This window comes from Pseudomonas hunanensis (genome assembly GCF_013393325.1).
In the GTDB taxonomy this organism is placed as follows: Bacteria; Pseudomonadota; Gammaproteobacteria; order Pseudomonadales; family Pseudomonadaceae; genus Aquipseudomonas; species Aquipseudomonas putida_P.
In genome coordinates this window covers 1-55,996 of record NZ_QJRC01000092.1, presented here as the reverse complement: position 1 = coordinate 55,996, position 55,996 = coordinate 1, and the positions used below count along the sequence as shown (strand labels likewise).

The 55,996-nt window shown below is 63.2% G+C and carries 55 protein-coding genes (1 of these 55 cut by a window edge); 27 read left to right on the top strand and 28 right to left on the bottom strand.

Going from position 1 to position 55,996, the window contains the following annotated elements; all coding sequences use genetic code 11:
- From DM807_RS15105 to DM807_RS15075, 7 genes are all read right to left on the bottom strand, one after another.
- Window positions 1-134, bottom strand: the 5' end (the start) of a protein-coding gene (locus DM807_RS15105; protein WP_012271831.1) for an acyl-CoA dehydrogenase family protein. 1,027 nt of this gene lie to the left of the window's left edge; 134 of the gene's 1,161 nt are visible here — the first part of the coding sequence; its start codon is at window positions 132-134; its stop codon lies off the left edge, out of view.
- A gap of 32 nt (window positions 135-166) precedes the next feature.
- A complete protein-coding gene (locus tag DM807_RS15100) occupies window positions 167-961 on the bottom strand; it encodes an enoyl-CoA hydratase/isomerase family protein (protein WP_179027506.1) in 795 nt (264 codons plus the stop codon).
- A 433-nt stretch (window positions 962-1,394) separates the two neighbouring features.
- Window positions 1,395-2,801 (bottom strand): amino acid permease, encoded by a 1,407-nt coding sequence (locus DM807_RS15095; RefSeq protein ID WP_012271829.1) that lies wholly within the window; start codon window positions 2,799-2,801, stop codon window positions 1,395-1,397.
- Window positions 2,802-2,997: 196 nt separating this feature from the next.
- Entirely contained in the window at window positions 2,998-5,250 is a 2,253-nt protein-coding gene (locus DM807_RS15090; protein ID WP_012271828.1) for a hybrid sensor histidine kinase/response regulator, read from the bottom strand.
- Complete coding sequence (locus tag DM807_RS15085) at window positions 5,247-6,023, bottom strand: substrate-binding periplasmic protein (protein WP_012271827.1); 777 nt, start codon at window positions 6,021-6,023, stop codon at window positions 5,247-5,249. Before DM807_RS15085 ends, DM807_RS15090 begins: the two co-directional genes overlap by 4 nt.
- A complete protein-coding gene (locus DM807_RS15080; protein WP_012271826.1) occupies window positions 6,020-6,736 on the bottom strand; it encodes a response regulator in 717 nt (238 codons plus the stop codon). The genes DM807_RS15085 and DM807_RS15080 overlap by 4 nt, the downstream gene beginning before the upstream one ends.
- A 73-nt stretch (window positions 6,737-6,809) precedes the next feature.
- Window positions 6,810-7,454, bottom strand: coding sequence for a TetR family transcriptional regulator C-terminal domain-containing protein (locus tag DM807_RS15075; RefSeq protein WP_012271825.1), 645 nt, complete (start codon window positions 7,452-7,454; stop codon window positions 6,810-6,812).
- Between the two features lie 99 nt (window positions 7,455-7,553).
- On the opposite strand from DM807_RS15075, the gene DM807_RS15070 reads away from it, so the two are divergent.
- The gene (locus DM807_RS15070; RefSeq protein ID WP_012271824.1) at window positions 7,554-8,300 is read left to right on the top strand and encodes an enoyl-CoA hydratase-related protein; all 747 of its coding nucleotides are present in this window, start codon (window positions 7,554-7,556) and stop codon (window positions 8,298-8,300) included.
- Between the two features lie 160 nt (window positions 8,301-8,460).
- On the opposite strand, the gene DM807_RS15065 is transcribed toward DM807_RS15070, so the two are convergent.
- Genes DM807_RS15065 through DM807_RS15055 form a run of 3 tightly spaced genes read right to left on the bottom strand, consistent with a single transcriptional unit; the run spans window position 8,461 to window position 12,633 of the window.
- Entirely contained in the window at window positions 8,461-9,516 is a 1,056-nt protein-coding gene (locus DM807_RS15065) for a lipocalin-like domain-containing protein (RefSeq protein WP_179027505.1), read from the bottom strand.
- The gene (locus DM807_RS15060; protein ID WP_179027504.1) at window positions 9,506-11,968 is read right to left on the bottom strand and encodes an ABC transporter permease; all 2,463 of its coding nucleotides are present in this window, start codon (window positions 11,966-11,968) and stop codon (window positions 9,506-9,508) included. The genes DM807_RS15065 and DM807_RS15060 overlap by 11 nt, the downstream gene beginning before the upstream one ends.
- A complete protein-coding gene (locus DM807_RS15055; protein WP_012271821.1) occupies window positions 11,968-12,633 on the bottom strand; it encodes an ABC transporter ATP-binding protein in 666 nt (221 codons plus the stop codon). The genes DM807_RS15060 and DM807_RS15055 overlap by 1 nt, the downstream gene beginning before the upstream one ends.
- 213 nt (window positions 12,634-12,846) lie before the next feature.
- Between DM807_RS15055 and DM807_RS15050 the strand changes: the two genes are divergently transcribed.
- On the top strand, window positions 12,847-13,914 hold the full coding sequence (locus tag DM807_RS15050) for an aromatic ring-hydroxylating oxygenase subunit alpha (RefSeq protein ID WP_012271820.1): 1,068 nt from the start codon (window positions 12,847-12,849) through the stop codon (window positions 13,912-13,914).
- Between the two features lie 12 nt (window positions 13,915-13,926).
- Window positions 13,927-14,877, top strand: a complete 951-nt coding sequence (locus DM807_RS15045) for a PDR/VanB family oxidoreductase (RefSeq protein ID WP_012271819.1) — start codon at window positions 13,927-13,929, stop codon at window positions 14,875-14,877.
- Window positions 14,878-14,883: 6 nt separating this feature from the next.
- On the opposite strand, the gene DM807_RS15040 is transcribed toward DM807_RS15045, so the two are convergent.
- The 3 genes from DM807_RS15040 to DM807_RS15030 form a co-directional block, all read right to left on the bottom strand.
- Window positions 14,884-15,597 (bottom strand): GntR family transcriptional regulator, encoded by a 714-nt coding sequence (locus DM807_RS15040; protein ID WP_060493380.1) that lies wholly within the window; start codon window positions 15,595-15,597, stop codon window positions 14,884-14,886.
- A gap of 110 nt (window positions 15,598-15,707) precedes the next feature.
- Window positions 15,708-16,961, bottom strand: coding sequence for an OprD family porin (locus DM807_RS15035; RefSeq protein WP_012271817.1), 1,254 nt, complete (start codon window positions 16,959-16,961; stop codon window positions 15,708-15,710).
- A gap of 103 nt (window positions 16,962-17,064) precedes the next feature.
- A complete protein-coding gene (locus DM807_RS15030) occupies window positions 17,065-18,405 on the bottom strand; it encodes an MFS transporter (protein WP_179027503.1) in 1,341 nt (446 codons plus the stop codon).
- A gap of 560 nt (window positions 18,406-18,965) precedes the next feature.
- Here DM807_RS15030 and mrdA point away from each other — a divergent pair.
- From mrdA to DM807_RS15005, 5 genes are all read left to right on the top strand, one after another.
- On the top strand, window positions 18,966-20,861 hold the full coding sequence (mrdA, locus tag DM807_RS15025; RefSeq protein WP_179027502.1) for a penicillin-binding protein 2: 1,896 nt from the start codon (window positions 18,966-18,968) through the stop codon (window positions 20,859-20,861).
- Between the two features lie 297 nt (window positions 20,862-21,158).
- Window positions 21,159-21,719, top strand: a complete 561-nt coding sequence (gene msuE / locus DM807_RS15020; RefSeq protein ID WP_012271814.1) for an FMN reductase — start codon at window positions 21,159-21,161, stop codon at window positions 21,717-21,719.
- 9 nt (window positions 21,720-21,728) lie between these two features.
- A complete protein-coding gene (locus DM807_RS15015) occupies window positions 21,729-22,916 on the top strand; it encodes an acyl-CoA dehydrogenase family protein (RefSeq protein ID WP_060515627.1) in 1,188 nt (395 codons plus the stop codon).
- 9 nt (window positions 22,917-22,925) lie between these two features.
- Complete coding sequence (gene sfnR / locus DM807_RS15010) at window positions 22,926-24,026, top strand: sigma54-dependent transcriptional activator SfnR (RefSeq protein ID WP_012271812.1); 1,101 nt, start codon at window positions 22,926-22,928, stop codon at window positions 24,024-24,026.
- A 161-nt stretch (window positions 24,027-24,187) separates the two neighbouring features.
- Window positions 24,188-24,505 (top strand): DUF2388 domain-containing protein, encoded by a 318-nt coding sequence (locus DM807_RS15005; RefSeq protein ID WP_012271811.1) that lies wholly within the window; start codon window positions 24,188-24,190, stop codon window positions 24,503-24,505.
- A 61-nt stretch (window positions 24,506-24,566) separates the two neighbouring features.
- On the opposite strand, the gene glcC is transcribed toward DM807_RS15005, so the two are convergent.
- On the bottom strand, window positions 24,567-25,331 hold the full coding sequence (gene glcC, locus DM807_RS15000; protein ID WP_012271810.1) for a transcriptional regulator GlcC: 765 nt from the start codon (window positions 25,329-25,331) through the stop codon (window positions 24,567-24,569).
- 194 nt (window positions 25,332-25,525) lie between these two features.
- Between glcC and glcD the strand changes: the two genes are divergently transcribed.
- From glcD to DM807_RS14980, 4 genes are read left to right on the top strand one after another with little or no spacing between them, the layout of a single operon-like run.
- A complete protein-coding gene (glcD, locus tag DM807_RS14995) occupies window positions 25,526-27,025 on the top strand; it encodes a glycolate oxidase subunit GlcD (RefSeq protein WP_060493383.1) in 1,500 nt (499 codons plus the stop codon).
- Window positions 27,025-28,077, top strand: a complete 1,053-nt coding sequence (gene glcE, locus DM807_RS14990) for a glycolate oxidase subunit GlcE (protein ID WP_179027501.1) — start codon at window positions 27,025-27,027, stop codon at window positions 28,075-28,077. The genes glcD and glcE overlap by 1 nt, the downstream gene beginning before the upstream one ends.
- A gap of 9 nt (window positions 28,078-28,086) precedes the next feature.
- The gene (gene glcF, locus DM807_RS14985) at window positions 28,087-29,322 is read left to right on the top strand and encodes a glycolate oxidase subunit GlcF (RefSeq protein WP_012271807.1); all 1,236 of its coding nucleotides are present in this window, start codon (window positions 28,087-28,089) and stop codon (window positions 29,320-29,322) included.
- Complete coding sequence (locus tag DM807_RS14980) at window positions 29,315-29,713, top strand: heme-binding protein (protein ID WP_012271806.1); 399 nt, start codon at window positions 29,315-29,317, stop codon at window positions 29,711-29,713. Before glcF ends, DM807_RS14980 begins: the two co-directional genes overlap by 8 nt.
- Before the next feature lie 85 nt (window positions 29,714-29,798).
- Here DM807_RS14980 and DM807_RS14975 read toward each other — a convergent pair whose 3' ends face one another.
- Entirely contained in the window at window positions 29,799-30,377 is a 579-nt protein-coding gene (locus DM807_RS14975; RefSeq protein WP_012271805.1) for a flavin reductase family protein, read from the bottom strand.
- A 196-nt stretch (window positions 30,378-30,573) separates the two neighbouring features.
- On the opposite strand from DM807_RS14975, the gene DM807_RS14970 reads away from it, so the two are divergent.
- Together DM807_RS14970 and pdxR are read left to right on the top strand one after the other, a co-directional pair.
- The gene (locus DM807_RS14970; RefSeq protein ID WP_060493388.1) at window positions 30,574-30,912 is read left to right on the top strand and encodes a hypothetical protein; all 339 of its coding nucleotides are present in this window, start codon (window positions 30,574-30,576) and stop codon (window positions 30,910-30,912) included.
- Between the two features lie 83 nt (window positions 30,913-30,995).
- Window positions 30,996-32,429 (top strand): MocR-like pyridoxine biosynthesis transcription factor PdxR, encoded by a 1,434-nt coding sequence (gene pdxR, locus DM807_RS14965; RefSeq protein WP_041166468.1) that lies wholly within the window; start codon window positions 30,996-30,998, stop codon window positions 32,427-32,429.
- On the opposite strand, the gene DM807_RS14960 is transcribed toward pdxR, so the two are convergent.
- Window positions 32,422-33,618: a CynX/NimT family MFS transporter gene (locus tag DM807_RS14960; protein ID WP_060515632.1), complete on the bottom strand. Its 1,197-nt coding sequence runs from the start codon at window positions 33,616-33,618 to the stop codon at window positions 32,422-32,424. The genes pdxR and DM807_RS14960 overlap by 8 nt on opposite strands.
- A 200-nt stretch (window positions 33,619-33,818) precedes the next feature.
- Between DM807_RS14960 and DM807_RS14955 the strand changes: the two genes are divergently transcribed.
- On the top strand, window positions 33,819-34,256 hold the full coding sequence (locus DM807_RS14955) for a carboxymuconolactone decarboxylase family protein (protein ID WP_012271801.1): 438 nt from the start codon (window positions 33,819-33,821) through the stop codon (window positions 34,254-34,256).
- Between the two features lie 4 nt (window positions 34,257-34,260).
- Here DM807_RS14955 and DM807_RS14950 read toward each other — a convergent pair whose 3' ends face one another.
- Window positions 34,261-35,280, bottom strand: a complete 1,020-nt coding sequence (locus DM807_RS14950) for an AraC family transcriptional regulator (protein WP_012271800.1) — start codon at window positions 35,278-35,280, stop codon at window positions 34,261-34,263.
- Between the two features lie 170 nt (window positions 35,281-35,450).
- Between DM807_RS14950 and DM807_RS14945 the strand changes: the two genes are divergently transcribed.
- The 3 genes from DM807_RS14945 to DM807_RS14935 are packed head-to-tail and all read left to right on the top strand — an operon-like array spanning window position 35,451 to window position 38,091.
- Complete coding sequence (locus DM807_RS14945; RefSeq protein WP_060493391.1) at window positions 35,451-36,635, top strand: acetyl-CoA C-acyltransferase family protein; 1,185 nt, start codon at window positions 35,451-35,453, stop codon at window positions 36,633-36,635.
- Between the two features lie 13 nt (window positions 36,636-36,648).
- Window positions 36,649-37,497, top strand: a complete 849-nt coding sequence (locus tag DM807_RS14940; protein WP_012271798.1) for a 3-hydroxybutyryl-CoA dehydrogenase — start codon at window positions 36,649-36,651, stop codon at window positions 37,495-37,497.
- 12 nt (window positions 37,498-37,509) lie between these two features.
- Window positions 37,510-38,091: a TetR/AcrR family transcriptional regulator gene (locus DM807_RS14935; protein WP_060515712.1), complete on the top strand. Its 582-nt coding sequence runs from the start codon at window positions 37,510-37,512 to the stop codon at window positions 38,089-38,091.
- Between the two features lie 150 nt (window positions 38,092-38,241).
- Here the strand turns inward: DM807_RS14935 and DM807_RS14930 are convergent, their stop codons facing one another.
- Genes DM807_RS14930 through DM807_RS14910 form a run of 5 tightly spaced genes read right to left on the bottom strand, consistent with a single transcriptional unit; the run spans window position 38,242 to window position 44,741 of the window.
- Complete coding sequence (locus DM807_RS14930; RefSeq protein WP_009686481.1) at window positions 38,242-38,619, bottom strand: response regulator; 378 nt, start codon at window positions 38,617-38,619, stop codon at window positions 38,242-38,244.
- A gap of 44 nt (window positions 38,620-38,663) precedes the next feature.
- Entirely contained in the window at window positions 38,664-39,890 is a 1,227-nt protein-coding gene (locus DM807_RS14925; protein WP_179027500.1) for a hybrid sensor histidine kinase/response regulator, read from the bottom strand.
- On the bottom strand, window positions 39,884-40,459 hold the full coding sequence (locus tag DM807_RS14920) for a chemotaxis protein CheB (protein WP_012271795.1): 576 nt from the start codon (window positions 40,457-40,459) through the stop codon (window positions 39,884-39,886). The genes DM807_RS14925 and DM807_RS14920 overlap by 7 nt, the downstream gene beginning before the upstream one ends.
- Window positions 40,456-41,277, bottom strand: a complete 822-nt coding sequence (locus DM807_RS14915; RefSeq protein WP_012271794.1) for a CheR family methyltransferase — start codon at window positions 41,275-41,277, stop codon at window positions 40,456-40,458. The genes DM807_RS14920 and DM807_RS14915 overlap by 4 nt, the downstream gene beginning before the upstream one ends.
- Window positions 41,274-44,741, bottom strand: coding sequence for a response regulator (locus DM807_RS14910; RefSeq protein ID WP_041166467.1), 3,468 nt, complete (start codon window positions 44,739-44,741; stop codon window positions 41,274-41,276). Before DM807_RS14910 ends, DM807_RS14915 begins: the two co-directional genes overlap by 4 nt.
- Window positions 44,742-44,989: 248 nt before the next feature.
- Between DM807_RS14910 and DM807_RS14905 the strand changes: the two genes are divergently transcribed.
- Entirely contained in the window at window positions 44,990-45,340 is a 351-nt protein-coding gene (locus tag DM807_RS14905) for a response regulator (RefSeq protein ID WP_012271792.1), read from the top strand.
- A gap of 15 nt (window positions 45,341-45,355) precedes the next feature.
- Here DM807_RS14905 and cobF read toward each other — a convergent pair whose 3' ends face one another.
- Both cobF and DM807_RS14895 read right to left on the bottom strand, forming a co-directional pair.
- Window positions 45,356-46,105 (bottom strand): precorrin-6A synthase (deacetylating), encoded by a 750-nt coding sequence (gene cobF, locus DM807_RS14900; RefSeq protein WP_179027499.1) that lies wholly within the window; start codon window positions 46,103-46,105, stop codon window positions 45,356-45,358.
- A gap of 67 nt (window positions 46,106-46,172) precedes the next feature.
- On the bottom strand, window positions 46,173-47,462 hold the full coding sequence (locus DM807_RS14895) for an OprD family porin (RefSeq protein WP_041166466.1): 1,290 nt from the start codon (window positions 47,460-47,462) through the stop codon (window positions 46,173-46,175).
- A gap of 358 nt (window positions 47,463-47,820) precedes the next feature.
- Between DM807_RS14895 and DM807_RS14890 the strand changes: the two genes are divergently transcribed.
- The 3 genes from DM807_RS14890 (at window position 47,821) to DM807_RS14880 (ending at window position 49,273) form a co-directional block, all read left to right on the top strand.
- Window positions 47,821-48,180 carry a histone-like nucleoid-structuring protein, MvaT/MvaU family gene (locus DM807_RS14890; protein ID WP_012271789.1) on the top strand — a complete coding sequence of 120 codons (360 nt, stop codon included), beginning with the start codon at window positions 47,821-47,823 and terminating at the stop codon, window positions 48,178-48,180.
- A 225-nt stretch (window positions 48,181-48,405) separates the two neighbouring features.
- On the top strand, window positions 48,406-48,933 hold the full coding sequence (gloA, locus tag DM807_RS14885; RefSeq protein WP_012271788.1) for a lactoylglutathione lyase: 528 nt from the start codon (window positions 48,406-48,408) through the stop codon (window positions 48,931-48,933).
- Window positions 48,934-49,030: 97 nt separating this feature from the next.
- On the top strand, window positions 49,031-49,273 hold the full coding sequence (locus tag DM807_RS14880; RefSeq protein ID WP_012271787.1) for a hypothetical protein: 243 nt from the start codon (window positions 49,031-49,033) through the stop codon (window positions 49,271-49,273).
- 64 nt (window positions 49,274-49,337) lie between these two features.
- On the opposite strand, the gene DM807_RS14875 is transcribed toward DM807_RS14880, so the two are convergent.
- On the bottom strand, window positions 49,338-50,159 hold the full coding sequence (locus tag DM807_RS14875) for a shikimate 5-dehydrogenase (RefSeq protein WP_179027498.1): 822 nt from the start codon (window positions 50,157-50,159) through the stop codon (window positions 49,338-49,340).
- 161 nt (window positions 50,160-50,320) lie between these two features.
- On the opposite strand from DM807_RS14875, the gene DM807_RS14870 reads away from it, so the two are divergent.
- On the top strand, window positions 50,321-50,671 hold the full coding sequence (locus DM807_RS14870) for a hypothetical protein (RefSeq protein ID WP_012271785.1): 351 nt from the start codon (window positions 50,321-50,323) through the stop codon (window positions 50,669-50,671).
- A gap of 94 nt (window positions 50,672-50,765) precedes the next feature.
- A complete protein-coding gene (locus DM807_RS14865) occupies window positions 50,766-50,948 on the top strand; it encodes a hypothetical protein (protein ID WP_012271784.1) in 183 nt (60 codons plus the stop codon).
- 77 nt (window positions 50,949-51,025) lie between these two features.
- Here DM807_RS14865 and DM807_RS14860 read toward each other — a convergent pair whose 3' ends face one another.
- Window positions 51,026-51,340: a hypothetical protein gene (locus tag DM807_RS14860; RefSeq protein ID WP_012271783.1), complete on the bottom strand. Its 315-nt coding sequence runs from the start codon at window positions 51,338-51,340 to the stop codon at window positions 51,026-51,028.
- A gap of 164 nt (window positions 51,341-51,504) precedes the next feature.
- On the opposite strand from DM807_RS14860, the gene DM807_RS14855 reads away from it, so the two are divergent.
- A complete protein-coding gene (locus DM807_RS14855) occupies window positions 51,505-52,329 on the top strand; it encodes a S24 family peptidase (RefSeq protein ID WP_060493398.1) in 825 nt (274 codons plus the stop codon).
- A 38-nt stretch (window positions 52,330-52,367) separates the two neighbouring features.
- On the opposite strand, the gene DM807_RS14850 is transcribed toward DM807_RS14855, so the two are convergent.
- Window positions 52,368-52,691, bottom strand: coding sequence for a DUF1654 domain-containing protein (locus DM807_RS14850; protein WP_060515716.1), 324 nt, complete (start codon window positions 52,689-52,691; stop codon window positions 52,368-52,370).
- A 245-nt stretch (window positions 52,692-52,936) separates the two neighbouring features.
- Between DM807_RS14850 and DM807_RS14845 the strand changes: the two genes are divergently transcribed.
- Together DM807_RS14845 and DM807_RS14840 are read left to right on the top strand one after the other, a co-directional pair.
- On the top strand, window positions 52,937-53,611 hold the full coding sequence (locus tag DM807_RS14845; RefSeq protein WP_012271780.1) for a polysaccharide lyase family 7 protein: 675 nt from the start codon (window positions 52,937-52,939) through the stop codon (window positions 53,609-53,611).
- 190 nt (window positions 53,612-53,801) lie between these two features.
- Window positions 53,802-54,038, top strand: coding sequence for a hypothetical protein (locus DM807_RS14840; protein WP_012271779.1), 237 nt, complete (start codon window positions 53,802-53,804; stop codon window positions 54,036-54,038).
- Window positions 54,039-54,427: 389 nt separating this feature from the next.
- Here the strand turns inward: DM807_RS14840 and DM807_RS14835 are convergent.
- Window positions 54,428-55,996 (bottom strand): acetolactate synthase large subunit (locus tag DM807_RS14835; RefSeq protein ID WP_179027497.1); only part of this gene is annotated, 1,569 nt, incomplete at its 5' end.

Sequence of the window (55,996 nt, the reverse complement as noted above, 5' to 3'; positions counted from 1 at the left end):
ATCTGTGCGGCCAGCTCGGGTGACACGGCATCGGCGCGGTCCACCGCTTCCTCATGGGGCAGCAGCTCTTTGGCGACAAAGCTGCGTACCGCTTCCACCAACATTTCTTGTTCTTGGGTCAGTTGGAAATTCATCTGCGAAGGTCCTGGTCAGGGTCGGTATCGGGTTACTGGCCGATGAAACGGGGGGCGCGGCGTTCAACCGAGGCTTGCAGCGCCTCGACGCCATCCTGGCTGCGGCCGCACAACAGGCCGGCGTGGCGCTCGGCTTCCAGCTGCTCGGCCAGGGTGCGCCGGGCGCTGTCACGCATCAGTTGCTTGGTCTGCGCAAAGGCGAAGGTCGGGCCGCAGGCCAGGCGCCCGGCCAACTCGGCGGCCACGGCGGGCAGTTGCTCGTCGGCACAGACTTCACTGACCAGCCCAGCCGCCAGGGCGCGCTCGGCGCCCCACAGTTCATCGAGGAACAACAAACGCTTGGCCTGCTCGCTGCCGATCAGCCGTGGCAGGTGCCAGCTGGCGCCGGCATCGGGGCTGTAGCCCATGCTGGTGTAGCCGGCCTTGAAACGCGCCGAGGCGGCGGCGATGCGCAGGTCGCAGCACAGGCTGAGGTCCATGCCACCGCCCACGGCGGTGCCGTTGATGGCGGCGATGGTGGGTTTGGCGAGGCTGTGCAGGCGCAACATCAGAGCATGGGCGGTTTCGGTCCAGCCGTAGCTTTCCAGGGTGCCTGCGGCTTCGGCGGCAGCCCATTCGGCCAGGTCGGCGCCGGCGCAGAAACTGCGCCCGCTGCCGGTGAGTACCACCACGCGTACCGCCGGGTCGCCGTTATGGCTGTCGAGCAAGGCATGCAGTTGCTTGAGGGTTGGGATATCCAGCGCGTTGCGCTGCTCGGGGCGGTTGAGGGTGATCCAGGCAACGCCGGCTTCGACGTTGCTCAACAGTGACGACGACGGGGTGGTCATGGGGGCCTCGGTGTTGTTGTGATGGTTTGGGGAGGACTTGATGAGGGAGATACTAAACGAGTGTTCAACAAGGCGGGATGGGCTGTTACAACTTCGCACAACTCGGTTTTCGGTGTTACACAGCTGGTTTTTGCCTTTGCATTTTCAGGGTCTGTGAGATCGAGCGCCGCCCGCGCGGCGCATCGCGAGCTGCGCTCGCTCCTACGTTTGTTTCGGGCCAATATCGCCTGTGACAGACGCGCGCGACCGCCTTGTTTATACGACGCGATATCGCGCCATGCGCCAAGGCGTTCGCACGCAAATTCCACAGGCATAATTGGCCCGAAACAAACGTAGGAGCGAGCGCAGCTCGCGATGCGCCGCGCGGGCGGCGCTCGATCTCACAGGCGACCAACATGCAGCGACGTACACTTACCAACCACGAGCTACGGACTCAGACGCCAGGGACGCTAGGCTCGAATGCCCCTTGCCGGCGACGATTGACGAAGTAGTACGCCGCATAGCACAGGGCAATGAAGCCAAAGCCCCAGTAAAGCGACGGCCGCTGGGTTTCATCCAATGCCAGGAACACGAACAGCGAGCTGCACAGGGTGATGCACAGCAGCGGCACCAACGGATACAGCGGCGCCCTGTACTTCAGGTCCTGCAACTGCCCACCGTCACGCAGGTAGGCTTTGCGGAAGCGATACTGCGCCAGGGCGATGACGATCCAGGTCACGGTACCGGACATGCCGCTCACCGCCATCAGCACCATGAACAGCGTGTCGGCGGCAATGAAGCTGGTCATCAGCGAGATCAGCGCAAAGCACAGGGTGATGCTCAGCGCCCGCAGCGGCACGCCGCGCTTGCTCAGTGGCGACAGGCTTTTCGGCGCCATGCCGCTCTTGGACATGGCCCAGAGAATGCGCGTAGAGGCATACAGCCCGGAGTTGCCCACCGAAAGAATGGCGGTGAGGATGACGAAGTTCATCACGTCGGCAGCAAACGGGATGCCGACCATGTCGAACACCTGCACGAACGGGCTTTCCATCAGGCCAGCCTGCTCGTACGGCACGATGGCCGACAGCACCGCAATCGCCAGCACGTAGAAGATCAGCACGCGGAACACCACGTTGCGCACCGCCCGCGGGATGCTCTTTTCCGGGTGCTCGGTCTCGCCGGCCGCCACGCCCATGATTTCACAGCCCTGGAAGGCATAGACCACCGTCATCATCACCGCGAACACCGCCGACAGGCCGTGGGGGAACAGCGACTCGCCCACCAGGTTGTCCAGCATCGGCGCCGGCGCCCCGCTGGTCAACGGGATGGCACCGAAGATCACCAGCAGGCCGATGATGATGAAACCAAGGATGGTCGCCACTTTGATGCCCGAGAACCAGTACTCGGCTTCACCAAACGCGCGAGTGGCCAGGGCATTGAGGCCGAACAGCACCACCACGAACAGTGCCGACCAGTACCAGATCGGCACGTCCGGGAACCAGCGGGTCATCAGCATGCCGGCGGCGGTGAACTCCAGGCCCACCGTAGTGGCCCAACTCATCCAGTACACCCAGCCGATCATGAAGCCGGTGGCCGGGCCGATGAACTTGGTGGCATGGGCCTGGAACGAGCCGGACACCGGCATCTGCACCGACAGTTCGCCCAGGCAGACCATCACCAGGTACATCAGCAAACCCGCGACCAGGTAGGCCAGGATCGCACCCACCGGCCCGCCCTGGTTGATGGTCACGCCCGAGCCCATGAACAGGCCGGTGCCAATCACTCCGCCAAGCGACAGCATGAAGATGTGCCGGCTTTTCAGGGCCCGGGTGAGCTGGATTTTTTCAACGGTATCAGTCATGGCGCACCTCGCCATTGCGGCAGGCACGTGGGGCGGTGCGAAGGAGGGGCTGAGCGCTACGGCATGTCATTATTCTTGTCTCCAATAAGCCTCATGGACCGCGTGCAACACGGTTGCCATGGATTATTGGAAACGGATGTAAGGTGCCGTTGTACGAACGGATCGAAGATGTAAAAAGTCGTAAGTTTTTTGTACGTCAGCTCTGGATCAGCTGTTCCAGCGTGGCGCGGGCCTGACTTAGCTGGGTGGCCAGCGGCCCGTCGAGGGTTTGCATCGCCTCGATGTCCTGCTGCCGGGCCGCCTCTTCCAGGCGATGCAACAGCGCTGCCAGCCCGGCGAACCCCAAGGAATCGCAGCTACCGGCCAGGCGATGGGCCAGGTGCAGCACTTCGGTGAAGTCCTGGGCCGGCAGCGCCTCGGCCAGCGCCGTGGCATGCTGCTCCAGTGATTGGCGCAGCACCTTCAACAGGCCTTGCAGCTTCTGTTTGCCCAGCAGCGAGCGGTGGGTGTCCAGCAGTGACCAGTCCATGTCTGCGTCAGCGCTGGTCACTTCGCCGCAGGCTACTTCGGCCAGCGCCTCGCGCAGGTTGTCCAGCCGCAAGGGCTTGGCCAGTACCCCTTGCATGCCAGCATCCAGGTAGCCCGATACCTGCCCCGGCTGCACGCCAGCCGTCAGTGCCAGGATCCGACTGTGGCGGTTCGGGCCAGGCGAGGCACGCAGCTGTCGGCACAACTCCACCCCGCTCATGCCCGGCAAGTGCACGTCAAGCAAGACCAGATCGAAGCGCCGCTGCGCACACGCCTGCAGGGCTTGCCCGGCGTCTTCGGCAAAGCTCACCCGGTGGCCATCGCGCAGCAGCAGGCCACCCGCCACCTCGCGGTTCAGCGCAACGTCCTCGACCACCAGGATATCCAGGCTGAGCAAGGACAAAGGGGCAGGTGAGCCCGCAGGCACGGGCTGCCCGCGCGCCATGTCGAGCTCGAACCAGAAGCAACTGCCCTGCCCTTGCACACTGTCCAGGCCGATGCTGCCGCCCAGTTTTTCCACCAGGTGCTTGCAGATCGCCAGGCCCAGGCCAGTGCCGCCATAGCGACGCGCCACTGTTTCGCTGGCCTGGACGAAGCGGTCGAAGATCTTCGCCTGTACGGCGGGCTCGATGCCGATGCCATTGTCACTGACCGACAACCGCAGGCGCTGCGAGCGTTCGTTGCTGGCCAGCACCTGCACCGTAAGCTGTACCTGGCCGTGCTCGGTGAACTTGATGGCATTGGCCAGCAGGTTGCTCAGCACCTGGCGCAGGTATTGCTCGGCGCCGTGCTGGTGCGCGGCCAACTGCTCATCGACATGCAGTTGCAGGGTGTCGGCGTTTTCCATGGCCATGGGTTCGAGCAACGCCAGCACTTCCTGGCACAACTGGCGCAAGGAAAAACCTACCAGCTCGGCGCGGCTTTCGCCTTCTTCGAGCCGGGCGAAATACAGCACCTCGTTGAGAATCGCCAGCAGGCCCTCGCCGGCTTTGTACAAGGCCTCGACACGCTGGCGGTCGGCCGCCTCCAGGCGCCCGCCGCGCAGCAGTTCGGCCATGCCCAGAATGCCGTTGAGCGGCGTGCGCAGTTCATGGCTCATGGTCGCCAGGAAGCGTGACTTGGCCAGGTTGGCAGCCTCGGCCTCGTCCTTGGCGCGGGCCAGGCTGGCCGTACGCCGCTCGACCATGGCCTGCAATTCGTCGCGCTTGCCCTGCAGCTCCAGGCGGTCGCGCTCACGGCGCTCGATATCGCTGAGGATGGCGCGGCGCATATCGTCCAGGGCATTGGCCACCGTGTCGATCTCATCGGGGCGCGCTGAACGTCGGCGCCCCAGGCGCAACGGCTCCTGCCACTGGCCGGCGCCAATACGACGGGCAAATTCGGCCATCACTTGCAGGTGGCGGGTGACCAGGCGGTAGAACAGCCCCGACAGTGCCACTGCCAGGCCGCACAGAAACACGCCCATCCACAGCAGGCTGGCAAGGCCTGTGGCGTACAACCGGCGGTGCACAGCCCCCAGGTCGATGCTGACTTCCAGCTCGCCCAGGTGCCTGGGCGGCCCCGAGGGTGGCTGATAATCAAGGGGGAAGCGCTCGATGCGCAGCGGCCCTGTGGCTTCGGCCTCACCGCGCAACAACTGGAAATCATCACTGACCAGGCGCACCCGCGCCACATCGGAAAAGTCCACCAGGCCGCGCAGTTGCACATCCAGCTGCGCCTCGTCCAGGTCCCACAGGCTACGCTCCAGGCTGGCCAGGTAGCCGGCGCGGATCAACGCCATGCGTGCGTCTATGTCACGCATTTCGCGGCGGTACTCGATGTACAGCTGCACGCCACTGGCCAGCACGGTGAAGCACAGGCTGAACAGCAGGATGAACAGCAGCAGGCGACGCAGCAGGCCGTCGGTGCGCAGGCGTATCATCGGGCATCCGCCGGCAGCTTGATCATGTCGCGGTAGGTGACTTCGCTTTGCTCCAGCCAGCGCTCGATCTCGCCAGCCCGGTTCATGCGCTGCAGCTGCTCGTCGATTTCATCCATGTGCTGGCTCAGGGGGGATTGCCGCGACACGGCTACACGCAGATAGTCCACGCTCAGTGCAGTGGGCAGCACGCGGATGTCCTGCGCGCCGGGCAAGTGTTCGATGAACAGTTGGCCAGTACGCCGCTCCTGGATCACGTAGTCGATGCGGCCGCGGATCAGCTTGCCAAAGTTCTGCTGGCTGGACGACACCCGCTCGATGTTCTGGTGGCGGGCGACGAAGCGGTCGAACTCAGCGCCGTAGCTTTCACCGTATAACAGGCCGCCACGGTAGCCGGCCAGGTCCTCCAGTTGCTGGAACTGCACCGGCCGCTTGCGGTTGTAGAACACAGCCACTTCCTCGCGCAACACCGGCACCGTGGAAAAACGCATGCGCTGGTCGCGCTGGTCGCTGTTGTAGGCCAGCACCACGTCCACCCGCCCGGCGGCGGCGTCCAGCAGGCAGCGCTTCCAGTTGCCCAGTACCACGGTTTGCACCGGGTAGCCCAGGCGTGCGAACAGCTCACGCACCACGGTTGGGGCAAGCCCACGCACTTGGTGGCCATCGCTCCAGGAAATGGGTGGGTACACCGGGTAGTCGCAATACCGCACCGGCTCGCTGGCATTGGCCTGCGCAACACACAGCGCAAGTGCCGACAGCCAGGCGCAGTGGCTCATGCCGCCACACTGGCGGTGAACAGGTAGCCGGTGCCGTGGATGGTGATGATCAGCTGTGGCTCGGCCGGATCGTCATGCAGCTTGCGGCGCAGGCGCCCGACCAGCACATCGATGGAGCGGTCGTTGGGCACCCACTCGCGGTTGCGAATCTGGTCCATCAGCTGGTCGCGGCTAAGGGTGTGGCCGCTGTTGCGCAGAAACACGCTGAGCAGTTGAAACTCGCCGTGGGTCAGCAGGGTTTGCCCGCCACGGGCGTCGATCAGGCGACGGCGATCGGTGTCCAGCGCCCAGTCGGCGAACTGCTTCAGCGATTGCGCGCAGGCCGGGGCCGGGTGTACCTCGCGGGCATGGCGCACGCGGCGGATCAGGTTTTTGGCACGGGACACCAGCTCGCGGGGGTTGAGCGGTTTGATGACATAATCGTCGGCGCCGCATTCCAGGCCGACGATGCGGTCGATGTCGTCATTGCGCCCGGTGATGAGGATGATGCCGACCTCCGAGCGCACCCGTAGCTCGCGGGTCAGGGTGAGGCCGTCCTTGCCAGGCAGGCGGATGTCCAGCAGCACCAGGTCGACATCCTGGCTGCCGAGCAGGGCTTCGGCCTTTTCCGCCGTGTCGGCGCAGTGCACGTCGTAGCCTTCCTGGGACAGATAGGCCTGCAGCAAGTCACGAATAAGCGGATCGTCATCGACGATCAATACCCGAGGCGTCATTGCGTGTCGTCTCTTTTTATTGGTGTTGTTCTACACACTCGCGACAGCAGCGTACTCGTTACTGAACGGGCGATCAACAGCCCTCGGGCAGGCTGAAGCGCCGCCGACCACCGGCCTGCAAGCCATCGACCCAGGCCTCGCAGATGACCACGCCCTGCTCGGGGGTGAAGGTGCCGGGGTTGAGCCCCGACTCCAGCCACAGGCCATCGAGCAAGGCGCTCAGGCTGATGGCCGCCAGGTCGGCATCGAAACCCTGCCAGCCCTCTTCCTCGGCCAGTTTGGCCAGCAGCCGGCTGAGCTCGTTGCGGTACTCGCCGTAAGAGTGGTCGTGTACCTGGTTGATGGCGTCGGCGGTCTTCACCGCGCCCCAGAAAGCCAGCCAGGCATCGAGCAATTGCGGGTCGAGCAGCTCGGCGCAGAACGAGGCGCGGAAGAACGCCGACAGCCGCTCGCGGGCATTGGGCGCAGCCTGGGCCATGGCCTCGCGCAGCAGGCCCATCACCCGGCCGGTAACGGCCATGTAGGCCTCGGCCACCAGTTCGTCCTTGCCGGCGTAATGATGGCTGATCAACCCCACCGAAACCCCGGCTTCAGCCGAGATCTTGCGGATCGACGCCCCCTGAAAGCCATGGCGCTTGAGGCACACCAAGGTCGCCTCGACCAGGTTGGCTTTGCGCAGTTCCGGCAGCATGCGGTGGTAGCGGGCTTCCTGAGTCATCGGTGGGTCTCGGGTTAGGGGCTGGACTGAACGACTGTACAACAAGCCGGACAGCGTGATAAACCCTTGCACCTGCCCACAACAATAAAAGCGGCTGCCATGAACGACCTGATCACACGCGACCTGGACCAAGGGCTGCTGACCCTGGCCTTCAACCGCCCCGACAAGCTCAATGCCCTGAACACCGCCATGTACCAACAGCTGGGCGACCTGCTGCTGGCGGCGGGTGAAAACCCTGATGTCGACGCCATCATCATCACCGGTGGGCCGCACTGCTTCAGCGCTGGCAACGACCTGCGCGACTTCCTCGACAACCCGCCCAGCGACCTGGACAGCCCGGTGTTCCGCCTAATGCGGGTAGTCATGGGGCTGGACAAGCCGCTGATCGCAGCGGTCAGTGGCGCGGCGATCGGCATCGGGGCCACCCTGTTGCTGCATTGCGACCAGGTGCTGGTCAGCCGCTCGACCAAACTGCGCATGCCCTTCGCGCCATTGGGTGTGTGCCCGGAGTTCGGCTCCAGCCTGTTGCTGCCGCGTTTGCTTGGCCAGGCCCGTGCGGCGCGCTTGCTGCTGGCCAACGCGTTGCTCGATGGCGAACAGATGGTGGCCTGGGGGCTGGCCAATGAACTGCATGAAGACGGCGCGCAGTGCCTGGCGGCTGCCCGCACCCTGGCGCGGCAGCTGCAAGGCTATCCGCAGGCGGCATTGCGCATCAGCAAGCGGTTGCTCAAGGACAGCCAGCGAGCGGAGCTTGAAGACACAGTGGCGCGGGAAAGCCGGTTGTTCATCGAGTGCTTGCGCAGCGAAGATGCACGAGCTGTGCTGCGCGCACTCATCAAGGATTGAACAGGCTGGCGTGGCCCCTTGTAGGAGCGGCCTTGTGTCGCGATCGGGGTGCGAAGCCCCCCCAGGATCTTCGAATCGCCCCAACATTGTTGGGGCCGCTTTGCGGCCCTATCGCGACACAAGGCCGCTCCTACAAGGGACCGCGTCATGACCAGACTGACTAATATCCAGTCATCTCCAGATACCCGCGCCCACCCGCGCTCCCGCTCAACCGCACCGGCCCTTCCCAGTAAGGGAATCGCGTCTGCATCCACGCCTGCGGCTCCACGGCATCAACCTGCACATCCACTCCATGCCCAGGCACCTGCACCCGCCACCGTGTCGGCACCTTTTTGCCGTTTTTCTGCGCAGACCAGGCTTGCGCCTGCAGCTGAATCTGCGCTGCGTCCAGCGCCACCACCTCACCCTGCGGCCCAACCCAGGTCCCAGCGCGGTACGCGTCCCCCCGCGCCTCGCGTACCTGAAACAGCATCAGCTTGGCACCACTGTCCAGGTGCAGCGAAAACCAGTCCCAGCCCGTTTGCCCTGACGCCAGCGGTTGGCTGCTCCATTCCCGGTCCAGCCAGGCCTGCCCAGTGACCGCGATGCACTGGCTGCCACGCTGAATGTGCCCCTGCACTTGGTAGAAAGGCTGGCTGTAATAGTACGAAGCCTGCCCCTTGCCAGATTTCTCGCTGTAACCTTGCTCCCCGTGCAGCACCAGAGGGTGATCGCTGTGCAACTGCAAGTCATAGCGAAAACCATCGCCACCGGCGACCATCTGCAGGTTTTCGATACTGCCCCTGCCCTGCAACGACCAGTCATCGATCCACGCTCGGAACGGCTGGGCCTGCACTCCGGCCTGGCCGATACCGCCGCGCGCCAGGGTTTCGCCAGACTGGTGGCCGCCCGGACCGGTCAAGGCCGCGTGCCCCATCCACAGGTTCGGGCTGTTCCAGTCGGTGGTCTCCGGGCCTGGGCGCAGGGCCGAGCGGAACAGCGTCCACTGGGCGCCCCAGTCACGGCCTTGGGCGTCCTTCAGGTTGGCGGTGACATACCACCACTCGATACGAAAACCATCGTGTGGACCGTGGTCCTGTGGAAATGCCAGCCGATGGTCGCGGGTCACCTGGCTGAATTCGCCGGCCTGCTGCCCAAGCCCGGCATAGCTCTGTGGTGCTGGTTGATCACAGCCGCACAACAACACGCTGAGCAACAGCCACGCATTACGCTTCATCGGCAAATGGCCTCAACAGTTCGCACGGCTGGCGGCGCGCCAGCTGCCACAGCGGCCAGGCGCTGGCCAGCAGACTGGTGAACAACCCCAACATGGCCAGTTGCAGCAACTGCACGGGAAAGACATAGAGCGGCAGGCGCCAGCCAAACGCCTGAACATTGACCACCGCGACCAGGCACCAGGCCAGCAGCAACCCCAGCGGGATCGCCATCAACACGGTGAGGCTGCTCAGCATGAGTGTCTGGCCAAGGCTCAGCCAGACCAGTTGCATACGCCGCACACCCAGCGCCCATAGCGGTGCCAGCTGGCCCAGCCGGGACTGGCCCAGGGTCAACAGGTTGATGAACAACGCCACGCCAGCCACGCCAAGGGTGAGGCTGTTGAGGGCAGCGGTGGCGGCAAAGGTGCGGTTGAACACGTCGGTCGACCAGCGCTTCAGGCGCGCCTGCTCGACCACGCGGCTGTCGTCGAGGGCAAAATGCCGTTGCAGAGCGACCTTGAGCGCCGGCACCCGTTCAGCGGCCAAGTCGACGCTCAAGCCGGTCAGGGTTGCCTGTGGCCAGTTTTCGCGCAACCAGCCGGCATTGACCAGGACATGCCCCTTGGGGTTGCCGTAATCGGCATAGATCCCCACAACAGGCAAGGCCGGCGACGTGTTCGCAGGCAGCTTGAGGTTATCGCCCAGTTGCAGTTTCAACCGCCTGGCCAACTGTTCGCTGAGCATTACAGCCTGCCCGCGGGCCAGTCGCTGCCAGGCATGTGGCTGCTGTTCCAATAGTGGCCAGCGCGTTCGATAAACGGAGTGATCGACAATGCCCTGCACTTGTACCGGCCAACCTTGTAGTTGAATGTCCACGCGCCAGCCGGGCAGCACCACACTGGCCGCAGGCTGCTGCTCAAGCCACTCGACTATCTGCAGGCCTTGGGCTGTATCGCGTGGGGTGACATACAGGTCGGCGGACAGGCGCTGGCCAAGCCAACCGACAAACGTCTTGCGAAAACCCTCGGTCATGCTGCCCACGCCAACACTGGCAGCCAGCGCCAGCAAAAGGGCCATCAACGCCAGGCTCAGGGCCGGCAGTTGCTGGCGGCTGTCGGCAACGAACCATTGCGCCAATGGCCGCTGGCAGCGGCGCGCCAGCCAGGCCAGCACCCGGTCGAGCATGCCCGGTAACAGCAGCGCTGCCGCCAGCAGCAACCCCGCCAGCATGGCGAACGCGCTGGGCAGGCTGGCTCCGAACACGCCACAGCCCAAGGCCAGCAACAGCAGCAAGCCCGCGAACAATGCCTGACGCCTCAGCCAAGGCCCCTGCGCCAGCCGCCAGGCTTGAGGTTGCGCCAGCGCCAGCAACGGCAATCGGGCCGCACGCATGACGCTGCCCAGCCCTGCCAGCAATGCCCCGAATACACTCACCAGCACGCCCAGCAGCCACCACCACGCGGGCAGGCTCAGCGTACCCGCCACCTGTGCGCCATACAGGCCGCGCAAACTGGCGGCCACATCGGGCAGCAGCCACGCGGCCAAGGCATAACCACTGGCCATCCCGGCAAGCCCGCCCAGCACCGCGAACAGGCCCAACTCCAGCAACAGTGCATACAGCAGGGTCTTCAGGCTGATGCCGCTGGCGCGCAAGTTGCGGATCAGCCCACGCCGCTGTTCCAGCGCCAGGCCGATGGCGGCGTGGGCGATGAACAAGCCGACGATGAACGCCAGCAGGCCGAGCGCAGTCAGGTTGAGGTGGAAACTGTCGGTCAGGCGCTGCAAACCGCCATCGTCCTGCTGTGTTTGAAGTTCGAGGAAGGGGGCGATATCTGCCGGCAATGGCCCAGGTGCCCCGGCCAGCAGCAGGCGTGACAACTGCCCAGATGCACGCAGCAACGCCTGCGCGTGGCCGATGTCCACCACCATCACCCCAGGCGCCAACGCGGGCTGCAAAACCAAAGGCGGCAGCAACTGCCCTTCGCTGTCGCGGGCCCGCTGCGCGGGGTTTGCGCTCAACTGACGCAAGGTGTCTGGCCCAACCCAGGCTTGCCCGGGCGTGCCGATAAAAGCCTGCAGGTCGAATGCCTGCAGTTGTACACCGGCAATGCTGCTGGCCGGCGACAGGCTCAATGGCTCGATGCCAATCAGCCGCACGCTGTGCGCCGGCTCGCCCGGCAGGCGCAAGCGCCCTTCCAGCACCGGTGATACCGCCCAGCCCAGCCTGCGCAGTTGCACGTACAACCCCTGGTCGAAGCGCTCGCCAGTGCGCGGCAGCAATTGCGCCTGCAACGGCCCGGCCAAAACCGCGCTGGCCCGGGCATAGTCACTGCGTGCCTGGCTGTTCAGCGCCTGCACCCCGGTCCACAACGCCGTGGCCAGCCACAGGCCAGTGAAGATACTCAAGCACTGCACGCGGTGGCGCCGCCAATGGCTGAGCAACGCCATCAATACCAGCGACAACAGCCTCATCAGCCCTGCTCGTGCCGCACGCAGCCGGCCTGCAGGTAGCAGCGCTGCTGCAAACGCGCCGCCAACCGTGGGCTGTGAGTCACCATCAACACACCGCTGCCGGCTTCGGCAACCAACTGCAGCAACAGGTTCAGCACCTCGTCGCTGCTGGCCTCATCCAGGCTGCCGGTGGGTTCGTCGGCTAGCAGCCATGCCGGTCGCCCGGCCAGCGCGCGGCCGATGGCGACCCGCTGCTGCTGGCCGCCCGACAAGTGTTCCGGGTAACGCGCAAGCAGGCCCGCCAGGCCCAGACGTTGCGCCAGGTAAGCCGCCCAATGCGGGTCATACCGCCCGGCCAGGCGAGCCTGGAAGGTCAGGTTCAGGCCGACGTCCAGGCTGCTGATCAGGTTGTATTGCTGGAACACCAGGCCAATCCCCTCACGCCGCCACTGTGCCAGAGACGCTTCCGAACGGCCGTCGAGCGCAACGTCGTCGATCAGGATGCGGCCGCTGTCGGCCCGGTCCAGGCCAGCCACCAGGTGCAGCAAGGTGCTCTTGCCGCTGCCCGACTCGCCCATCAGTGCCAGGCTGCTGCCGCGTGCCAGGCGCAGATCGACGCCCTGCAGAACCGGGAGCGGGCCTTGGGGAGTGGGGAATGATTTGTGAAGGTTTTCGATGGCGAGCATCGAGGGGCCTTGGTGTGTGATGTGTCTGCTAAGTAATAGCAGGTACGTGGTCGCAGAGGCGTATTGCGATTCTCATCGCTAGCCGACAATGGATCCACAGAGATCCGATAATCGCACAAAACCTACCATAAACACACAATATAGATTGACCGTGATTTTCTTTAACGGCTCAATGGATCCATTAAATAAAAACAAAACCCCGGAGAGCCTCCCATGTACCCCAAAAACACCTGGTACGTTGCCTGCACCCCCGACGAGATCGCCACCAAGCCCTTGGGCCGGCGGATCTGCGGGGAAAAAATCGTGTTCTACCGTGGCCACGAGAACCGTGTAGCCGCCGTCGAGGATTTCTGCCCGCACCGTGGTGCGCCGTTGTCGCTTGGCTATGTCGAGGACGGCAACCTGGTATGCGGCTACCACGGCCTGGTCATGGGCTGCGATGGCAAGACCGTGTCGATGCCCGGCCAGCGGGTACGGGGCTTTCCCTGCAACAAGACTTTCGCTGCAGTCGAGCGCTATGGCTTTGTCTGGGTATGGCCAGGCGACCAGGCGCAGGCCGACCCGGCGCTGATTCCGCACCTTGAATGGGCGGTGAATGATGAATGGGCCTACGGTGGCGGGCTGTTCCACATCGGTTGCGACTACCGCCTGATGATCGACAACCTGATGGACCTCACCCACGAAACCTACGTGCATGCCTCCAGCATCGGCCAGAAGGAAATCGACGAGGCCCCGCCAGTCACCACCGTCACCGGCGACGAAGTGGTCACCGCCCGGCACATGGAAAACATCATGGCTCCGCCCTTCTGGCGCATGGCCCTGCGTGGCAACGGTCTGGCCGATGATGTACCGGTGGACCGTTGGCAGATCTGCCGCTTCACCCCGCCCAGCCATGTGCTGATCGAAGTGGGTGTGGCGCATGCCGGCAAGGGTGGCTACCACGCCGAGGCGCAGCACAAGGCGTCGAGCATCGTGGTGGATTTCATCACGCCAGAGACCGACACATCGATTTGGTACTTCTGGGGCATGGCACGCAACTTCGCCGCGCATGACCAAACCCTGACCGACAACATCCGCGAAGGCCAAGGCAAGATTTTCAGCGAAGACCTGGAGATGCTCGAACGCCAGCAGCAGAACCTGCTGGCCCACCCCGAGCGCAACCTGCTGAAGCTGAACATCGATGCTGGCGGCGTGCAGTCGCGCAAGGTGCTGGAGCGCATCATCGCCAAAGAGCGTGCGCCACAACCGCAACTGATCGCTACCAGCGCCACCCCTGCCTGAGGAACAGCCGACATGATCGATGCCGTAGTGGTGTCCCGTAACGACGAAGCGCAAGGTATTTGCAGCTTCGAGCTGGCGGCAGCGGATGGCAGCTTGCTGCCGGCGTTCAGCGCTGGCGCGCATATCGACGTGCATTTGCCCGATGGGTTGGTGCGCCAGTATTCGCTGTGCAACCACCCCGAGGAGCGCCACCGTTACCTGATTGGCGTGCTCAACGACCCGGCTTCGCGGGGAGGCTCACGCAGCCTGCACGAGCAGGTGCAGGCCGGCGCACGGCTGCGCATCAGCGCGCCGCGCAACCTGTTCCCGCTGGCCGAGGGGGCGCAGCGCAGCCTGCTGTTTGCCGGTGGCATCGGCATTACCCCGATTCTGTGCATGGCCGAGCAGCTGTCCCACAGCGGCCATGACTTCGAGCTGCACTACTGCGCCCGCTCCAGCGAGCGTGCGGCCTTTGTCGAACGCATTCGCAACGCGCCGTTCGCCGACCGCCTGTTCGTACACTTTGACGAGCAACCGGAAACCGCACTGGATATCGCCCGGGTGCTGGGCAACCCGCAAGAGGATGCGCACCTGTATGTCTGCGGGCCCGGCGGGTTCATGCAGCATGTGCTGGACAGCGCCAAGGGACTGGGCTGGCAGGAGGCCAACCTGCACCGCGAGTATTTTGCCGCAGCGCCGGTGGATGCCAGCAACGACGGTAGCTTCTCGGTGCAGGTGGGCAGCACGGGGCAGGTGTTCGAGGTGCCGGCCGACCAGACCGTGGTGCAGGTGCTGGAACAGCACGGTATCGAGATTGCCATGTCGTGCGAACAGGGTATCTGCGGCACCTGCCTGACGCGCGTGCTGCAGGGTACGCCGGACCACCGCGACATGTTCCTTACCGAAGAGGAGCAGGCGCTGAACGATCAGTTCACGCCCTGCTGCTCGCGCTCGAAAACGCCGCTGCTGGTGCTGGATATCTGAACCGGTTTACGCCGAGGGCAGGATAACCTTCATGCCTGCGTCTGCCGTCGCCCCGCCAAAGGTCTCGGCGTAGCGCAAGGTGGCATTGGCGTGCTCGCGCATGATCGCTTCGGCGCGGGCACCCTGGCGGTTGGTCAGGGCATCGAACACCGCGTGATGCTGCATGTGAGCAAAATTGAAGCGCCGGTATTCGCGGACCAGGTCATGGCGGTCCACCGCCAGCGCGGTGACCGAGGCGAACGGCAGGTGGTCGTTGCGCGCCAGGGCATCGGCAATGGCCGGGTTGTGGCTGGCTTCGATGATCACCTGGTGAAAGCGCATGTTCAGGTCGTGGTAAGCCTGCAGGTCTTCTTCGGTCACGAAGCCCTTGTCGAACAGCTGGTCGCCATCGACCAGGCACTGCTGCAGCGCCGCGCGTGCTTGCACCGACAAACCACGCTCTGCAGCCTGGCGCGCGGCCAGCCCCTCCAGTACGCCGCGCACCTCGACCGCACCGGCGATGTCATCGGCACTGACTGAGCGCACCTGAAAGCCCCGGCCGCCAAAACGCACCAGCAAGCCTTCCTGCTCAAGGGTACGAAACGCCATGCGCACCGGCATGCGAGAAACGCCGAACAGCTCGGCGGTGGGGACTTCCATCAAGCGCTCGCCGGCCGCCAGCTCGCCCGAGGCGATCATCTTGCGCAACGCGACCAGCACCATTTGACCGGGCTTGCTCATCCAGGCTACTTCCAGGGACATGAGCGGGCATCTTAGCGCAAGGTGAGGGGTTGTTGGTGGCCTGTTAGCCCACATCGCCGGCAGGCCAGCCAACGATTAAGTCGCGGCGTTTACAACGTCAGCGGATAGCTGACAATCAGCCGCGTCTGGTCGAAATCACTGTTGAAGCTGCGCCGGTTGGTCGCATTGTTCAGGCGGATGTTGAGGTTCTTCAACGCCCCGCTCTGGAAGGTGTAGTTCACTTCGGTATCGCGCTCCCACTCCTTGCCATTGCTGCCGGCCGCCGTGGTGGCATTTTCACCATGCCCGTAGCGCACCATGGCCAGCAACCCTGGCACACCCATAGCGGCAAAATTGTAGTCGTAGCGCACTTGCCACGAGCGCTCGTCGGCGTTGCTGAAGTTGCCGTTGAACATGTCGTTGCCCAAGGTCCGCCCGCTACTGCCATACACCGACATCCACGGGCTGTCGCCACTGACCTTCTGCAACCCCAGGTACAGGGTATGGCCACTGTGCGAGGCCGACAGCAAAGCGTAGCCAGTGCGGCTCTGGATATCACCAATGCGCGCCTGTCCATCATCCCGGTCGATGAAGTAGCCAAGGTTGGCCGCCAGTGTCCACTCCCCCAGCCGCTGGCTGTGCAGCAGGTTGAAGTAGCTTTGCTGGTAAATGTCCTCCAGTTGCGAATGCCAGGCGCCGATCTGCGTGCGCTGCTGGTTGAAGCGGTACTCGGCGCCGACATAGTTGAAACCATCCGAAGTCACCCCAGGCGCGGCCCAGGCGGAAAGGTCCTGCATGTCGGAAGAATTGCGCAGGCTCACCTCGCGATACTGGCCGGCCTGCAGGCTCAGGCCTTCGATCTCCCGCGAATCGAGCATTGCCCCGCGGAACGTCTGTGGCAGCAGGCGGCCATCGTCGTAGCGCAGCAGCGGAATATCCGGCAACAGCTCACCGACCTTCAGTTCGGTCGCGCAAATACGCAGCTTGGCCGCCAGACCGGCGCGACCATAGTCGTCGGCCGCACGCCGGTCATCGTGCACCGGCAGCAGTTCGGAGCCGCTGGTACCACGGCCGCTGTCCAGCTTCACGCCGAACATGGCGATGCCGTCCAGGCCAACACCGATCAGCCCCGGTGTGTAGCCAGAGCTGAACTTGAAAATGAAACCCTGGGCCCATTCTTCGACCTTGCTCTTGGCCGCCCCTGCGTCGCGGAAGTCGCGGTTGAAGTAGTAGTTGCGCAGTGTCAGCCCGGCCTTGGCATCTTCAAGGAAGCCGCCCTCCTCGGCCCAGGCCGGCAAACCCAGGCCAAGCGCCAGCGACACCGCCAGGGCCGAACGGGCCAGCGTGCAAGTTGTGTGCATCATTATTATTGTTCTCCGCTTTTCATAGGCGCAGCCAACCGCCCCAGGCCGGTATGGGCTTGGGGCGACGTGCTGCATTCAGGTACCCGGCCAGGCCGGGTTGCACTCAGTGGCTCAGTGCATCGGTAGAGAGGGCGGCCGCTGGCTTGGCCATTGGCCGCAGTAGCAACAGGCAACCTGCGGCCAGCACGAACACGCTGGCGAACACCCCGTACAGGTGCAGCGGTTGCCAGCCGCCATCGAGCAATACGCCAGCCACGGTCGGCGACAGGATCGCGCCCATGCGGCCAATACCGATGCCCCAGCCCACGCCGGTGGCGCGTACCGAGGCGTCATAGACCACTGGCGACAAGGCATACAGGCCGGCCACGCAGCCGTTGGAAAACAGCCCGATCAGCAACCCCAGCGCCAGCGCAGCAGTGACCGAGGCCCCATTGACCACGAACAACACCAGCAGTGCGGCGGTGATGAGCATGAACAACGCCAGTACCCGCGTCAGTGGCCAACGCGATGCCAGCCCGCCGATCAGCGCCGCACCGAGGATGCCGCCGACACTCAACAGCACACCGCCGGTGATGCCCTGCTGGGCCGACAGGCCAGCGGCCACCAGCAGTTTCGGCGTCCAACTCATGACGAAGTAGAAGCCGAACATGACCAGGAAGAACAGCAACCAGATCACCAACGTGGTGCGGCGCATATCCGGCGCCAGCAGTTGCCTGAAACCACGGGTGGTACCCTGCGCCCTCGCCGCCAGTGCCGGCAGTTGCGCCAGTGCCGGCTGACCGAGGTGCACTGCCAGGCGGTTGACCCGGGCCAGGGCATTGGCTGGCCGGCGAGCCAGCAGGAAGTCCAACGACTCCGGCAGCCACAGCAATACCAGCGGGATCACCAGCACGGTGACGATGCCGCCGAACAGGAACACCGAGCGCCAGCCCCAATGCCCCAACAGCCACACCGCGAGCAACCCGCCCAGGGTCGCGCCCAGGGCATAGCCGGTGGACTGCAGGCTCACCGCAAGGCCACGCCAGCGCTTGCTGGCGTACTCGCTGGCGATCACGTTGCTACTGGCCAGGATGCCGCCAATGCCCAGCCCGGTCAGGCCTCGCAACAGCGCCAATTGCAGCGGGGTTTGGCTCAGTGCCGAGAGCAGCATGCCAATGCCCGAAAGCGCCAGGCACAACAGGATCAGTGGGCGTCGACCAAACCGGTCGGCCCACGGCGCGATGAACAAGGACCCGGCCGCCATGCCGAACAGGCCGGCGCTGAGCAGCAGCCCTACCTGTGCGCCGTTCAGGCCCCACTCGGCGGACACCGAGGCGGCGGTGAAGGCCATGACCAGCACGTCGAAGCCATCGATCATGTTGAGGATGATGCAAATACCAATGGCCAGGCACTGGAAGCGGCCCATTGGGTCGTTGTCCAGGCGTTGCTTGAGGTCGGTATTCATGGGGCCACCTGCCGGTTCACAGGTGGGAGAACTGATGCGCACACGCCGGCAAAGCGCATGGAACCTTGACGGTTCCGTACCCTTGGAAAGCCATTCATGACTGGACCCTTTTTGTAATTGTTGTCGCATACGGCAGGAGGGCTCCGGCCGTTGTCAGGCGCTAATCAACCAGATAATGGATCCACAAACAACAAACCAAAGCCAAGCGCTTTGAGAAAACCACCAAAACTCTACGTGACCGATCTACCAATTTTATTTTTTATCTATTTATTTCAATATGTTATCCGCTTAAGCCTCATATGATTTTTCGTTCGTTAATCGAACACGATTCATTTATGGATCCATAATGACGCAAAAAACCAGCATCGAATCCTCCATGCGGCTCAGCCATGAACAAATCTTCATGTTTGCCGCCAGCGCCCTGATCATGGGACACACAGGCGTTATCAGCCTGCGGCCAGCCGCGCCTCGCCTTGAGAGGGCGGGATGTGTTGCGTAGCATCCCCGGCCCGATCGCGCGCCCGCACGGCCAGCGCGATGCCTGTAGGAAAGAGCCCCTGATGCCGCAACCCATCCCTCTCAAGGACCACGAAAAGGAAAAACACCTGGTGAACCGCCGGCTTCTGGCCTGCGCCGCCCTGGTGTTCAGCCTGTGTGCCGTATTGGTGGGCCGGCTCTATGTGCTGCAGGTACTGCAGCACGACCAGCAGACCGCGGTGTCGGAAAACAACCGCGTGCACGTGCTACCCATCGCCCCCGAACGCGGGCTGATCTACGACCGCAATGGCGTGGTGCTGGCCGACAACAAGCCCAGTTTCGACCTGACCATGACCCGTGAGCGGGCCGGCGGCGATTCGGCCAAAGTGCTCGACACCTTGACCCAGGTACTAGGCCTGACCGAAGACGACCGCAAGCAGTTCGACAAAGACCTGCGCCGTGGCCGCAAGCCGTTCGAGCCGGTGACCCTGATGGTGGGCCTGAGCGAAGAGCAGATCGCCCTGGTCGCGGTAAACCAGTTCCGCCTGCCGGGCCTGGAGGTCGAGCCGCAGTTCATCCGCGAGTACCCGCTGGCCGAGCATTTCGCCCATTCGGTCGGCTATGTGGGGCGCATCAACGAGAAAGAAGCCAAGGTCCTCGACAGCACCGAGTACCGCGGCACCCAGTCAATCGGCAAGACCGGCATCGAGCACTTCTACGAGAGCCAGCTGCATGGCCACGTGGGCTATGAAGAGGTCGAGACCAACGCCCAGGGCCGGGTGATGCGCGTGCTCAACCACAAGGACCCAACCCCTGGTCAGGACATTGTCCTGACCCTGGACGCGCACTTGCAGGTGGCCGCGGAAAAGGCCCTGGGCGAGCGCCGTGGCTCGGTGGTGGTGCTGGACCCGGCCAATGGCGACGTACTGGCGATGGTCAGCAACCCCAGCTTCGACCCCAACCTGTTCGTCAAGGGCATTAGTTTCAAGCAGTACGCCGCCCTGCGCGATTCGATCGACCGCCCGCTGTTCAACCGCGTGCTGCGCGGCCTGTATGCGCCCGGCTCGACCGTGAAACCGGAAGTGGCCATCGCCGGCCTCGACAGCGGCGTGATCACCCCTGGCAGCCGGGTGTTCGACCCTGGCTACTATGAGTTGCCCAACTACGACCACAAGTACCGCAACTGGAACCGCAGCGGCGACGGCTGGGTAGACATGTACACCGCCATCATGCGCTCCAACGACACCTACTTCTACGACCTGGCTCATAAACTGGGCATCGACCGCCTGCACGATTACATGGCCGAGTTCGGCCTGGGCCAGAAGGTGTCGCTGGACATGTTCGAGGAGGCCTCGGGGCTGATGCCTTCGGCCGAGTGGAAGCGCGCCACGCGGCGCCAGGCCTGGTTCCCGGGTGAGACACTGATCCTCGGCATTGGCCAAGGTTACATGCAGGTCACCCCGCTACAGCTGGCCCAAGCCACCAGCCTGCTGGCAAGCAAAGGCGTGTGGCATCGCCCGCACCTGGCCATGACCGTGGGCGGCGAGGTGCCGGTGGACCCCAACCCGATGCCCAATATCGTGCTGCATGACAAGCACGCCTGGGACCAGGTCAGCCAAGGCATGCAGATGGTCATGCACGACCCGCGCGGCATCGCCCGCGCCGCAGCAGCCGGTGCGCAGTACCGGATTGCAGGCAAGAGCGGTACCGCGCAGGTGGTGGCAATCAAACAGGGGGAGCGCTACAACCGCGACAAGACGCTGGAAAGGCACCGTGACAACGCCCTGTTCGTTGGCTTTGCCCCAGCTGACCACCCGAGCGTGGTAGTGGCCGTGATGATCGAGAACGGCGAGGCTGGGGGCCGAGTGGCCGGGCCGGTGGTGCGGGAGGTGATGGATGCTTACCTGCTGGATGAACAGGGGCATTTGAAACCGGAATTTGCGGGTGGGGTATCCCCTCGCAACGCCCCCCACATCTAGGGTGCTTGGGGCTGCTGGGCAGCACCACGCAGCACCTTGAAGATAAAAATAGAATAAGAATATGACTTCTTATTCTTTTTTACCTATTCATTAATCCTCTATAACTCTCCCAACTGTACAGCCGCCAACACCCGGCCAACTGTTTGCAGCGCAACACCTGATCAACACAAAACGCCCGCACGGCAACAGCAGCGCAGCCACTAATACTCGCTAACTCGTTGATCTATAACAACATTAGAACCAGGCACGACGATTGCTCAAGCAAAGTCCCGCTCAACCAGAACCGGAGACTAGCCCATGAGCACCCCACTGAACGTCGTAGCCCTGTCCGGCGGCACTTCCCGCCCTTCGCGCACCCTGGCCCTGACCGAAGCGATCCTCGCCGAACTGGCCGAACACCTGCACATCAAGCCGCACCTGATCGAACTGGGCGAGATCGCCCGGCCACTGGGCAGCGCCCTGTGGCGCAGCGAACTGCCCGACACTGTCGAGCAGCAACTGCGCCTGGTGGAACGGGCCGACCTGCTGGTGGTGACCACGCCCGTGTACCGCGGCAGCTTCACCGGCCACTTCAAGCACCTGTTCGACCTGATCGGCCAGGACGCCTTGGTCGACACCCCGGTGTTGCTCGCCGCCACCGGTGGCAGCGAACGCCACGCGCTGGTGCTCGACCACCAGCTGCGCCCGCTGTTCAGCTTCCTGCAGGCCCTGACCCTGCCCATCGGCGTATTCGCCAGCCAGGCGGAAATGGCCGACTACCGCGTCTCCAGCGACGCCCTTGCCGCCCGTATCCGCCTGGCCGCCGAGCGTGCCGTGCCACTGTTCGGCGCCCACCACGCCCTGCGTAAAAGCGCCTGAGGAGCGGCCATGAATGCACCTGTGACTACACCACTGCGCCCGGCCTTGGCGATTGCCCGCGAACTGGCCGGGCAGTTTGCCCAGACCGCTGTGGAACGCGACGAACGCGGTGGCACACCCAAAGCCGAGCGCGACGCTTTGCGTGACAGCGGCTTGCTGTCACTGGCGATCCCACAGGCGTTCGGCGGCCAGGGTGCCAGCTGGCACGACACCTTCGCGGTGGTGCGCGAGTTCGCGCGGGTCGACAGCTCCATCGCCCATGTTTTCGGTTTTCACCACCTGATGCTGGCCACCGTGCGCCTGTTCTCGCGCCCGGACCAATGGCAACCGTGGTTCGAACAGACTGCTCGCAAACAGTGGTTCTGGGGCAATGCCCTGAACCCGCTGGACACCCGCACCGTGGTCAAGCACTTCGACGGCTGGTGCGAGTTTTCGGGCAAGAAGAGTTTCTGCTCCGGCGCCAGCGACTCGGAAATGCTGATTGCCTCGGCAGTGGACGAACGTGCCGGCGGCAAGTTGCTGATTGCCGCCATCCCCAGTGGCCGCACCGGCATCAGTCTGCACAGCGACTGGAACAACATCGGCCAGCGCCAGACCGACAGTGGCAGCGCCACCTTCGAGCGGGTACGGGTCGAGCACAACGAATTGCTGCTCGATCCAGGCCCCTTGAGCACTCCGTTCGCCGCCTTGCGTCCACTGATCGCCCAGCTGCATTTCGCCAACCTGTTCCTCGGCATTGCCGAAGGCGCCTTCGACGAAGCCCGTCAGTACACCCTCAAGGAAAGCCGCCCGTGGTTCCGCTCCAGCGCCGCCAGCAGCGCCGAAGACCCTTACGTACTGCGCCATTACGGCGAGTTCTGGGTTGGCCTGGAAAGCGTGCGCCTGCTGATCGAGCGGGCCGCGCGCCAGCTGGACGCCGCCTGGGTCAAGGAACATGCACTTACCGCTGATGAGCGAGGCGACCTGGCCCTGGCCATCGGCACTGCCAAGGTCGCCGCCAGCCGCCACGGCCTGGACATCTGCAACCGCCTGTTCGAGGTTACCGGTGCCCGCGCCACGCATGCCTCGCTGCGCTTCGACCGGCACTGGCGCAACCTGCGCACGCAAACCCTGCACGACCCGGTGGACTATCGCATCCACGAACTTGGCGAGTGGGCCCTCAACGACAAACGCCCTGCCCCATCCTTCTACTCCTGAGGACTGCCCATGCAACTGCTGACCCTCCCCCCGTCACCGACACTGGCTACCTCGATCCGGGCGACCGCACAGGTCTTCGAAGACCCAAGGTCGCAGGCGCTGCTCGCCCACCTGCAACAGGTCGCCCCCAGCGAGGCCAGCGTCCTGATCATCGGCGAAACCGGCACGGGCAAGGAGCTGGTCGCACGCCACATCCACAACCTCAGCGGTCGGCGCAACGGCCCGTTCGTTGCGGTCAACTGCGGCGCATTTTCCGAGTCGCTGGTGGAAGCCGAACTGTTCGGCCATGAAAAGGGCGCCTTCACCGGCGCCCTCGCGGCCAAGGCCGGCTGGTTCGAAGAGGCCAACGGCGGCACCTTGTTCCTCGACGAAATTGGCGACTTGCCGCTGCCGATCCAGGTCAAGCTGCTGCGTGTACTGCAAGAACGCGAAGTGGTGCGGCTGGGCTCGCGCAAGAGCATCCCGATCAACGTGCGGGTCCTGGCGGCGACCAACGTACAGCTGGAAAAGGCCATCAACGCCGGACATTTCCGTGAAGACCTGTACTACCGGCTGAACGTGGTGACGTTGCAGTTGCACCCGTTGCGCGACCGTCCGGGCGACATCCTGCCACTGGCCCGGCATTTCATCCGCAGTTACAGCGACCGGTTGGGCTACGGACCGGTGGAACTGAGCCCCAAGGCCCAGGCCAAGCTGGTCGAGTACAGTTGGCCGGGCAACATCCGTGAGCTGGAAAACGTGATTCACCACAGCTTGTTGACCTGTGGCGATGGCACGGTGCAAGCGCAGGACCTGCGTTTGTCCAACTTGCGTATCGAACGGCAAGAGGAGGAGCCGGCAGGCAATGGCGTGGATGACTTGCTACAGCGCGCGTTCAGCCGGCTGTACGAGGAGCAGTCGGGTGATCTTTACGAGAAGGTGGAAAATGCCCTGCTGCGCTCGGCGTACCGGTTCTGCCATTACAACCAGGTGCATACCGCGCAGTTGCTGGGGTTGTCGCGCAACATCACGCGCACCCGGCTGATTGCGATTGGTGAGCTTGTAGTGAACAAGCGGCGGGGACAGGAGCAACAGGTGCTGGACAACCGGGTGGTGCGGTTGTCGATTTGAACCTTGAGCCGCTTCCACAGAGGCCTCACTGAGATCGAGCCCTGCGCTGTACCTGCCCCTCTCGTCATTCCAGCCAGGAAAGGGAACTACCCGCACTCACCTGCTCTCTTAAACACTGAGTGGTTTATTTCCCTGTGCTTCACGCTACTGGAGAACACGACATGCGCCACCTATTCCTCGCCCCTGCGCTGCTGCTCCTGCTGCCTGCCGGTGCTGCCCTGGCCCGCGTCGATGCGGGCGACGTCGCCACCTCGGCCGGTGTTTCCGCCTCGCTGTATTCGACCTTCAAGGATGACAAACGGATCATCCCGGCCCGTGACGAGCTTTCTGCGTTCGTCGCCAGCGGCGGTGCCATCCGCGGCGCCTATGTGGAGTCGGCTTTGGAACAGGCCCGCAAGGACCACCCAGGGCTGCAAGCCAATGATGAAGAGTTGGCCAGGGCAATCCTGTCTCAGGATGACCCTGTGGCTGACCATTGAGTGAACCTGTACCGGCCTGTGCTCGGCATTGTCCGCGAACAGGCCGGTGCGGGGTTACAATTCAACCCCAGCCATCCATGCGCATGGTCGCCCTGACCAAGCGCTGCTCTTCCTGCTCTATCTCTCGCAAACTGTCACGTATCCCGTTGATGTGCTCGCGTGCGGCCCGCTGAGCCTGCTCCGGCAGTTGCTCCATCACTGCGTGATACAACCGCGCATGCTGGCGATCGATCTGGCGTTTCTGCGCAGGCCGGCAGTACAGGTTGTTGACCGAAGCGAACACAGTACTCAGGGTCAGGTCACTGAGCGATTGCAGGGTATGCACCAGCACCGGGTTATGCGACGCCTCGCTGATCGCCCGGTGAAAGGCATGGTCACGGTGGGCATGCTCGCGAGCATCGAGCGCCTGCGCGGTTTCATGGGCAGCCAGCATTTCTTCGTAGCGCCGACGGATCAGCAAACGGTCGACCTCGGTGGCGCGCAAAGCCGCCAGCCGCGCCGACTCCGCCTCCAGCAACGCCCGCACCTCCAGCAAGTCGAACAACGTGCGCGGTTGCGAGCTGAACAGGTGCATCAACGGCGTGCTCCCCACCTGCCCCGTCAGGTCGGCGACGAACGAGCCACGCCCTTGCTCGGTGTCGATGATGCCGCGCCCACGCAGGATGCGCAGGCCCTCCCGCAGAGCCGAGCGCGAACAGCCCAGTTTTTCCACCAGCCGCCGCTCGGACGGCAGCGCCTGGCCCACCTTCAGTACGCCTTCGACGATCAGCCGTTCGACCCGTTCGGCGACCTGATCGGCGACCTTGGCCTTGCCTTCAGTACCCATCTCAACGCCCCTACTGGTAGGACCAGTTGCATCACTGGCTTCAATCTAGCCGGACAAAGCCGGTAATAGCCACAGCCTGGCAGAAAAACTGGTAGGACCAGTACCTGCCGCACTCGACCACAGCCGCCGGCACGCGCACGCTGGCAGGGTGATCGCTTTGCCAACAACAACAAAAACCGTTGCCGAGTGAGCCGATGAATATCCTGTACGACGAGCGCGTCGATGGCGCGTTGCCCAACGTGAACCAGGCTGACCTGTTGCAGGCGCTGCGCGATGCCCTGCCAGACCTCGAAATCCTGCACCGCGAAGAAGACCTCAAACCCTACGAATGCGACGGCCTGTCGGCCTACCGCACCGTGCCACTGCTGGTGGTGCTGCCCGAGCGCCTGGAGCAGGTGCAAACACTACTGAAACTGTGCCACCAACGTGGCGTACCGGTGGTCGCCCGAGGCGCCGGTACCGGCCTGTCGGGCGGTGCCCTGCCGCTGGCGAAGGGCATCCTGCTGGTGATGGCGCGCTTCAATCGTATCCTTGAGGTGAACCCGCAGGGTCGCTACGCCCGTGTGCAGCCGGGCGTGCGCAACCTGGCCATCTCCCAGGCCGCCGCACCTCATGGTATGTACTACGCACCAGACCCCTCCTCGCAAATAGCCTGCTCCATCGGTGGCAACGTCGCCGAAAATGCCGGTGGCGTGCACTGCCTCAAGTACGGCCTGACCGTGCACAACCTGCTCAAGGTGGAAATCCTCACGATCGAGGGCGAGCACCTGACCCTCGGCAGCGATGCCCTGGACAGCCCAGGTTTCGACCTGCTGGCGCTGTTCACCGGCTCCGAAGGCATGCTGGGTATCGTCACCGAAGTTACCGTCAAGCTGCTACCCAAGCCCCAGGTGGCGCGAGTGCTACTGGCCAGTTTCGACAGCGTCGAGGACGCCGGCCGGGCAGTCGCCGACATCATCGCGGCCGGCATCATCCCCGGCGGCCTGGAGATGATGGACAACCTGGCGATCCGCGCCGCCGAGGACTTCATCCACGCTGGCTACCCGGTGGACGCGGCGGCGATCCTGCTGTGCGAGCTGGATGGCGTGGAGGCCGACGTACACGACGACTGCGCGCGGGTCGCCGACGTACTGACGCATGCAGGGGCCCGCGAGGTGCGCCTGGCCTGCGACGAAGCCGAGCGCGTGCGCTTCTGGGCCGGGCGCAAGAACGCCTTTCCAGCGGTAGGGCGCATCTCCCCGGACTACTACTGCATGGACGGCACCATCCCGCGCCGCGAACTGCCCCGGGTGCTCAAGGGTATCAGTGACCTGTCCGCTGAATACGGCCTGCGCGTGGCCAATGTGTTCCATGCCGGCGACGGCAACATGCATCCGCTGATCCTGTTCGATGCCAACCGCCCCGGCGAGCTGGAGCGTGCCGAAGCCATCGGCGGCAAGATCCTCGAACTGTGCGTGGCAGTGGGCGGCAGCATCACCGGTGAACATGGCGTGGGCCGCGAGAAGATCAACCAGATGTGCGCGCAGTTCAACAGCGACGAAATCACCCTGTTCCACGCGGTGAAGGCCGCCTTCGACCCGCAGGGCCTGCTCAACCCCGGCAAGAACATTCCCACCTTGCACCGCTGCGCCGAATTCGGCGCCATGCATGTGCACCATGGGCAGCTGCCCTTCCCCGAACTGGAGCGTTTCTGATGAGCATGGACCGCGACATGAGCCAGGCACTGCTGGAACAGGTAAACCAGGCGCTGAACCAACGCACGCCACTGCGTATCCAGGGCAGCAACAGCAAGGCGATGCTCGGCAACCCAGTGGCCGGTGAAGTGCTCGATACCCGCAGCCACCGCGGCATCGTCAGCTACGATCCGACCGAACTGGTGCTCACCGCCCGCGCCGGCACGCCGCTGCGCGAAATCGAGGCGGCCCTGCACGAAGCCGGCCAGATGCTGCCCTGCGAACCACCGCACCTGGGCCCGGAAGCCACGCTGGGAGGGATGGTCGCGGCCGGGTTGTCTGGCCCACGGCGGCCGTGGGCCGGGTCGGTGCGTGACTATGTGCTTGGCACCCGCGTGATCACCGGCCACGGCAAGCTGTTGCGCTTTGGCGGCGAGGTGATGAAGAACGTGGCCGGTTACGATGTATCACGCCTGATGGCGGGCAGCTTCGGCTGCCTGGGGCTGCTGACCGAAGTGTCGCTGAAAGTGCTGCCACGCCCACGTCAATGCCTTGGCCTGAGCCTGCCGATGAGCCGGCATGAAGCCCTGGCGGAGCTGGCCGAATGGGGGCAGCAACCGCTACCGATCAGCGCCGCCTGCCATGACGGCGAAGCACTGTACCTGCGCCTGGAAGGCGGCGAAGGCTCGGTGCAGTCGGCGTACCGGCGGCTGGGTGGCGAAACACTCCACAACCGGTTCTGGAGCGACCTGCGCGAACAACGGCTGCCATTTTTTGCCGGCGCCGCTCCGCTGTGGCGCCTGTCCGTACCCAACGCCTGCGGCGAGCTGGACCTGCCCGGCCAACAGCTGATCGACTGGGGGGGCGCCCAGCGCTGGCTCACAACCGACGCACCGGCACAGACCATTCGCGACCAGGCCGCCAAGGTGGGCGGCCACGCCACCTGCTATGCCCCCGGTGCAGCCAGCAGCCCGCCGCTGTCCGCCGCCCTGATGCGCTACCACCGCGCCCTCAAGCAGCAGCTCGACCCCCAGGGGGTGTTCAACCCCGGTCGCCTGTACCCGGACCTGTGAGGCCAGACCATGCAAACCAACCTCAGCGAAACAGCCCGCCGCCTGGCCCGCGCCGAAGAAGCCGAAAGCATCCTGCGATCCTGCGTGCACTGCGGCTTCTGCACCGCCACCTGCCCCACTTACCAGTTGCTAGGCGATGAACTGGACGGCCCGCGCGGGCGTATCTACCTGATCAAGCAGGTGCTCGAAGGCAAGCCGGTCACCGCCAGCACCCAGTTGCACCTGGACCGCTGCCTGACCTGCCGCAACTGCGAAACCACCTGCCCATCCGGGGTGAAGTACCACGACCTGCTGGACATTGGCCGGGCGGTGGTCGAGCAGCAGGTGCCGCGCCCGCTCGGCCAGCGCCTGCTGCGCCAGGGCCTGTGTGCGGTAGTGCCGCGCCCGGCATTGTTCAAAGCCCTGACCCGCAGCGGCCAGGCGCTGCGCCCGCTGCTGCCGGCCACGCTCAAACGCAAGCTGCCGGCCCGCATCACGCCACCCGGCGACCGCCCCGCGCCACGCCATGCACGCCGGGTGCTGATGCTGGAAGGTTGCGTGCAACCAACCCTGTCACCCAATACCAACGCCGCGGCTGCGCGGCTGCTCGACCGCCTGGGCATCAGCGTGCAACCGATCCAGCAGGCCGGTTGCTGTGGCGCGGTGGACTATCACCTGAATGCTCAGGAGCAGGGCCTGCAGCGGGCACGGCGCAATATCGACGCCTGGTGGCCCGCCATCGAAGCAGGTGCCGAGGCGATCGTACAAACTGCCAGTGGCTGCGGCGCATTTGTCCGCGACTACGGCCACCTGCTGGAAAAAGACCCTCACTACGCTGCCAAGGCCGCGCGGGTCAGCGCACTGTCCCGCGACCTGGTAGAAGTTTTGCGCGATGAACCCGTCGAGCAACTGAGCCTTTGCGCCGAACAGCGTCTGGCCTTCCACTGCCCATGTACACTGCAGCACGCCCTGAAACTGGGCGGTGCGGTAGAAGCATTGCTGACGCGGCTGGGATTTACCCTGACCTCGGTGCCCGACGGCCACCTGTGCTGCGGCTCGGCGGGCACTTATTCGCTGACCCAGCCTGAATTGTCGCTGCAACTGCGCGACAATCGCCTGAATGCGCTGGAAAGCGGCAAACCGCAAGTCATCGCCACTGCCAACATCGGCTGCCAGGCCCACCTCGACGGGGCTGGGCGCACGCCTGTGCGGCACTGGATCGAAATCGTCGAAGCAGCCTTGAACCCGGAGAACCCCCATGCATAGCAAGTTCGTGATCGGCCAGGCCGAAATTGCCCGCGTACTGAGCGCCGCGCGCCAGGAAGCCCAGGCGCAGCAATGGAACGTGACCATCGCCGTGGTCGACGACGGCGGCCATCCGCTGGCCCTGGAGCGCCTGGACGGCTGCGCGCCCGCCAGTGCTTACATCGCAATGGAAAAGGCGCGCACTGCCGCATTGGGGCGCAAGGAGACGCGGGATTATGAAGAGATGGTCAATAGCGGCCGTACTGCTTTCGTGACCGCGCCGCTGCTGACCAGCCTGGAAGGCGGCGTGCCGCTGCGGGTGGAAGGCCAGGTGGTAGGCGCGATTGGCGTGTCCGGGGTCAAGTCCGAGCAGGATGCCCAGGTGGCCAAGGCTGGGGCCGCCGCGCTCTGAGTCCCGTGCCAACCTCTTCTGGGGCCTTACAGCCTGTTGCTATGCGGTTGGAGCGGGCATGCCCGCGAAGAAGCCAACACAGGTGTTACTGCGGCTCAACCACCACCGCCTCGCCAATCGCATAAAAATGCCCACCCGCGACGTAGTGCAGGCTGCGCCACTGCGGGTCGGCACTTTCATAGGCCCAGTGCCCATCCCGGAACACCCGGTCATCCGCCCAGGCGGCCACCACTTCGCCTATGAACAAGTCATAGGTGTTCTGGTTATGCGGTTCGTCGATCACTCGGCACATCAACCACGCCGAGCAGCCTTGCACCAATGGCGCCGCATGCCCTTCGACCCTCGCCAGCTGCACACCGATGCTGGCCAGTTTGTCGGGCTGGTCGAACAGGCTGCGGGTCCCCACCTGGTGGGTCAGTTGCGCCTGCGCAGCGGTCGGCACCTGGATCACGAACCAGCCACTGCCCTCCACCAACTGCCGGGTGCGGGCGATCTTGTCGAGCACCACGGTTACCTTGGGCGGGTCGAAGTCCAGGGCACAAGCCCAGGCAGCTGCCATGACGTTGTCTACCCCCTCGTGGCTGGCCGACACCAGCACTGTCGGGCCGTGGTTCAACAGGCGATAGGCCTTTTTCAGGTCGACGGGCTGGAAATGGCTGTTCATGGCAATCCTCGGCAAGGCGGGTATCAGACGCCGAATTGTGCCGCAGACACCTGCCTCCCGCCAGTCAGCGGTGGCCTTCTAGCATCCTCAGAAATTTCCCACAAAGTTATAGGACGCGTCTTACTTGCTGCCACTGCGCGCAGAAAACAAGATCGGCACTGGACAACGCAAGGTCGCGATCCAGAGGAGGCTCCGTATGCACCTGTACGCCCGCTCCATTGCCGCACTGCGCAGCAGCCTGCGTGAAATGCTGGCCCACGACATCAGCAACCCCGATGAAGACCCTCACCTGTCGGGGGTGATGTTCTTCTGCGCCACCGACGAACACTCCCGGCAACTGGTCGAACGTATCGAGTTGCTGGCCAGCGAAGTGTTCTTCGACCCGAACGGGCGAGCCATCACAGAGCATCTGAAAGCTGCCGCGGTGGATGGCGTGCGCATCAAGCGCAGCCGCAAGGCACCGGCGGACGAGACAGTGATACGCATTGCACTGGCGGACAAAGGCTTTATCACCGTAAGCACCGCTCGGCTCTGAGTATCGGCATGCAGCCGTGCCTGAAGATATTGCGCACACCCCTGATCCGCTATCCTGAGCACTCCCCTGCCCTGGACCGCCCCATGGAACTGCACATTCGTCTGGAGGGCCGCAAAGGCCTGGCCGATCAGCTTTACCAGCAATTGCGCGACGGTATCGACAGCGGCCACTTGGCCGCCGGCACCCAACTGCCACCCACCCGCCTGCTGGCAGAACAACTGGGCGTCTCGCGCAAGACCGTGGCCGAAGCCTATTCACGGCTAACCTACGACAACCTGCTCAGCGGCGTGGTCGGCCGTGGCACCTTCGTCACCCCGCGCCATCCGCTGCGCAATAACGAAGCAGACACCATCCCCCTGGCCGGCGCCGCCTCCCTCGAGCGCTGGCAGCAACGCGCCACCGTGCTCGGCCAACGCCAGCTGCACGCACCCTCGCGCTATGACTTCGTCGGCGGTGCTTCGAGCAAAGCGCAGTTCCCGTTTGACCAGTGGCGCAGTTGCCTGAACTACGCGCTGCGCCGTAGCCAGCGCCACCCCGAGCGACAATTTCCGGCCCAGGGCCTGCCGGAGCTGCGCGAAGCCATTGCCCACCACATCGCCTACGCGCGCGGTGTGCACTGCAGCGCAGCCGACCTGCTGGTGTGCAACGGCGCCCAGCAGGCACTGGACCTGATCGCCCGGGTGCTGGTCGAGCCAGGCTGCCAGGTGGCGATGGAAGACCCCGGATACCCGCCGGCACGGCAACTGTTTCTGGCCCTGGGTGCAAGGCTGCAGTCGGTTCCGGTGGATGGAGAAGGCCTGTGCGTGGAGCAGATCGCCGACGGCACCCGGCTGATCTACGTGACGCCCTCGCACCAGTTCCCACTCGGCATGCCGATGAGCGAGCCACGCCGGCACGCCCTGCTGGCACGGGCTGCCGAGCTGGGCGCACTGATCATCGAAGACGATTACGACTGCGAATTCCGTTACCACGGGCCGGCCTCGGATGCACTCAAGCGCCTCGACCGCCATGGCCTGGTGGCTTATGTGGGGACTTTTTCCAAGACCTTGCTGCCCGAGCTGAGGCTGGGCTATGCCGTGTTGCCACCCGCCGTGTTGCAGGCCGCTTGCGTGGCCAAGCACCTCAGCGATTGGCACAGCCCGACCTTGCTGCAGTGGGCGCTGGCGCGCTTTCTGGGCGAAGGCCACCTGAACAAGCACATCCGCCGCTGCCACGAAGTCTACAGTGCCCGCCGTGAGCGTATCCTGGCACGCCTGGGCGGCGACCTGGCACCCTGGTTCAGCGCCATCCCCGCCAGCGCCGGCTTCCACCTCAGTGCCCTGGCCTCACCCGGGGTGGATGTGGAGTTGCTGGCCAACCTCGCACGCAAGGTGGAGGTCGGCCTGTATTCGCTGGCGCCGTTCTTCAGCGAAGCGCCGTTGCGCCCTGGGCTATTGCTGGGCTTCGGCGCCATCGAATTGCTGGACATCGACCCAGCACTGGACAGAGTGCGCGATACCCTGCAACGCCTCAGTTGACCGGTGCGGCCTTGCCCACTACCGCCGGGCGGGCGATGGCCGCCGCATAGCCACGCGGGTTGAAGCACACGGTCACCAGCAACATTGCCAGAACAGTCACGGTCAGCAGCGTCCACGAAGCCTGGAAGTCGCCACTGACATCACGCAGCCAGCCGGTGATGTACGGCACGATACCGGTGATGATAAAGCCGATGCCCTGCACGAACGCCGCCAGGCTGCCCGCCTCGGCAGGCGTTTTCAGGTGCTCCAGGGTCAGCGTCAGGCTTTGGCTGAAGCAGGCGCCCAGTCCAAAACCGATCATGGCTACCCACAGCCCCGAAGCCTGCGTAGGTACCAGCAGCAGGCCGAGGAATCCCGCCAGCTGGATTGCCAGCGCCAGCCACAGGCCTGGGCGCCGGTCGGCCCAACGCCGCAACAGCAGCGGCAGGCCGAGCGCACCTGCCACCTGGAACACGGTCATCAGGCCCACCAGATCGGCACCGCCCTGGGCGCTGCCGCCGTGCTCGGTGTGGTAAGCCGGCAACCAGGCCACCATGCTGGTGTAGCCGCCGTTGATCAGGCCGAAGTACAGGGCCAGCAACCACGCCCGGCGGGTGCCGAACCAATGCCCGCCAGTAGCCCCCGCCAACTTCGGCGCTTCCTGGCGCGGCCGCAGCACGGCCCAGGCCAGCACCGCCAGCACTGCCGGGATCGCCCACAGGCCCAGGCCGGCTTGCCAGTGACCGAAATGGCCGCTGATGTGTGGCCCGAGCACTGCAGCCAGGCCGCCGCCGCTCATCAGCGCGGCCGAATACAAGCCCATCGCCCCAGCCAAACGCCCGGGGAACCAGCGGTTGACCAGGCCCGGCATCATGCCCTGCACCACTGCCACGCCCAGGCCGGCGACCACCGCACTGGCGATCAGCGCCCAGGCACTGTCCAGCTGCAGGCGCCACAGGCAGGCCAGGGCAATCGCGGCCAGGCCCCCGAGCATACCGCCATGTTCGCTGACCCAGCGTCGCAGCCACGGTTGCAGCAACGGCACCAGGCCCATGCACAGCACCGGTAATGCCGTCAGCAAGGCGGCCTGCTGGTAGCCCAGGCCGGTGCTGGCGCGCATGGGTTCGAGTAACGGGCCGATACTGGTCAGGATCGGCCGCAAGTTCAGCGCCAGCAAAATCACCAGCAACAGGTTCAAGGCAGCTCTCATGGTGGATCTTTTCTCTTGTAGCAAGACCTGGCCATTATCCCGGCTTGGCTGGCCCGGCAGAAATAAAGAGATTGGATGCGTGTCAGTGGCCAGCTGAATGGGCGATTGGCCTCCTGATCATGCGAACGATTGGCTATCGGGGTGGCCAATGGTCGGCGCTACAGTAACGCCATTACCACCCCGCACCTTTGGAGATTGCCATGCACAACCGTATCGAATGGGCCAAACACGCACCCGAGGCCTACAAAGCCATGGTCGGCCTGGAGCAAGCCCTGGCCAAGAGTGGCCTTGAGAGTTCGTTGCTGGAGCTGGTACGCCTGCGCGCTTCGCAGATCAACGGCTGCGCCTACTGCGTCAACCTGCATGCCAACGATGCGCGCAAGGCGGGTGAAACCGAGGCACGTTTGCAGACCTTGTGCGTGTGGCGCGAAACCGCTTACTTCACACCGCGTGAACGTGCGGCGCTGGCCTGGGTCGAAAGCCTGACCCGCCTGCCAGAGCACGGCGCACCGCAGGGGCAATATGAAGCCTTGCAGGAGCACTTCGAGCCGGCCGAAGTGGCGAACCTGACCTTGGCGATTGCCACCATCAATGCCTGGAACCGCTTCGGGGTCGGCTTTGCCATGGTGCCGGCCTGATCATTCATTGATTGCCTGTACCGGCCAACCGCGCCCGATAGCTGCCGGGGCTGTGGCCGGTCCACTTCTTGAATGCCCGGTGAAACGCGCTGGGCTCTTGAAACCCCGCTTGCTCGGCAATTTCGGCAATGCTCAGCTCGCCTTCGCGCAACCGCTCGAAGGCCATCGCCCGGCGCACCTCATCCTTGATCTGCTGATAGGACCGCCCCTCACGCTCCAACTGCCGGCGGAACGTACTGGCACTGATCCCCTGCTGTTGCGCCAGGGCCGTCAACGTCGGCCACTGCCCATAGCGCAGGGCCCGCAGGTGCCGATACACCTCGGCCACCAGGCCGTTCTGGTTGCGAAAACGGATCACCAGCCCCTGCGGCGCACTGCGCAGAAAGGTCTTCAAGGCCGCCAGGTCCTGCACCACTGGCAGGCGCAGATAGGCGCTGTCGAACTCCACCTCGGTGCGCCCGCTGCCCAGGCGCAGGTCTGGCCCCCACAGCAGCAGGTCGTCCTCCTGGGCCGGACGTAACTCGGCCAGCTCGGTGCGATCGATGGCGATCCGCCGCCCGGCCAGCCAGCACAGCATGCCGATCATCAGCACCAGGTAGGTTTCCTCGGCATACACCCGAGTCAGCGGGTCGGCAATGTTCGACTGCACACTGATCAGCGCCCGCCCGCCACGTACGGTCAGGCTGCCCTGCAAATCACGCAGGAACAGGCCGAAACCGCCCATGCACTGGCGCAAGGCCTTTTCCAGGTTCGGTTCGAGGATCAAGCCCCGGCAGATCAGGGCAAAACTGCCCAGCGGCATGCCATGGCTGTCGAGGCGGAAAAATTCATCGTCCAGGCGCTGGATCAACGCCAGCCATAGCTGGGCGAACGCCTTGGCCGGCACCCGTGCCTGGGGCTGGTCGAGCAATTGCGGGGCGATGCCCACCGCCAGCAGCTGAGCGTCGCGCTCGGCGGGGCTGTCGCGCAGGGCATGGAGCATGGCGTTGAGGAAGTACACGGCGACCGAATCGCTATCGCGCATGGTGGTTTTCGCTGTCTATGCTGAGTGGCAAAAAGTGCCAGGTTGTTTGAACAGATCCGGCATAGGCTGCCACAGAGCCTTTGCCTAGACTCGGACCCACTCCGGGATATCGTCGGCCATTCTCGCAGAGCCTGGCCCAGTCCCGCCATGCCTTCGCAATCGGAGCCCCTATGAGCAGCGCAGAAATCTACGTCGTCAGTGCCGTCCGTTCAGCCATTGGTGGCTTCGGCGGTTCCCTCAAGGACCTGCCGCTGGCCGACCTGGCCAGTGCCGTGACCCGCGCCGCCATCGAGCGTTCGGGCCTTGCCGCCGAGCAAGTCGGCCACCTGGTGATGGGCACGGTGATCCCTACCGAACCACGTGACGCGTACCTTGCGCGGGTAGCGGCAATGAACGCCGGCATCCCCAAGGAAACCCCGGCATTCAACGTCAATCGCCTGTGCGGCTCTGGCCTGCAGGCCATCGTCTCGGCAGCCCAAGGCTTGCTGTTGGGCGACACCGAGGTGGCCGTGGCGGCCGGCGCCGAATCCATGAGCCGTGGCCCGTACCTGTTGCCACAGGCCCGCTGGGGGGCGCGCATGGGTGACTTGCAAGGCATCGACTACACCGTCGGCGTACTGCATGACCCGTTCCAGCACTTCCACATGGGCATCACCGCCGAAAACGTCTCGGCCAAGCACGGCATCACCCGCGAAATGCAGGACGAACTGGCCCTGACCAGCCAGCGCCGCGCCGCCCGTGCCATTGCCGAAGGCCGCTTCGACAGCCAGATCGTGCCGCTGGAGCTGAAAACCCGCAAAGGCAGTGTGCAGTTCAGTGTCGACGAACACGTACGTGGCGATGTCACCGCCGAACAACTGGCCGGCATGAAGCCGGTGTTCAAGAAAGACGGCACCGTTACCGCCGGCAACGCCAGCGGTATCAACGATGGCGCCGCCGGCCTGGTGCTGGCCACGGGTGACGCGGTGCGCCGCCTGGGCCTGAAGCCGCTGGCACGCCTGGTGGGTTATGCCCACGCCGGTGTCGAGCCCGAATTGATGGGCCTTGGGCCGATCCCGGCCACCCGCAAGGTGCTGGAAAAGACCGGCCTGAAGCTGCAGGACCTGGACGTGATCGAGTCCAACGAAGCTTTCGCCGCCCAGGCCTGCGCCGTGGCCCGCGAGTTGGGCTTCGACCCGGAAAAGGTCAACCCCAACGGCTCGGGCATTTCTCTGGGCCACCCGGTAGGCGCCACTGGCGCGATCATCGCCACCAAGGCCATCCATGAGCTGCAGCGCATCCAGGGCCGCTACGCCCTGGCCACCATGTGCATCGGTGGCGGCCAAGGCATCGCCGTTGTCTTCGAGCGCGTTTGAGGGAGCCTGGTACATGAGCATTGAACAGATCGCCGTGATCGGCGCCGGCACCATGGGCAACGGCATTGCCCAGGTGTGCGCGGTCGCCGGCTACCAGGTGCTGTTGGTGGATGTTTCCGACGCTGCGCTGGAGCGCGGTGTGGCCACCTTGAGCAAAAACCTGGAACGCCAGGTCAGCAAGGGCACCCTGGAAGCGGACAAGGCGGTGGCGGCGAAAGCACGCATCCGCACCAGCACCGACTACACCCAGCTCAGCAGTGCGCAGCTGGTGATCGAGGCCGCCACCGAGAACCTGCAGCTCAAGCAGCGCATCCTGCAACAAGTGGCCGCCAACGTCGCCGCCGACTGCCTGATCGCCACCAATACCTCGTCGCTGTCGGTCACCCAGCTGGCCGCCAGCATCGAACACCCCGAGCGCTTCATTGGCGTGCACTTCTTCAACCCGGTGCCAATGATGGCGCTGGTCGAGATCATTCGCGGCCTGCAGACCAGCGACAGCACCTACGCACAGGCGCTGGTGGTGACCGAAAAAGTCGGCAAGACGCCGATCACCGCTGGCAACCGCCCAGGCTTCGTGGTCAACCGCATCCTGGTGCCGATGATCAACGAGGCGATCTTCGTGCGCCAGGAAGGCCTGGCCAGTGCCGAGGACATCGACACCGGCATGCGCCTGGGCTGCAACCAGCCGATCGGCCCTCTGGCCCTGGCCGACCTGATTGGCCTGGATACCCTGCTGGCGATCATGGAGGCCTTCCATGAAGGCTTCAACGACAGCAAGTATCGTCCTGCCCCGCTGCTCAAGGAAATGGTCGCGGCCGGTTGGCTGGGGCGCAAGAGCGGTCGCGGTTTCTTCACTTACTGAGGACAAGGCGCCATGCCCCCGGTCAATGCCGCAATGCGCTGTGCCAACTTTGAAGAGCGACGTGACCGGGCCATGGCGCTGTTTGCCGAAAAGGGCTTTGGCCAGGTCAGCATGCGCGAGCTGGCGGCCCATGTGGGGCTGACCGCCGGCTCGCTGTACCATCACTTCCCCAGTAAGCAGGACCTGTTGTACGACTTGATCGAGGAGTTGTACGAGGAGCTGCAGGCCACCCTGGACCAAGGACGACGGGCCATGGCACGTGGTGCGTCGGCATTGAGCTGCCTGATTGCCGCGCACTGGCAGTTGCATGCCGAGCGCCCGCTGCAGTTTCGCCTGGCCGAGCGCGACCTGTGCTGCCTGAGCGATGACCAGCGGGCACGCCTGGCCTTGTTGCGCAAGCGTTACGAGGCGGGGTTGCTGAGGTTGATCGCGCCGCAGGCGGCGTTGCAGGGGGAGGCTTTGGTGGCCACCGCGCATGTTGTGGCGACGCTGCTGAACCAGTTGCCGGGGATGTTGAAGGCACTCCCCGAGGAACAGGGGCTGGGGTTGATGGAGAGCATGTTGATGGGTGGATTGGAGCGGACCCTGCGTTAGACACGGCCACTGTAGGAGCGGCCTTGTGTCGCGAAAGGGTCGCGAAGCGGCCCCAGGATTTCAGCCTGCAGCCGATGTTGCTGGGGCTGCTGCGCAGCCCTTTCGCGACACAAGGCCGCGCCTACAGGAATAGCGTTTTACCTGCAGGCTTCAGCGCAGCAGTGCCTGGATCTGCTCGTGCAAGGTATCCAGGTCGAATGGCTTGGCCAGGATCGGAGCCTTGCGGGTGATCGGGCTGCCAGACTCGAGAATCTCCGCCGGGTAGCCGCTGATGAAGATGACCTTCAAGTCCGGTCGTAACTTCACGGCGGGCTCGGCTATCTCCACCCCGGAGATACCTCCCGGCAAGCGGAAGTCCGTCACCATCAGGTCCAGGTGCGGTTTGCTGGCCAGGATAGCGAACGCCTGCTCGCCATCTTCGGCCACCAGTACGTGGTACCCCTCGCCCGCCAGGTAGTCGCGCAAAATCATGCGAATCGCCGGTTCATCCTCGACGACCAGAACCACATCTTGTGCATCTTCACTCATGTTAACGCCTTGAAATGCTTACAGTTGGCCATCAGACCCCAGGCTTACGCAGAGGTTGCCCGCGCCTGGTCGTTTTGTTGTTCGTGTTTTGCCAGCGGTAATTCCAAGGTGAAGGTGGCGCCTTTGCCCTCTTCACTTTCGACCTGTATACGCCCGCCGTGGGCCTGGACGATCTGTTCCGAAATATACAGCCCCAACCCCAACCCGCCACTGGCCTGCTGGGCGGCGACCCGCTCGAACTGCTGGAAAATGCGCTGCTGGTTGGCTGCATCAATGCCGATCCCCTGGTCTTGCACCTGCACACACGCCAGGCCGTCCTGTTTGAATACGCGCACCTGCACCGGCTTGCGTTCACCGTAACGCAACGCATTGGACAACAGGTTGGCTACCACTTGCTCAATGCGAAATTCGTCCCACTCGCCTTGCAGCGGTTCGCAGCGTTGCAGCTCCACGTAGGTTTCCAGCGCCGTGGCCTGGGCGGTGAAGTTCTCTACCAGCCCCCGCACCAGTTGCCCCAGGTCGAACACCTTGGGCCGCAGGGACAGTTTGCCGGTTCGGATGCGCGATACATCGAGCATGTCTTCGATCAGGCGTATCAGGCTGTTGATCTGCCGTTCGTCGCGCTCGACCATGGCCTGCAGCTTATCGCCACTGAAGGCAGCGAGGTTGCCGCGCGCCAGGTGCATCTTGCGCAGCTGGGTTTCCAGGATCAGCCCATTGAGTGGGGTGCGCACCTCGTGGGAGACGATCGACATGAAGTCATCACGCATGCGCACGGCATGTTCCAGCTCAACTCGCGCCGTCTGCAGTTGGGTCAGCAGCAGCTCCTGCTCCTGACGGCTGCGCTCCAATGCCTGCAATTGGCGGTCCAGCACTTTACGCTGGCGGTACAGGTCGACGAACACCGACACCTTGCTCTTCACCGCCAGGGTGTCGAGCGGCTTGTACAGGAAGTCCACTGCACCGCTCTCGTAGCCTTTGAAGGCATAGTTCATCTCGCGCCCGGCAGCAGTGACGAAGACGATGGGGATATTGCGGGTTTTTTCCGTGCCGCGCATCAGTTCGGCCAGCTCGAAGCCGTTCATGCCCGGCATCTGCACATCGAGGATGGCCAGGGCGAACTCGTGTTCAAGCAACAGCGACAACGCCGCTTCGGCAGACTGAGCCTGGTGCACCTCGCGGTCTTCTCCCTGGATCAGGGCGGCGAGGGCCAGCAGGTTCTCCGGCAGATCGTCGACGATCAGCAGTTTGGCGATGGTGTGGCTTAGCATGCGCTGGGTTCCAGGGCGGCGAGCAATTGCTCGATGCCACTCAGAGAAAGAATATGGTCGGGCTGGTGCAGGGCCAGGGCGGCCTCCGGCATCAGCGCAACCTGTGCGTCACGAGGGTCCTGGACGAGGGTCCTGCCCCCATTGTTCTTGATATAGGCAAGCCCTTGGGCGCCGTCTTCATTGGCACCGGTGAGCAGCACACCAAGCAGGCCGTCGCCATAGGCGTCGGCAGCGGACATGAACAGGTAGTCGATTGCCGGCCTGGAAAAATGCACCGGCGGCTCCTGGCTCAACGACAGGGTGAAATCACGCTCCACCGACAGGTGGTAGCCGGGCCCGGCCACGTAGATCAGGCCGGGGCGCAATGGCTCCTTGTCCTGTGCCTCGTGCACCGGCCGGTGCAGACGGCGCTGCAGCACTGCAGCCAACTGACTGTGGCGGTTATCCGGCAAATGCAGCACGCACAGCACAGGGATGGCGAAGCTGGCCGGCAACCCGCCCAGCACCGTGAACAACGCCGTCACGCCGCCTGCCGAGGCACCGATCACCACCGCACGCACGCCGTTCATGATTTACGGTAGATCCGCTCGGGTTTGACCAGCGGCTCAAAACGCTCGCTGTAGGCCGAGAAGTCCACCGACTCCTTGCTGCCCAGCACCAGGAAGCCGCGGTGGCACAACGACTCGTGGAACAACCCGAGGGCGCGATCCTGCAGCTCCTTGTTGAAGTAGATGAGCACGTTGCGGCACGACACCAACTGGGTTTCGGAAAACACGCTGTCGGTGGCCAGGCTGTGGTCGGCAAAGGTCACGTTGTCGCGCAGGGTGCTGTCCATGATGGCGTTGCCGTAGGCCGCCGTGTAGTACTCGGAAAAGTCCCGGCGACCACCGGCCATGCGGTAGTTCTCGGCGTACTCGCGCATGCTCTGCATCGAGTAGATGCCCTGCTTGGCCTTGTCCAGCGAATGCGGGTTGATGTCGGTGGCGTAGATGATGGTGCGTTCCAGCAGGCCCTCTTCACGCAGCAGGATGGCCATCGAATACACCTCCTCGCCCGTGCTGCAGCCGGCAATCCACACCTTGATCGACGGCCAGGTGCGCAGCAGCGGCACCACTTCGTTACGCAACGCCAGGAAGTGCCCCGGGTCGCGAAACATCTCGCTGACAGGGATCGTCAGGTACTGCAGCAACTGCATGAACATGCCGGGGTCGTGCAGCACGCGCTCTTGCAGCGCCGACACCGTCAAGCAGTCGAACTGGCGCAGCGCGTGCAGGATCCGGCGCTTGATCGAAGCGCCGGAATAGTTGCGAAAATCGTAGCTGTACTTGAGGTAGATGGCCTCGATCAGCAAGCGGATTTCGATGTCGGTATTACGTTCGCTAGTCAAATTCGCTCCAGTTGCGGCAACCATACACGGATCAACGAGAACAGACGGTCCAGGTCGATCGGCTTGGCCAGGTAATCATTGGCCCCGGCCTGCAGGCAACGCTGCTGGTCATCCTTCATGGCCTTGGCGGTCACGGCGATGATCGGCAGCTTGCGCCAGCGCGGTTGCTGGCGGATCAGGCGGGTGGCCTCGAAACCGTCCATTTCCGGCATCATCACGTCCATCAGCACCAGGTCGATGTCGTCATGCTGCTCCAGGCGTTCGATGGCCTCACGGCCGTTACGGCCGATCTCGACGATTGCGCCCTTGTGCTCCAGGGCGCTGGTGAGGGCGAAGATGTTACGCACATCATCGTCTACCAGCAGCACCTTGCGCCCCTCGAACACCTTGTCGCGGCTGCGGGCGGTCTTGAGCATGCGCTGGCGCTCGTTGGACAGCTGCGACTCGACCTTGTGCAGGAACAGCGTCACTTCGTCGAGCAGGCGCTCCGGCGAGCGCGCACCCTTGATGATGATCGAGCGCGAGTACTTGAGCAGGTCGGCTTCTTCTTCGCGGGTCAGGTTGCGCCCGGTGTACACGATCACCGGCGGGAAGGAACGGATATCCTCGGCGGTCATGCGCTTGAGCAGCTCGTTGCCAAGCATGTCCGGCAGCTTCAGGTCGATGATCATGCAGTCGTAGATGTTCTCGCGCAGCAGCGCAAGCGCGTCCTGGGCAAACGCCACGGCGGTGATCTCGACATCGTCGTCGCCGATCAGCCGGGCAATGCTCTCGCGCTGCAGGTCGTCGTCTTCCACCAGCAGGATGTGCTTGAGCTTCTGGGTCAGTTTGGCTTCCAGGCGCGCGAACACTTCCTTGAGCTCTTCGCGGCTGGTGGGCTTGACCGCATAACCGACAGCGCCCATGTGCATGGCGGCCTCGACCCGGTCTTCCACAGAAATGATATGCACCGGAATATGCCGGGTGCCGGCTTGCTCCTTCAGGCGTTGCAGCACGGTCAGGCCGGAATGGTCGGGCAGGCGCATGTCCAGCAGGATCGCATCGGGGATGTACTGGGCGGCCAGCTCGAAGCCTTCGTCGGCGCCCTGCGCCACCAGGCAGCTGTAACCCAGCTCGTGGGCCAGGTCGAAGAGGATGCGGGCAAAGTTCGGTTCGTCTTCGATCACCAGGATGCAGCGGTTGCTGAACGGTGCGCGCTCGCGGTCGTCGACAAATGCCAATGCCGGGCGTTTTGGCGCTGACACCACCGGCACCTGCGGCGCGGGTGGCAACGTATCGACCGCCGGACGCAGGCTGAGCGGCTCGACGTCCTGCGCCAGGCGCTCATAGTGCTCCGGCAGAATCAGACTGAACACGCTGCCCTGGCCGGGGCTGCTGTCGACGTTGATCTGCCCGCCGAGCAAATGCGCCAGGTCTCGGGAAATCGACAGGCCCAGGCCGGTGCCGCCATAACGGCGGTTGCTGGTGCCATCGACCTGATGGAAGGCACCGAAAATCGCCTGCTGCTGGTCGGCCGCAATGCCGATACCAGTATCGCGCACGGCAAACACGATGCCCGTGCCAGGCTGGTAGCCAATGTTCAGGCTGACCTTGCCACGCTCAGTGAACTTGATGGCATTGGACAGCAGGTTCTTGAGGATCTGTTCAAGGCGCTGGCGGTCGGTGAACAGGGTGGCCGGCACCTGTGCCTCGGCCGTTACCTCGAAGGCCAGGCCCTTGTGCCCGGCCAGCGGTTCGAACATCCCGCGCAGGCCCTCGACCAGGCGCTCCACCTGGGTGCTTTCTGGCCGCACTTCGAGCTTGCCGGCCTCGACCTTGGCGATATCGAGAATATCGTTGATCAAGTTGAGCAGGTCGTTACCAGCCGAGTAGATCGACTCGGCAAACTTCACCTGCTCGTCGCTGAGGTTGCCTTCGGCGTTCTCCGCCAGCAGCTTGGCCAGGATCAGCGAGCTGTTCAGCGGCGTGCGCAGTTCGTGGGACATGTTGGCGAGGAATTCGGACTTGTACTTGCTAGAGCGCTGCAACTCGTCGGCACGTGCCTGCAGTTCTTCCTGGGCCTGGACCAGTTCGTCATTCTTGCGGTCCAGCGCCTCGGTACGCTCGGACAACTGCTCGTTGGTCTGCTCCAGTTCCGCCTGCTGGGTTTCCAGGTGGGCCTGGGACTCCTTGAGCACGCGCGATTGCTCTTCCAGCTCTTCGTTAGCGGTTTTCAGTTCTTCCTGCTGCACTTGCAGCTCTTCGTTCAACTGCTGGGTCTCGGCCAGCACTTCCTGCAAACGCTGACGGTAGCGGGCGCTTTCGATGGAAATGCCCAGGTTGCCGCCCAGTCGCTCCATCAGCTCGTTGTCGCGCGCCTGCAAAGGCCGCAGGAAGCCCAGTTCGACCACGCCGTTGATCCCACCATCGTCGATCGCAGGCATCAGCAAGGCATTACGTGGCAGGCCGCTGCCGAGGCCGGAACTCAGGCGATAGTAGTCTTCGGGCAGGTCTTCAAGGCACAGCAGGCGACCTTCGCGCACCGCTTGTGCCAACAGGCCATCATGATCGCCCTTTACCTGCTCCCGAGCCTGCTCTTCAGCATCCAGGCCATAGGTAGCCACCCGTACCAGGCGGCCATGCTCATCACGCACATACACCGCCCCCACCACACTGCCCATGTAAGCGGCAAAAAAGCGCAGGATGTTGTCACCCAGCATCGGCAGGGTCAGTTGGCCCAGTACCTGTTCGGCCAGCTGGGTCTGCCCGTTGCGCAGCCAGGCCTGGTGCTCCAGGCGCTCGGCCGCACGCTGCTGGGCCTTGGCGTTTTCTTCGTAGCTGCCAGACAGCGCCAGCAGGTCGCGCCGGCCCAGGTAGGCGAGCAAGGCACTCAGGCCGACGATGAACAGCACGAACACCGAAATGGCCGTGACGGTAACGCTGCTGACCTTTTCGTTACGGGCCATGCGCAATTGCTGTTCAGTGCCGATCAGGCCGTCGAACTCCTTGCGGATCTCGTCGGTCAGGCGCTTGCCGCGGCCATTGCCGATCGATGCCTGATAGTCGCCTTGGGTGCGGCGCAGGGCAATCATCTCGCTGCCGAAGGTGTTCCAGGCTTGCTGCAAGGCGATCAGCCGGTCGATACGGTCGACCTGCTGCGGGTTGTCTTCGACCATGCCACGCAGGCTTTGCAGGCTGCCGAGAATGCGCGGCTTGGCCACCTCGTAGGGGTCAAGGAAACGCTCGTCGCCCGTGATCAGGAAACCGCGCATGCCGGTTTCCATGTCGATCGACAGCTTGACCGTTTCGTTGGCATTGCCGATCACCCGGTCGGTGTGCTCGACCCACTGCATGGCTGAGAGCAGGTAGTTGATCACCGCGACGAAGGCCACGGCCCCCAGCAGGCCCACCCCCAGAGGGAGGCCGATGTTGCGGCTCAACAGCTTGCGAAAGCTGCGCTGGTCCATCGAGGCTGATTGAATCATGAGAAAACGCCCGAGCAAGAAAAGTCCATTGAAAAGAGTGGCCGATCAGTCATTGTTGTTATCTGCCACTGCGCCGTCCTGATAAGCGAGTCTAACCAGCTTTGACGGGTCTGGCAGGGCATTTAGCCAGTATTTGAAGGTTGCGTTCGGGAATCGTTCCATCTATTTGCATGGATCGGTATCCTCGGGAACTTCTGATGCCGCGCGGTGCACAGATTAAAGACACTCATTTGTACAGGATCCGAACCATGCACCTTCTGGTAGTCGAAGACGACGACATCGTCCGTATGCTGATGGTCGAAGTGCTCGACGAACTGGGCTACAACGTCATCGAGGCAGAAGACGCCGCGGCCGCCCTGCGGGTACTCGAAGACCCGAACCAGGCGCTGGCACTGATGATGACCGATGTGGGCTTGCCGGACATGCGAGGCGAGTTACTGGCGGGGAAAGCACGCGAACTGCGGCCGCTGTTGCCCGTGCTGTTCGCCAGTGGCTATGCCGACAGCTTCAATGTGCCCGAAGGCATGCACCTGATCGGCAAGCCGTTCAGCATCGACCAGTTGCGGGACAAGGTGGTGGCTATTCTGGGTAACCCTTGATAGGGGTATCGCCAACTACAGCGCCCTGCGCAAGAGGTAGGTGTCCATGATCCACCCCTTGCGCAGCCGCTCCCGCTCACGCACTTGCAGTATTTGCGCCTTCACTGCCTGCAATGGCCCGGCAATCAGTACCTCGTCCTCCGTCCCCAGGTACGCGCCCCAATAGATCATCAACGCCGGGTCATCGAGCAGGGCGAACGCGCTTTGCCCGTCGAGCATCACCACAACATTGTCGATAGGCCCATGCCCGCCCAGTCGCCGCCCCGGCAGCACGGTCAGCGGCTCACCAATGCGGTTGAGCGGCACTTGGTGGCGCGCTGCCAGAGCCTGAACGCTGCTGATGCCAGGGACTACCTGCAGGCGCAGCGCCACGCCGCGCTCGCGGACCAGGTCGAGAATACGCAGGGTGCTGTCATACAGGGTCGGCTCGCCCCACAGCAAAAAGGCGCCAGTCTCCCCGTCGCCAATTTCCTGCTCGATCAGTTGGGCATACAGCGCAGCGCGCTGCCGGTGCCAGTCGTGCACCGCGCCCTGGTAGTCATCCGCCTGACCATCGCGCACAGGGTCGGCCACCTGCACCAGGCGGTAACCGCCCTCGGGACGGTAGCGTTGCAGAATTGCCTTGCGCAGTTGCACCAGGTCATCCTTGTCGCGGCCCTTGTCGAGCACGAAGAACACGCAAGCGCTACGCAGCGCGTCGACTGCCTCATAAGTGACCTGGCGCGGGTCACCCGCGCCGATGCCGATCAACAACAGGTCTTTCATTGCCCTGCCCTTTGCGGGAACCAGCAGCCATTGTCAGGCGGCCACCGGTATTTGGCAAAGCGACGGCTTAGAAGATCGAGAAGTTGTAGCTGACAATGACCCGTGTTTCATCCATGTCACGTGCCCACTTTTCATAGTTGCTGCGGTAAGTGGAATTACGCAGGCGCACGCTGACATCCTTGAAAGTGCCACTTTGCACTTGGTACTTGAACTCAGTGTCGCGTTCCCATTCCTTACCTTCGGCACTGCTGCCCGGCACCTTGATGGAGTCGCCATTGATATAACGGGTGAAGAAGGTCAGGCCAGGCACCCCCAGTGCCTTGAAGTCGTAGTCATAGCGCACTTGCCAGGAACGCTCCTGGGCGGCGGCGAAGTCGTTGACCTGGGCATAGTTGACCAGGTATGGGTTGCTGCCATCCAGATACGGCATGGCGCTGTCGCCATACATGCGCTGCCAGCCGGCACTCACCTTGTGGCCACCCAGGCTGTAGCCAAGCATGCCGCTGAACGCGCGGTGGTCGATTGCGCCGGCACGGGCATTGCCGATGTCATCGCTCTTGATCAGGCGCAGGTCGGCAGACAGGCTACCCACTGCCAGCGGCTGGCTGGCCACCAGGCCGAGGAAGTGCTGGCGATAGATGTTTTCCAGCTTGGCGACCTGGTACTGGGCGCTGATCCGCTCGTTGAAACGGTAATCGACACCGGCCAGGTCGAAGTGGTCGGCTTCGGTATCGCAGGCATAGCGCTTGTTCTTGCAGTGCACGCGAATGTCCTGGCGGTCGGTAGAGTCCCGAGCGGTATATTTGTCCAGCCGCGCCACGGTGAACTTCAGGTTGCGCAATTCTTCGGAGGTGAGCATGGCGCCGTGGAACATGGTCGGCAGCAGGCGGCCATCGTTGTACTTGAGCAACGGCACATCCGGCATCATCGAACCGTATTTGAGCACGGTGTTGGAAACCTTGACCTTGGCCGCCAGGCCCATCTTCGCGTACTGGTCGGCAGAGCCGCGCGGATCATGCCCGGAAGACGGCAGCAAACCACTGTTACTGTCGGCAGGGCTGGAATCCAGTTTGAAGCCGAACATGCCCAGCGCATCAACACCAAAGCCTACCGGCCCTTGCGTATAACCCGACTGCACATTGAGGATGAAGCCTTGTGCCCATTCTTCGCGCTTGGACGCGCCCTGGCTGGAACTGCTGTGGCCGTCCCGGAAATCCCGGTTGAAATAGACATTGCGTGCTTCGACCTTGGCACTACTGTCTTCAAGAAAACCGGCGGCCTGGGCGTTGACGCCGGCACACAACAGGAACAGGCCGGCAACACGACGCCCAGGGGCGTGAGGGAAAGGGGCAAACATGCGAGAGAACATCCAGAATGAAGACAAGTTAACAACCTGTGGCGCGCGTTGGCCACGGTACTGCGGGAGCCGAACAATAGCCGACCATCATCTGAAATGATCGCGCAAAGGCTCTGGAACGGGCCATTGGACCATGGTCTAAGCACCTTGAGGGGCAGCCGGAAAAAAGCCGTGAAATAGCGCACGCAAAACTAGGAAAGTTCCCGTATTACTTATAAAAAGTTAGCGGTTTACCCAGTACCCATGAATGACTACACTCGATATCAGCGAACAGCAAATCCCACCCGCGTGGCCGGCGTTTTACGCTTATTCAATGTTCGTCACGCCCTGCCACGACTGACGTACAGGAGTGATTACAGTGTCCAGACTTGCAGAGTTTCGTGCTGCCGAAAAAGCGCTCCAGGAACAGATGGCGCAACTGGAAGCGTTGAAAAAGGATGCCGGCCTCAAACGCGAAATCGAATTCGAGCAGAAACTAGTCGGCCTGATGAAAAGCTATGACAAGAGCCTGCGCGATATCATCGCCATCCTCGACCCCAAGGCAGTAGCCCGCGCTTCCAGCGCAGCGCCCAAGCAACAACGCCGCCCGCGCGTGGTAAAGGTGTACCAGAACCCACACACCGGCGAGCGAATCGAGACCAAAGGCGGCAACCACCGCGGCCTCAAGGCCTGGAAAGAACAGTACGGGGCCGCCACCGTGGAAAGCTGGGTACGCTGATGAAACGTCCACACCTGCTTCACACTTTTTTCACAAAGGCTGGCTCAGTATCGAGACAGCTAAAGGACTAGCGACCCCATCACGCGCCCGCACATGCGGGCCTCTAATTCCAGCGCCCTGCCTTGTGCAGGGCGCTTTCATTTGCGCAATCGGCGCACTGCCGTATCATGGCCAGCCTGTCTGTTTTGCCGGCGCCCTGCGCCCGGCCCCGTCTCAGGAGTTCCCATGAGCCTGCACGATCTGCAAACCCTGCCTGGCGTCACCGCGCAACCTGACGCCGCCACCGCCCAGTTCGTCTTCAACCACACCATGCTGCGGGTCAAGGACATCGAGAAGTCGCTGGACTTCTACACCCGCGTCCTGGGCTTCCGCCTGGTCGACAAGCGTGATTTCCCAGAAGCCGCGTTCAGCCTTTACTTCCTGGCCTTGGTCGATCCGGCGCAGATTCCCGCCGATGACACCGCACGCCACCAATGGATGAAGTCGATCCCTGGCGTGCTGGAGCTGACCCACAACCACGGCACCGAAAACGATGCCGAGTTTGCCTACCACAACGGCAACACCGACCCGCGCGGTTTTGGCCACATCTGCATTTCGGTGCCCGACGTACGCGCCGCTTGCGCGCGCTTCGAAGCACTGGATGTACCGTTCCAGAAACGCCTGCAGGATGGGCGTATGAACCACCTGGCGTTCGTCAAGGACCCGGACGGTTACTGGGTCGAAGTGATCCAGCCAACCGAACTCAAAGGGTAAGCGTTCGTCGCGGCTCGCTCGTCGGGCCGGGAACTCCCGGCCCCTTGCTGTGGTATATGAAGGTAACCGCTTCACATGCCACAGCGAGGTAAGGACGATGCAATCTCTTCACTGTGAATACCGCGAGCACACCATCACCGCCAGCGTGATGCCCCATCCTGACTCCCCCCTGCCCTATGCCGCCGGCTGCCTGATCACCACACCCGACGGGCACACCAGCAAGCGTCTGTCGATGCCGATGCAGTTTTTCTCCGACCTTGAAAATGCTCAGCATGTGTCGCTGGCCCATGGCCGGGCGTTGGTCGACCATCAGTTGGATGACGGGCACAAGGTGTTCTGACCCTGTCTTATCCTGTACTGGCCCTTTCGCGGCTAAAGCCGCGAAAGGGCCAGTACAGCAATAATCAGATATCCCGGGCGTACGCCACTGCCGCGTCTACCTGCGCCCGCGTCGGCCTTACCCCGGTGTACAGCACAAACTGCTCCAGCGCCTGCAGCGCAATGACCTCCAGCCCAGTGATCACCGGCTTGCCCAACGCTTGGGCCTGGCGGATCAGCGGCGTTTGCGCCGGCATCGCTACCACATCGAATACCCGCTCCGCTGCCGCAATGGCCTGCTCGGAAAACGCCAGCACATCTGCCTCTGGCCCGCCCGCCATACCGATCGGTGTCACGTTCACCAGCATTGGCGGGCAGATGTCGCCCAGCTGTGGCAACAAGCGGTAACCGCACACATCCGCCAGCTGCCGCCCGGCCTGCTCGTTGCGCGCAACGATGATGCCTTCGGCAAACCCGGCATCGCGCAGGGCACTGGCCACGGCCTTGGCCATCCCCCCACTGCCACGCAGGGCAAACGCGGTGCCTGGGTCGACCTGGTGCTGCGCCAGCAACTGACGCACAGCCAGGTAATCGGTGTTGTAAGCCTTCAAGTGGCCATTGCTGTTGACCAGGGTATTGACCGATTCAATGGCTTGCGCTGACGGGTCGATTTCATCGACCAAGGCCATGCAGGCCTCCTTGTATGGCATCGACACCCCACAGCCGCGAATACCCAGCGCGCGGATACCCGCCACCGCCGCCGGCAGGTCATCGGTGCGCATGGCCTTGTAGTAAAAGTCCAAACCCAGCTGCTGGTAGAGGTGGTTGTGAAAGCGCACGCCGAAGGTACCAGGGCGGCCGGCCAAGGAAATGCACAGCACGGTATCTCTGCTGGGAGTTGTCGACATAACCTGCTCCTTAGTCATAACTGAAACGTTTGTTCAGCGTAACAGAGGCAACCACTGGTCGTCCCTTACACAACCTTTACCGTTCCCCTGTGCTCAGCTGACGGAGACTGGAGTCATAGTAATAAGGCCCCAAGCGTGGGGTTTTCCTGCGAGGTTGTTTTATGAACCGTCACATTCCCGGAATCGCCCTGCTGGTCGGTGCCTTGGCCATCAGCGGGCCTGCTGCAGCCCACGGCGGTTATGGCCATGGCGGCGGTGGTTGGTATGGGCCAGGCCCCCTGCTAGGTGCTGCCGTGGTCGGTGCCGTGGTTGGGGCGACGGTTTATGGCGGGCGTGACCGCACCGTGTACGTCGAACGCCAGCCAGTCTATTACGCGCCTCCCCCGGTGTACGTGCAACCGCCACCACAGCCGGTGTACTACCAGCCGTACTACGCACCCGCGCCACCGCCCCCAGGCTACCGCCCTTATTACGGCCCGCCACCGGTGTACTACGGCCCGCCACGCTGGTAACGGTTGATAGAACTAATGACCACTATCGAGGAAGTTGATTTCAAAGCGTTCCGGCTGCTGCGTATGGTAGAGCCATGTTTCACAGGAGGTCCTCATGGCCACTATTCAGATCATGTCCGTTGTCGGTAGCGCCGTCCCCGTTTCACTGCGTGAACAGGGCCTGTTGGCATGCTGGTACCTGGTGCGTAACGGTGAGGCCGTGAGCGGCCCGATGCCGACGCTTGCCTCGGCCCAGGCCCTGGTTGAGCAGTTGCAACCCGGCACCCTGGTCGCCTGACCCGAATTTGTTGTGCGTTGCTCCCTACGCCCTTGTGCCCGCCAATCTGGCGGGCTTTTTTTTGCTTGGGCCACCCCTCAGGGATGAGGGCTGCGACCAGACTGGTTGGTCAGGGCCATGACCTTGCCTTGCAGCCGCCCCACGGTCATCACCAGTTCGTTTCGCTCCTTGGCGAGCTGATCAGCTTTAGCCTCTGCCTCTCTTCGGGCGTCCCGTTCGATGTCCAGCAGTTCTGTCAGGCGGTGGATGACCGCAATATCCGCACTGTCCATCGCGCGGTCGACCGCATCCCTGGACAACCACTTGCGCAGCCACAGAAATGCACCCAGCAAAACAGTACCCGTACCGCTCAGCCAAGTGACTGTGCCCGGGCCGAGGTCGGTCGGATCCATGTGCACCTCATTACAGATGATGATGTGATAAGCCTTGGAGAAAATTGCCTCGGTGGCTTTCCTTGTTCGCCCATTTAATTTAGCCTACAGCTAACATCGCCACAAGAGCCAATTTAGCCATGCGCATATTTAGCAGCCAGCTAAACACTGGCATGCTTCACCCCATGGATATTTACGAAATTCGCAAGCTCAACCTGATCAAGCTGATCGGTAGCCAGAGGAAAGGATCCTGCGCAGAGCGCTGGGGGATGGCGCCTGCCCATCTGAGCCAGATCCTTTCCGACAAGACCGCGAAGAACCTGGGTGATGACGTGGCCCGTCGCATCGAGGGCATCGAAGGTTTGCCACGGGGTTGGTTCGATGCGGTGACGCCAGGCGAGCACACGCAAGTTGGCGTCGAGGTGGCTGACAGCAAGCTTTCTGCAGCCGACCTGGTCAAGCAGATGCTGGCAAGAAGCGGTAAAGGTATCCCCGAAGAAACCCGGCAACGGTTGCTGGCCGCTGCGCAAGAGCCAGCAGATACCCCACTGGTGAAGGCTGAGCGGGTTCGCCCTGGCCTGGTCGGTGATGAAGTGTGGATTGCCCATTACGACGTGCGGGCAGCCATGGGTGGCGGCCAGATCCCCCACGATTACCCCGAGATGTTCAAGGACATTCGCGTCAGCCCCAGCCACCTGCGCGAACTGGGCGTAGCGTTCAGTGAGCACCACCACCTGAAAATGGTAACGGGCTGGGGCCAGTCGATGGAGCCAACCATCAAGCACCGCGACCCGCTGATCGTCGATGTCAGCATCCGCGAGTTCGTTGGCGATGGCATCTATTTCTTCTCCTGGGGCGACCACATCTACATCAAGCGGCTGCAAATCGCGGATGAGGAGCATTTCGAGATGATCTCCGACAACTCGCGACACAAAGACCGCATGATTCGCCAGGAAGAGATTTACATACAGGCCAGGGTGCTACTGGTGTGGAATGCCCACCTTGTGTAAAGCGAAGCCCGCCCTCCACGGCGGGCTTTTTCTGATGCTCAGAAAGGTGCCGCCTCCTCGACCTGCTGCTCGCTGTCCTGCTCAACCAAGAAATCGTCACGCTCTTCCACACTGCTGCGCTCCCAGCGCACTGTCACGCTCTCGTCATCGTTGAAGGTCAGGTCCAGTTCGGGTGTTTCCGACAGCAGGCCCATTACCTCCTCCCACTCCATGTCACCGTCAGTATCCAGGCGATGCACCACAACCCAGCGCTGAGTCTGCGCAAGCGGGTGGTTGATCATTGACGACACCCGCAGGCTAAGCCGCTCTATTCCGGTCATCTCCTGGCGCAGCTGGGGCTCTGACTTCATGTGCTTGGACATATTCCCATCCTGAAGGCTGTATGTTTGTACAGTATTAAAGGAAAGCTTATCTCACTGCCAAATCCAGCGTAAAGCCCCATTGCGGAAAAATTTCGCCCGCGGGTAATTATTCTTCAAGCGAAATTTATTTAGCCAAAAGCTATTGACTGATATTTAGCTTATGGCTAACTTTGGCGTCGGCAACCACTTCCCGGTCGCCAGATCACTCCACCATTCAACCCCAGCTTTTTCTAAGGAGCAGCCCCATGGCCGTAGACATCAGCAAGCTCACCATTGCCACCCCGATAGCGGTTTCCTCAACCAATCCGGTTGCCCTGGAAGTCAACGGCGCCGAAGCAATTGCCCGCTTCCCGAGCATCGTGAAGGTGCTCAGCGATGGTTCGATCCAGTTTTCAGCCCCCACCAAAGGGGCTTCGAGCAAAAGCACTCACAGGACCCGCTGCGAGTGGACAGAAACGGAAGACTGGACGCTGGCCAGCGCCCAGGATCACTGGAATCGCCAGACAATGACGCTGACCAAGGTAAACGCGGCGCAGAAGGTGGTCATCGCCCAGATGCACGTGCGTGGGGATGACAGCCCGCCGGTGAAAGTGTTCTGGAACAAGGGCAACATCACCCTGGGCTTTCGACGCACCTACAACCAGACAGACCCTGTGAACTCAACGGTTTTGAAGGGGGTGCCGCTAGGGGAGAAGTTCAACATCAGCATCCACACCACGGCTGACGGCGTGGTCAATGTGACAGCCAAATGCAATGGGGTATCCGGCACATCGGGCGATTTGCAGCTCGACAGTACCTGGGCTTCACGCCTGTTCGAGTTCCACGGTGGGGTCTACAACCAGGTCGACTACACCGCTGCAACGCCCGCCGACGAAGGCTCGATCTGCATCATCAGCGAGCTCTCGCTCATCCATCGCTGAGCGCCGAGCGCCGGCAAGACATTCCGATGCGCCTCCCCCATCACACGGGTTGCATCGGGATGCCAGCCATCCCTCAGTTCATGGCGGATAGCCGTGACACGCCACGCCATTGATTAGTCTCGATGAGTCATATTGTTGCCTTCCCGCTCTCAGACTAATAATTAGATATCTGCCTGGGGAGGCGCGTGACATGCAACCAAGATTCGTTATCGTTCCTGCTGTGCCAGTGGAAGGCGAGTCCTTCCGCATCGGCAACCGGTTCTACGCCGCGACCACTTCGGGCGGCTTCGACCTCTACGACAACCAGGAAAAACAACGGCTCAAGCACGGCTTTATAAACAAGTCACAAGCTGCGGCTGCGTGCGACCTGATGAACAGCGAATCACGCAATCCGCTAGAACTGTTCCCGATACTGCGTACAGATTGATACGCCTGCAGCCTGGAACATGGCCGCGCCGGTCGGCCATTCAGTCAGGGGCTCGCAAAACAGCCCCACGCGCCTCTGCGGGCCCAGTACTTCATTGTTTGCCGTTCGGCACCGTCATCAAGCTACCAACGATGAGTACGGCAGCAGGTCCGATGAGCCAACTGACGCTCGTTCCTGGGCTGACAACCGGCACGATAACAGTCACTGTGAACAGGGCCATGCCTGACCAGAACCGCCTCCGTGGTGTAAGCCACGCTCGAATCCTTTCCAGCCCTCTGCCCATTCTCGCTCTCCTTATCTGTGGGTGGCGAAGCATAACCTTGCCTTTGTTTGTCAGCCAGACGCTTCGCCACCACACTGAATCGGCGATCAGCCAGAACAAGACGGCTTCACACCGCCGCGCTGCGCTCGCGCAGATCAATGTTCAATATACGGTCGTTATCGCTGTAGTCGACCGGACAATCAATCACGTGCACCCCTGGGTTGGAGACACAGTGGTCAAGCAGCGGAATCAACGAGTCGGCACTTTCTACGCGATACCCATTGGCGCCATAAGCTTCGGCGTATTTGACGAAGTCCGGGTTGCCGTAGTCCAGGCCGAAATCGGTGAAGCCCATGTTGGCCTGCTTCCAGCGGATCATGCCGTAGCCGTCGTCACGCAGGATCACCACGGTGATGTGCATGCCCAGACGTACCGCGGTTTCCAGCTCCTGGCTGTTCATCATGAAGCCACCGTCGCCGCACACCGAGATCACCGGGCGATCCGGGTACACCAGGTGCGCCGCCATCGCCGATGGCAGGCCCGCGCCCATGGTCGCCAGGGCGTTATCGAGCAGCACGGTGTTGGGTTTGTGCGCCTTGTAGTTACGGGCGAACCAGATCTTGTAGATGCCGTTGTCCAGGGCAACGATGCCTTCCGACGGCAGTACACGACGGATGTCGGCCACCAGGCGCTGCGGGTAGACCGGGAAGCGGTTATCGTCGGCGCCTTCGGCGATCTGTGCTTCGTTGGCTTCACGAATGGCCATCAGGCGGGTGAAGTCCCAGTGCGACGTGTCGTTCAGCGCTTCGCCGATCTGCCACACGGCGTTGGCAATGTCGCCGATCACTTCAACCTGCGGGAAGTACACGGCATCGACTTCGGCGGCACGGAAGTTGATGTGGATGACCTCGGTGCCGCCGCGAACCATGAAGAACGGCGGCTTCTCGATCACGTCGTGGCCGATGTTGATGATCAGGTCGGCGGCTTCGATTGCACGGTGTACAAAATCACCGGCCGAAAGCGCAGCATTACCGAGGAAGCAGGGATGGCGCTCGTCGACCACACCTTTGCCCAATTGGGTTGTGATGAACGGGATTCGAGTCTCGTCGATCAGTTGCTTGAGGACCTTGGCGGTCATCTTGCGGTTGGCGCCTGCGCCGATCACCAAGATAGGGTTGCGGGCTCTGTGCAGCCTCTCAACCGCCGCTTCGATTGCCTTTTGCTCGGCTAACGGTCGACGGTGGAGGCTCTGAGGGATCGGTAACGCATCGGTCTGCTCGGCGGCGATGTCTTCCGGCAGCTCCAGGTGTACCGCCCCCGGCTTTTCTTCTTCGGCCAGGCGGAAGGCTTCGCGCATGCGCGACGGGATGTTGTCGGCCGAGGCGAACTGGTGGGTGTACTTGGTGATGGGGTCCATCATGCCGCACACGTCAATGATCTGGAAGCGGCCCTGCTTGGACTTCTTGATCGGCTTCTGCCCGGTGATCATCATCATCGGCATGCCGCCCAGGTAGGCATAGGCGCTGGCGGTGACCAGGTTGGTGGCGCCAGGGCCGAGGGTCGACAGGCTGACGCCGGTCTTGCCGGTCAGGCGGCCGTAGGTGGCAGCCATGAAACCTGCAGACTGCTCGTGACGGGTCAGTACCAGCTTGATCTTCGACTTGCGCAGGGATTCGAGCAGGTCGAGGTTTTCCTC

Bases quoted from the DNA above. Each gene is read 5' to 3' on its own strand.
- DM807_RS15100 (WP_179027506.1), bottom strand. From the start codon at position 961: ATGACCACCCCGTCGTCGTCACTGTTGAGCAACGTCGAAGCCGGCGTT.
- DM807_RS15095 (WP_012271829.1), bottom strand. From the start codon at position 2,801: ATGACTGATACCGTTGAAAAAATCCAGCTCACCCGGGCCCTGAAAAGC.
- DM807_RS15090 (WP_012271828.1), bottom strand. From the start codon at position 5,250: ATGATACGCCTGCGCACCGACGGCCTGCTGCGTCGCCTGCTGCTGTTC.
- DM807_RS15085 (WP_012271827.1), bottom strand. From the start codon at position 6,023: ATGAGCCACTGCGCCTGGCTGTCGGCACTTGCGCTGTGTGTTGCGCAG.
- DM807_RS15080 (WP_012271826.1), bottom strand. From the start codon at position 6,736: ATGACGCCTCGGGTATTGATCGTCGATGACGATCCGCTTATTCGTGAC.
- DM807_RS15075 (WP_012271825.1), bottom strand. From the start codon at position 7,454: ATGACTCAGGAAGCCCGCTACCACCGCATGCTGCCGGAACTGCGCAAA.
- DM807_RS15070 (WP_012271824.1), top strand. From the start codon at position 7,554: ATGAACGACCTGATCACACGCGACCTGGACCAAGGGCTGCTGACCCTG.
- DM807_RS15065 (WP_179027505.1), bottom strand. From the start codon at position 9,516: ATGAAGCGTAATGCGTGGCTGTTGCTCAGCGTGTTGTTGTGCGGCTGT.
- DM807_RS15060 (WP_179027504.1), bottom strand. From the start codon at position 11,968: ATGAGGCTGTTGTCGCTGGTATTGATGGCGTTGCTCAGCCATTGGCGG.
- DM807_RS15055 (WP_012271821.1), bottom strand. From the start codon at position 12,633: ATGCTCGCCATCGAAAACCTTCACAAATCATTCCCCACTCCCCAAGGC.
- DM807_RS15050 (WP_012271820.1), top strand. From the start codon at position 12,847: ATGTACCCCAAAAACACCTGGTACGTTGCCTGCACCCCCGACGAGATC.
- DM807_RS15045 (WP_012271819.1), top strand. From the start codon at position 13,927: ATGATCGATGCCGTAGTGGTGTCCCGTAACGACGAAGCGCAAGGTATT.
- DM807_RS15040 (WP_060493380.1), bottom strand. From the start codon at position 15,597: ATGAGCAAGCCCGGTCAAATGGTGCTGGTCGCGTTGCGCAAGATGATC.
- DM807_RS15035 (WP_012271817.1), bottom strand. From the start codon at position 16,961: ATGATGCACACAACTTGCACGCTGGCCCGTTCGGCCCTGGCGGTGTCG.
- DM807_RS15030 (WP_179027503.1), bottom strand. From the start codon at position 18,405: ATGAATACCGACCTCAAGCAACGCCTGGACAACGACCCAATGGGCCGC.
- mrdA (WP_179027502.1), top strand. From the start codon at position 18,966: ATGCCGCAACCCATCCCTCTCAAGGACCACGAAAAGGAAAAACACCTG.
- msuE (WP_012271814.1), top strand. From the start codon at position 21,159: ATGAGCACCCCACTGAACGTCGTAGCCCTGTCCGGCGGCACTTCCCGC.
- DM807_RS15015 (WP_060515627.1), top strand. From the start codon at position 21,729: ATGAATGCACCTGTGACTACACCACTGCGCCCGGCCTTGGCGATTGCC.
- sfnR (WP_012271812.1), top strand. From the start codon at position 22,926: ATGCAACTGCTGACCCTCCCCCCGTCACCGACACTGGCTACCTCGATC.
- DM807_RS15005 (WP_012271811.1), top strand. From the start codon at position 24,188: ATGCGCCACCTATTCCTCGCCCCTGCGCTGCTGCTCCTGCTGCCTGCC.
- glcC (WP_012271810.1), bottom strand. From the start codon at position 25,331: ATGGGTACTGAAGGCAAGGCCAAGGTCGCCGATCAGGTCGCCGAACGG.
- glcD (WP_060493383.1), top strand. From the start codon at position 25,526: ATGAATATCCTGTACGACGAGCGCGTCGATGGCGCGTTGCCCAACGTG.
- glcE (WP_179027501.1), top strand. From the start codon at position 27,025: ATGAGCATGGACCGCGACATGAGCCAGGCACTGCTGGAACAGGTAAAC.
- glcF (WP_012271807.1), top strand. From the start codon at position 28,087: ATGCAAACCAACCTCAGCGAAACAGCCCGCCGCCTGGCCCGCGCCGAA.
- DM807_RS14980 (WP_012271806.1), top strand. From the start codon at position 29,315: ATGCATAGCAAGTTCGTGATCGGCCAGGCCGAAATTGCCCGCGTACTG.
- DM807_RS14975 (WP_012271805.1), bottom strand. From the start codon at position 30,377: ATGAACAGCCATTTCCAGCCCGTCGACCTGAAAAAGGCCTATCGCCTG.
- DM807_RS14970 (WP_060493388.1), top strand. From the start codon at position 30,574: ATGCACCTGTACGCCCGCTCCATTGCCGCACTGCGCAGCAGCCTGCGT.
- pdxR (WP_041166468.1), top strand. From the start codon at position 30,996: ATGGAACTGCACATTCGTCTGGAGGGCCGCAAAGGCCTGGCCGATCAG.
- DM807_RS14960 (WP_060515632.1), bottom strand. From the start codon at position 33,618: ATGAGAGCTGCCTTGAACCTGTTGCTGGTGATTTTGCTGGCGCTGAAC.
- DM807_RS14955 (WP_012271801.1), top strand. From the start codon at position 33,819: ATGCACAACCGTATCGAATGGGCCAAACACGCACCCGAGGCCTACAAA.
- DM807_RS14950 (WP_012271800.1), bottom strand. From the start codon at position 35,280: ATGCGCGATAGCGATTCGGTCGCCGTGTACTTCCTCAACGCCATGCTC.
- DM807_RS14945 (WP_060493391.1), top strand. From the start codon at position 35,451: ATGAGCAGCGCAGAAATCTACGTCGTCAGTGCCGTCCGTTCAGCCATT.
- DM807_RS14940 (WP_012271798.1), top strand. From the start codon at position 36,649: ATGAGCATTGAACAGATCGCCGTGATCGGCGCCGGCACCATGGGCAAC.
- DM807_RS14935 (WP_060515712.1), top strand. From the start codon at position 37,510: ATGCCCCCGGTCAATGCCGCAATGCGCTGTGCCAACTTTGAAGAGCGA.
- DM807_RS14930 (WP_009686481.1), bottom strand. From the start codon at position 38,619: ATGAGTGAAGATGCACAAGATGTGGTTCTGGTCGTCGAGGATGAACCG.
- DM807_RS14925 (WP_179027500.1), bottom strand. From the start codon at position 39,890: ATGCTAAGCCACACCATCGCCAAACTGCTGATCGTCGACGATCTGCCG.
- DM807_RS14920 (WP_012271795.1), bottom strand. From the start codon at position 40,459: ATGAACGGCGTGCGTGCGGTGGTGATCGGTGCCTCGGCAGGCGGCGTG.
- DM807_RS14910 (WP_041166467.1), bottom strand. From the start codon at position 44,741: ATGATTCAATCAGCCTCGATGGACCAGCGCAGCTTTCGCAAGCTGTTG.
- DM807_RS14905 (WP_012271792.1), top strand. From the start codon at position 44,990: ATGCACCTTCTGGTAGTCGAAGACGACGACATCGTCCGTATGCTGATG.
- cobF (WP_179027499.1), bottom strand. From the start codon at position 46,105: ATGAAAGACCTGTTGTTGATCGGCATCGGCGCGGGTGACCCGCGCCAG.
- DM807_RS14895 (WP_041166466.1), bottom strand. From the start codon at position 47,462: ATGTTTGCCCCTTTCCCTCACGCCCCTGGGCGTCGTGTTGCCGGCCTG.
- gloA (WP_012271788.1), top strand. From the start codon at position 48,406: ATGAGCCTGCACGATCTGCAAACCCTGCCTGGCGTCACCGCGCAACCT.
- DM807_RS14880 (WP_012271787.1), top strand. From the start codon at position 49,031: ATGCAATCTCTTCACTGTGAATACCGCGAGCACACCATCACCGCCAGC.
- DM807_RS14875 (WP_179027498.1), bottom strand. From the start codon at position 50,159: ATGTCGACAACTCCCAGCAGAGATACCGTGCTGTGCATTTCCTTGGCC.
- DM807_RS14870 (WP_012271785.1), top strand. From the start codon at position 50,321: ATGAACCGTCACATTCCCGGAATCGCCCTGCTGGTCGGTGCCTTGGCC.
- DM807_RS14865 (WP_012271784.1), top strand. From the start codon at position 50,766: ATGGCCACTATTCAGATCATGTCCGTTGTCGGTAGCGCCGTCCCCGTT.
- DM807_RS14860 (WP_012271783.1), bottom strand. From the start codon at position 51,340: ATGGATCCGACCGACCTCGGCCCGGGCACAGTCACTTGGCTGAGCGGT.
- DM807_RS14855 (WP_060493398.1), top strand. From the start codon at position 51,505: ATGGATATTTACGAAATTCGCAAGCTCAACCTGATCAAGCTGATCGGT.
- DM807_RS14850 (WP_060515716.1), bottom strand. From the start codon at position 52,691: ATGTCCAAGCACATGAAGTCAGAGCCCCAGCTGCGCCAGGAGATGACC.
- DM807_RS14845 (WP_012271780.1), top strand. From the start codon at position 52,937: ATGGCCGTAGACATCAGCAAGCTCACCATTGCCACCCCGATAGCGGTT.
- DM807_RS14840 (WP_012271779.1), top strand. From the start codon at position 53,802: ATGCAACCAAGATTCGTTATCGTTCCTGCTGTGCCAGTGGAAGGCGAG.